General features: G+C 59.5%; 52 protein-coding genes (1 of these 52 running past the window's edge). 24 read left to right on the plus strand and 28 right to left on the minus strand.

Features of this window, described 5'->3' with window-relative positions; translation table 11 throughout:
* Positions 1-52: 52 nt before the first annotated feature.
* A complete protein-coding gene (locus KGB03_RS15885) occupies positions 53-886 on the plus strand; it encodes an EamA family transporter (protein WP_223527578.1) in 834 nt (277 codons plus the stop codon).
* A gap of 40 nt (positions 887-926) precedes the next feature.
* Complete coding sequence (locus KGB03_RS15890; protein WP_111448494.1) at positions 927-1,310, plus strand: MAPEG family protein; 384 nt, start codon at positions 927-929, stop codon at positions 1,308-1,310.
* Positions 1,311-1,456: 146 nt separating this feature from the next.
* Here KGB03_RS15890 and KGB03_RS15895 read toward each other — a convergent pair whose 3' ends face one another.
* Complete coding sequence (locus KGB03_RS15895; protein ID WP_111448495.1) at positions 1,457-2,641, minus strand: murein transglycosylase A; 1,185 nt, start codon at positions 2,639-2,641, stop codon at positions 1,457-1,459.
* A gap of 127 nt (positions 2,642-2,768) precedes the next feature.
* Between KGB03_RS15895 and KGB03_RS15900 the strand changes: the two genes are divergently transcribed.
* Positions 2,769-3,218, plus strand: coding sequence for a c-type cytochrome (locus tag KGB03_RS15900; RefSeq protein WP_218536725.1), 450 nt, complete (start codon positions 2,769-2,771; stop codon positions 3,216-3,218).
* A 3-nt stretch (positions 3,219-3,221) separates the two neighbouring features.
* Here KGB03_RS15900 and KGB03_RS15905 read toward each other — a convergent pair whose 3' ends face one another.
* The 4 genes from KGB03_RS15905 to KGB03_RS15920 all read right to left on the minus strand — a co-directional run bounded on the left by KGB03_RS15905 (position 3,222) and on the right by KGB03_RS15920 (position 7,878).
* On the minus strand, positions 3,222-3,617 hold the full coding sequence (locus KGB03_RS15905) for a DUF1090 domain-containing protein (RefSeq protein ID WP_111448497.1): 396 nt from the start codon (positions 3,615-3,617) through the stop codon (positions 3,222-3,224).
* Positions 3,618-3,717: 100 nt separating this feature from the next.
* Positions 3,718-5,391 carry an NAD-dependent DNA ligase LigB gene (ligB, locus tag KGB03_RS15910; protein ID WP_223527580.1) on the minus strand — a complete coding sequence of 558 codons (1,674 nt, stop codon included), beginning with the start codon at positions 5,389-5,391 and terminating at the stop codon, positions 3,718-3,720.
* A gap of 282 nt (positions 5,392-5,673) precedes the next feature.
* Positions 5,674-6,864 (minus strand): methionine adenosyltransferase, encoded by a 1,191-nt coding sequence (gene metK, locus KGB03_RS15915; RefSeq protein WP_223527582.1) that lies wholly within the window; start codon positions 6,862-6,864, stop codon positions 5,674-5,676.
* An 18-nt stretch (positions 6,865-6,882) separates the two neighbouring features.
* A complete protein-coding gene (locus tag KGB03_RS15920) occupies positions 6,883-7,878 on the minus strand; it encodes an ArsR/SmtB family transcription factor (protein ID WP_218536728.1) in 996 nt (331 codons plus the stop codon).
* Between the two features lie 273 nt (positions 7,879-8,151).
* On the opposite strand from KGB03_RS15920, the gene tkt reads away from it, so the two are divergent.
* The 9 genes from tkt (at position 8,152) to KGB03_RS15965 (ending at position 15,841) form a co-directional block, all read left to right on the plus strand.
* Positions 8,152-10,149, plus strand: a complete 1,998-nt coding sequence (tkt, locus tag KGB03_RS15925) for a transketolase (RefSeq protein WP_218536729.1) — start codon at positions 8,152-8,154, stop codon at positions 10,147-10,149.
* 165 nt (positions 10,150-10,314) lie between these two features.
* On the plus strand, positions 10,315-11,367 hold the full coding sequence (gene epd / locus KGB03_RS15930) for an erythrose-4-phosphate dehydrogenase (protein ID WP_111448501.1): 1,053 nt from the start codon (positions 10,315-10,317) through the stop codon (positions 11,365-11,367).
* A gap of 12 nt (positions 11,368-11,379) precedes the next feature.
* A complete protein-coding gene (locus KGB03_RS15935) occupies positions 11,380-12,543 on the plus strand; it encodes a phosphoglycerate kinase (protein WP_033060390.1) in 1,164 nt (387 codons plus the stop codon).
* Between the two features lie 34 nt (positions 12,544-12,577).
* Positions 12,578-12,799 (plus strand): hypothetical protein, encoded by a 222-nt coding sequence (locus KGB03_RS15940; RefSeq protein ID WP_223527584.1) that lies wholly within the window; start codon positions 12,578-12,580, stop codon positions 12,797-12,799.
* Positions 12,800-12,855: 56 nt separating this feature from the next.
* A complete protein-coding gene (locus KGB03_RS15945; protein ID WP_223527586.1) occupies positions 12,856-13,188 on the plus strand; it encodes an MliC family protein in 333 nt (110 codons plus the stop codon).
* A gap of 262 nt (positions 13,189-13,450) precedes the next feature.
* Positions 13,451-14,515, plus strand: coding sequence for a class II fructose-bisphosphate aldolase (fba, locus tag KGB03_RS15950; protein WP_008151974.1), 1,065 nt, complete (start codon positions 13,451-13,453; stop codon positions 14,513-14,515).
* Between the two features lie 209 nt (positions 14,516-14,724).
* Positions 14,725-15,000 carry an Ig-like domain-containing protein gene (locus KGB03_RS31390; protein ID WP_223527588.1) on the plus strand — a complete coding sequence of 92 codons (276 nt, stop codon included), beginning with the start codon at positions 14,725-14,727 and terminating at the stop codon, positions 14,998-15,000.
* Between the two features lie 338 nt (positions 15,001-15,338).
* Complete coding sequence (locus tag KGB03_RS15960) at positions 15,339-15,587, plus strand: hypothetical protein (protein WP_223527590.1); 249 nt, start codon at positions 15,339-15,341, stop codon at positions 15,585-15,587.
* Between the two features lie 47 nt (positions 15,588-15,634).
* A complete protein-coding gene (locus tag KGB03_RS15965) occupies positions 15,635-15,841 on the plus strand; it encodes a hypothetical protein (RefSeq protein ID WP_223527592.1) in 207 nt (68 codons plus the stop codon).
* Between the two features lie 134 nt (positions 15,842-15,975).
* Here KGB03_RS15965 and KGB03_RS15970 read toward each other — a convergent pair whose 3' ends face one another.
* On the minus strand, positions 15,976-16,263 hold the full coding sequence (locus tag KGB03_RS15970) for a fructose-bisphosphate aldolase (RefSeq protein ID WP_223527594.1): 288 nt from the start codon (positions 16,261-16,263) through the stop codon (positions 15,976-15,978).
* 567 nt (positions 16,264-16,830) lie between these two features.
* Positions 16,831-17,499, minus strand: a complete 669-nt coding sequence (locus tag KGB03_RS15975) for a polysaccharide lyase family 7 protein (protein ID WP_192409208.1) — start codon at positions 17,497-17,499, stop codon at positions 16,831-16,833.
* 323 nt (positions 17,500-17,822) lie between these two features.
* Between KGB03_RS15975 and KGB03_RS15980 the strand changes: the two genes are divergently transcribed.
* The 3 genes from KGB03_RS15980 to KGB03_RS15990 are packed head-to-tail and all read left to right on the plus strand — an operon-like array spanning position 17,823 to position 20,811.
* The gene (locus KGB03_RS15980) at positions 17,823-19,946 is read left to right on the plus strand and encodes a putative bifunctional diguanylate cyclase/phosphodiesterase (protein ID WP_223527596.1); all 2,124 of its coding nucleotides are present in this window, start codon (positions 17,823-17,825) and stop codon (positions 19,944-19,946) included.
* A 45-nt stretch (positions 19,947-19,991) separates the two neighbouring features.
* Positions 19,992-20,483: a M48 family metallopeptidase gene (locus KGB03_RS15985; RefSeq protein ID WP_008151965.1), complete on the plus strand. Its 492-nt coding sequence runs from the start codon at positions 19,992-19,994 to the stop codon at positions 20,481-20,483.
* 31 nt (positions 20,484-20,514) lie between these two features.
* Entirely contained in the window at positions 20,515-20,811 is a 297-nt protein-coding gene (locus KGB03_RS15990; RefSeq protein WP_008151963.1) for a helix-turn-helix domain-containing protein, read from the plus strand.
* A gap of 108 nt (positions 20,812-20,919) precedes the next feature.
* Here KGB03_RS15990 and KGB03_RS15995 read toward each other — a convergent pair whose 3' ends face one another.
* The gene (locus KGB03_RS15995) at positions 20,920-21,372 is read right to left on the minus strand and encodes a GNAT family N-acetyltransferase (protein ID WP_218536736.1); all 453 of its coding nucleotides are present in this window, start codon (positions 21,370-21,372) and stop codon (positions 20,920-20,922) included.
* 258 nt (positions 21,373-21,630) lie between these two features.
* Here KGB03_RS15995 and KGB03_RS16000 point away from each other — a divergent pair, with 258 nt between their 5' ends.
* A complete protein-coding gene (locus tag KGB03_RS16000) occupies positions 21,631-22,368 on the plus strand; it encodes a substrate-binding periplasmic protein (protein ID WP_223527598.1) in 738 nt (245 codons plus the stop codon).
* Positions 22,369-22,511: 143 nt separating this feature from the next.
* Here KGB03_RS16000 and yccS read toward each other — a convergent pair whose 3' ends face one another.
* From yccS to betI, 9 genes are all read right to left on the minus strand, one after another.
* The gene (yccS, locus tag KGB03_RS16005) at positions 22,512-24,695 is read right to left on the minus strand and encodes a YccS family putative transporter (protein WP_223527600.1); all 2,184 of its coding nucleotides are present in this window, start codon (positions 24,693-24,695) and stop codon (positions 22,512-22,514) included.
* Between the two features lie 232 nt (positions 24,696-24,927).
* Positions 24,928-26,106 carry an NAD(P)/FAD-dependent oxidoreductase gene (locus KGB03_RS16010; protein ID WP_192409216.1) on the minus strand — a complete coding sequence of 393 codons (1,179 nt, stop codon included), beginning with the start codon at positions 26,104-26,106 and terminating at the stop codon, positions 24,928-24,930.
* 158 nt (positions 26,107-26,264) lie between these two features.
* Positions 26,265-27,602, minus strand: coding sequence for an ATP-dependent RNA helicase DbpA (gene dbpA, locus KGB03_RS16015; protein WP_232252256.1), 1,338 nt, complete (start codon positions 27,600-27,602; stop codon positions 26,265-26,267).
* A 105-nt stretch (positions 27,603-27,707) separates the two neighbouring features.
* Positions 27,708-29,135: a multidrug transporter subunit MdtD gene (mdtD, locus tag KGB03_RS16020; RefSeq protein WP_192409217.1), complete on the minus strand. Its 1,428-nt coding sequence runs from the start codon at positions 29,133-29,135 to the stop codon at positions 27,708-27,710.
* 203 nt (positions 29,136-29,338) lie between these two features.
* Positions 29,339-30,688 carry a TldD/PmbA family protein gene (locus tag KGB03_RS16025; RefSeq protein WP_223527602.1) on the minus strand — a complete coding sequence of 450 codons (1,350 nt, stop codon included), beginning with the start codon at positions 30,686-30,688 and terminating at the stop codon, positions 29,339-29,341.
* The gene (locus tag KGB03_RS16030) at positions 30,688-32,130 is read right to left on the minus strand and encodes a TldD/PmbA family protein (protein WP_192409219.1); all 1,443 of its coding nucleotides are present in this window, start codon (positions 32,128-32,130) and stop codon (positions 30,688-30,690) included. The genes KGB03_RS16025 and KGB03_RS16030 overlap by 1 nt, the downstream gene beginning before the upstream one ends.
* 255 nt (positions 32,131-32,385) lie before the next feature.
* On the minus strand, positions 32,386-34,089 hold the full coding sequence (gene betA / locus KGB03_RS16035; RefSeq protein WP_218536739.1) for a choline dehydrogenase: 1,704 nt from the start codon (positions 34,087-34,089) through the stop codon (positions 32,386-32,388).
* A 218-nt stretch (positions 34,090-34,307) separates the two neighbouring features.
* Positions 34,308-35,780 (minus strand): betaine-aldehyde dehydrogenase, encoded by a 1,473-nt coding sequence (betB, locus tag KGB03_RS16040; RefSeq protein ID WP_223527603.1) that lies wholly within the window; start codon positions 35,778-35,780, stop codon positions 34,308-34,310.
* A gap of 108 nt (positions 35,781-35,888) precedes the next feature.
* Complete coding sequence (betI, locus tag KGB03_RS16045; protein ID WP_018928769.1) at positions 35,889-36,482, minus strand: transcriptional regulator BetI; 594 nt, start codon at positions 36,480-36,482, stop codon at positions 35,889-35,891.
* A 379-nt stretch (positions 36,483-36,861) separates the two neighbouring features.
* Here betI and KGB03_RS16050 point away from each other — a divergent pair, with 379 nt between their 5' ends.
* Positions 36,862-38,811 carry a BCCT family transporter gene (locus KGB03_RS16050; RefSeq protein WP_223527611.1) on the plus strand — a complete coding sequence of 650 codons (1,950 nt, stop codon included), beginning with the start codon at positions 36,862-36,864 and terminating at the stop codon, positions 38,809-38,811.
* 211 nt (positions 38,812-39,022) lie between these two features.
* On the opposite strand, the gene choV is transcribed toward KGB03_RS16050, so the two are convergent.
* From choV to KGB03_RS16065, 3 genes are all read right to left on the minus strand, one after another.
* Complete coding sequence (gene choV / locus KGB03_RS16055; protein WP_008151934.1) at positions 39,023-40,201, minus strand: choline ABC transporter ATP-binding protein; 1,179 nt, start codon at positions 40,199-40,201, stop codon at positions 39,023-39,025.
* Entirely contained in the window at positions 40,198-41,043 is an 846-nt protein-coding gene (gene choW / locus KGB03_RS16060) for a choline ABC transporter permease subunit (RefSeq protein ID WP_033060358.1), read from the minus strand. The genes choV and choW overlap by 4 nt, the downstream gene beginning before the upstream one ends.
* 66 nt (positions 41,044-41,109) lie before the next feature.
* On the minus strand, positions 41,110-42,057 hold the full coding sequence (locus KGB03_RS16065; RefSeq protein ID WP_111448518.1) for a choline ABC transporter substrate-binding protein: 948 nt from the start codon (positions 42,055-42,057) through the stop codon (positions 41,110-41,112).
* Positions 42,058-42,492: 435 nt separating this feature from the next.
* Between KGB03_RS16065 and KGB03_RS16070 the strand changes: the two genes are divergently transcribed.
* Positions 42,493-43,869, plus strand: coding sequence for an L-serine ammonia-lyase (locus KGB03_RS16070; protein ID WP_218536741.1), 1,377 nt, complete (start codon positions 42,493-42,495; stop codon positions 43,867-43,869).
* 557 nt (positions 43,870-44,426) lie between these two features.
* On the plus strand, positions 44,427-45,530 hold the full coding sequence (locus KGB03_RS16075) for a GlxA family transcriptional regulator (RefSeq protein WP_008151925.1): 1,104 nt from the start codon (positions 44,427-44,429) through the stop codon (positions 45,528-45,530).
* A 120-nt stretch (positions 45,531-45,650) separates the two neighbouring features.
* On the opposite strand, the gene KGB03_RS16080 is transcribed toward KGB03_RS16075, so the two are convergent.
* From KGB03_RS16080 to choX, 6 genes are all read right to left on the minus strand, one after another.
* Positions 45,651-45,914, minus strand: a complete 264-nt coding sequence (locus KGB03_RS16080; RefSeq protein WP_111448520.1) for a hypothetical protein — start codon at positions 45,912-45,914, stop codon at positions 45,651-45,653.
* Positions 45,915-46,284: 370 nt separating this feature from the next.
* Entirely contained in the window at positions 46,285-47,448 is a 1,164-nt protein-coding gene (locus tag KGB03_RS16085; protein WP_223527604.1) for a gamma-butyrobetaine dioxygenase, read from the minus strand.
* 14 nt (positions 47,449-47,462) lie between these two features.
* On the minus strand, positions 47,463-47,939 hold the full coding sequence (locus KGB03_RS16090) for a thioesterase family protein (protein WP_218538399.1): 477 nt from the start codon (positions 47,937-47,939) through the stop codon (positions 47,463-47,465).
* A gap of 165 nt (positions 47,940-48,104) precedes the next feature.
* Entirely contained in the window at positions 48,105-49,070 is a 966-nt protein-coding gene (locus KGB03_RS16095; protein ID WP_076029481.1) for an L-carnitine dehydrogenase, read from the minus strand.
* 139 nt (positions 49,071-49,209) lie between these two features.
* Complete coding sequence (locus KGB03_RS16100) at positions 49,210-50,097, minus strand: 3-keto-5-aminohexanoate cleavage protein (RefSeq protein WP_218538401.1); 888 nt, start codon at positions 50,095-50,097, stop codon at positions 49,210-49,212.
* Positions 50,098-50,185: 88 nt separating this feature from the next.
* Positions 50,186-51,130, minus strand: a complete 945-nt coding sequence (gene choX, locus KGB03_RS16105; RefSeq protein WP_218538402.1) for a choline ABC transporter substrate-binding protein — start codon at positions 51,128-51,130, stop codon at positions 50,186-50,188.
* 211 nt (positions 51,131-51,341) lie between these two features.
* Between choX and KGB03_RS16110 the strand changes: the two genes are divergently transcribed.
* On the plus strand, positions 51,342-52,301 hold the full coding sequence (locus KGB03_RS16110) for a GlxA family transcriptional regulator (protein ID WP_111448526.1): 960 nt from the start codon (positions 51,342-51,344) through the stop codon (positions 52,299-52,301).
* Positions 52,302-52,440: 139 nt separating this feature from the next.
* Here the strand turns inward: KGB03_RS16110 and KGB03_RS16115 are convergent, their stop codons facing one another.
* Both KGB03_RS16115 and KGB03_RS16120 read right to left on the minus strand, forming a co-directional pair.
* Positions 52,441-52,857 carry a DUF3010 family protein gene (locus KGB03_RS16115; RefSeq protein ID WP_111448527.1) on the minus strand — a complete coding sequence of 139 codons (417 nt, stop codon included), beginning with the start codon at positions 52,855-52,857 and terminating at the stop codon, positions 52,441-52,443.
* Positions 52,858-52,918: 61 nt separating this feature from the next.
* A complete protein-coding gene (locus KGB03_RS16120; RefSeq protein ID WP_192409228.1) occupies positions 52,919-53,320 on the minus strand; it encodes a lysozyme inhibitor LprI family protein in 402 nt (133 codons plus the stop codon).
* 236 nt (positions 53,321-53,556) lie between these two features.
* On the opposite strand from KGB03_RS16120, the gene KGB03_RS16125 reads away from it, so the two are divergent.
* The 4 genes from KGB03_RS16125 to dgcB form a co-directional block, all read left to right on the plus strand.
* Positions 53,557-54,534, plus strand: a complete 978-nt coding sequence (locus KGB03_RS16125; RefSeq protein WP_223527605.1) for a dipeptidase — start codon at positions 53,557-53,559, stop codon at positions 54,532-54,534.
* Positions 54,535-54,611: 77 nt separating this feature from the next.
* Positions 54,612-55,142, plus strand: a complete 531-nt coding sequence (locus KGB03_RS16130) for a DUF5943 domain-containing protein (RefSeq protein ID WP_008033249.1) — start codon at positions 54,612-54,614, stop codon at positions 55,140-55,142.
* A gap of 15 nt (positions 55,143-55,157) precedes the next feature.
* Positions 55,158-57,218: a dimethylglycine demethylation protein DgcA gene (gene dgcA, locus KGB03_RS16135; protein WP_008008115.1), complete on the plus strand. Its 2,061-nt coding sequence runs from the start codon at positions 55,158-55,160 to the stop codon at positions 57,216-57,218.
* A gap of 162 nt (positions 57,219-57,380) precedes the next feature.
* Positions 57,381-57,671, plus strand: the 5' portion of a protein-coding gene (gene dgcB / locus KGB03_RS16140) for a dimethylglycine demethylation protein DgcB (protein ID WP_223527606.1). It continues 1,659 nt past the right edge of the window; only the first 291 of its 1,950 coding nucleotides appear in the window; its start codon is at positions 57,381-57,383; its stop codon lies off the right edge, out of view.

The raw sequence follows: 57,671 nt of genomic DNA on the forward strand, positions 1-57,671 counted from the left end.
CCGGCAAGCCGTGCTCCTACAGGGGAGGGGGCGGTCAAAAAAGGAGTGTGCCGTGCTTGCAACAGCACTGGTGTTGGTAGCGGCGCTGTTGCATGCAGCGTGGAATACCCTGATCAAATTCAGTGCGGAACGGCTGCTGGTGGTGGCCTGCATGGACAGCGTGGCAATGCTGTTTGTCGCGCTGATGCTGCCGTTCGTGGCGTTGCCGCCCCTGGACATCTGGCCGTGGATTCTGGCGTCGGCGGCGTTTGAATTGCTCTATCGCTATTTGCTGATCCAGGCCTATCGGGTCGGCGATCTGGGGTTGGTCTACCCACTGATGCGTGGCTTGTCGCCGCTGGTGGTGCTGGCACTGACGCTGATTTTTGCCGGAGAAGTGCTGACGAACCAGCAGATCTTCGGGATTCTGCTGATCCCGTTCGGCATGCTTTGCCTGCTCTGGCAGGGCGGCGGCGGTGCGCGATTGCCGTGGTCGATGCTGCCGGTGGTGGCGTTGATCGGCCTGTGCATCGGCTGCTACACCTTTATCGATGGCCAGGCGTTACGGCGTTGGTCGCATCCGCTGGATTACCTGGTGTGGGTCACGTTGCTCAGCGCCTGGCCGTTCCCGTTGCTGGCGCTGGTGCGTAAACGACCGGCCTTCATATTGTTCTGGCGTGAACAGTGGCGACTGGGGTTGGCGGTCGGGTTTTGCGTGTTGTTCAGCTACGCTCTGGTGCTGTGGGCCATGCAGCTGGGCTCGATTGCCGAAGCGGCGGCATTGCGCGAGATCAGCGTGATTCTGGTGGTGCTGTTCGGCATGCGTTACCTGAAAGAACCTTTCGGCAGGCCCCGGCTCTTAGCCTGTGGGCTGGTGCTGATCGGCATGCTGGTGATGAAGTTTTGACTGGAACTCGACTCTTGAAACCTGAAGAAGGGATTGCGTTATGACGGTTGCTCTGTGGTGCATTTTGATCGCGATTATCCTGCCCTATATCTGCACGGGCATCGCCAGGGCCTGTGGCGGGTTCCGGCTGAAAGACAACCATGACCCCCGTGACTTTCTCGAGTCGCTGAATGGTTTGGGCCGACGCGCGTATGCGGCGCACCTGAACAGTTTTGAAGTGACTCCCGCGTTCGCGGCGGCGGTGATCGTTGCGCACCTGGCCGGCAATGCCGAACTGGTGACGATCAATGTGCTGGCGGTGTTGTTCATCACCAGTCGGCTGCTGTACATCATTTGCTACTTGGCGGACTGGGCGATTTTGCGGTCGCTGATGTGGTTGGTGGGGCTGGGGTTGATCGTCAGTTTCTTTGTGGTGTCTGTCTGAAAATACATTGGTGTTCGTGAGGGCCTCATCGCGAGCAGGCTCGCTCCCACATTGAATCTCGGTCGTACACGTATGCTGTGTTCACTGGAGATCCAAATGTGGGAGCGAGGCGGCTCGCGATTGCTATTTAACCGCCGATACAGATATCAGGGGCTGGTCTTCACCGCATCAGCCACCTGCGGCACTTGCGGCAACGCTGCGCCTTTAGGCCAGAGCATCCAGATCTGTCCCTGCTGTTTCATGTCGCCGGCCAATTGCCCGGCCGCCTCGCCCGTGCCCCAGAACAGGTCTGCACGGACTTCGCCGGCAATTGCGCCGCCGGTGTCCTGAGCGGCAACCGGGCGTACCAGTGCGGTGCCGTCCGGTTTAGTGGTCGATAACCACAACAGACTGCCCAGCGGAATCACTTTGCGATCCACCGCCGCGCTGTAGCCGGCGGTCAGCGGTACGTTCAACGAGCCGCGAGGTCCTTCGTTGCTGTCCGGATTGCGGGTGAAGAATACGTAGCTGGGGTTGCTGCCCAGCAGTTCCGGAATGCGCGTCGGATTGGCCTTGGCCCATTGGCTGATGGCGCCCATGGTCACTTCTTCTTTTTTCAGCTCGCCCTGGTCCACCAGCCAGCGGCCAATCGGCCGATACGGGTGACCGTTCTGGTCGGCATACGCAATGCGCAACTGGCGGCCATCATCGAGCTGGATACGACCCGAACCCTGGATTTGCAGGAATTGCAGGTTCATCGGATCGGTCAGCCAGGCAACAACCGGAGCCTTGACCCCTTTGGTTTCAATCGTGGCCGCATCGTCGTAAGGCTTGAGCACGCGACCTTCGAGTCGTCCGCGCAGGCGTTTGCCTTTGAGTTCCGGATAAATGCTGTCCAGAGAGACGATGATCATGTCCTCGGGCACACCGTACACCGGGATGCTTGCCACTTCGGTCTGGGTCAGGCTGCCGGGGTAGACCGGCTCGTAATAGCCGGTGATCAAGCCGTTGGGATTGTCATTGGCGGCGCGCAGGCCGTAGACGTCGAGGTTCTGCTTGAGGAAGCCACGAATGTCGCTGGCGGTTTGCGGCACGTTGGCGGCAGCCGCACACGTCGAGCCCCATACCGGGTCGGCTTTGAGTCGGGTGCAGGCGCTGCGCCACGAACCGAAGCCGGCGACCAGGTCGTTGTCGGACACTGTTGGAAGTGCTTCCCACGTGGCGCTGGAGTAGGTCGCCAGGGCGTGGGTTTTCGGTGTGTTGTTGTCGCCACCGGTGCAGCCCGCAAGCACGGCCACCATCGGAAGGGTCCAGGCGAGGTTGTGACGCCATGCCTTGAAACGGCTGTTCATGGAGTAATTCCTTTGTCGGTTGCCTGAGTGCTCCATGCGCTCAAGCAACCCGTATTGATAATAGGGCTATTGGTCTTTGCCGTTGACGCGAGGATACTGGCCGCCGTTCCCGTGACCTGAAGCCACCATGACTCTTAAAAGACTTTCTGTTGTATTGCTGGCCTGCCTGACGTTGTCCGCCTGCGGTGGTGTTGACCCCAACTCGCCGCTGGGCCAGCGCAAGGCGATCTTCAAGCAAATGCTCAAGACCGGCGAAGACCTGGGCGGCATGTTGCGTGGTCGCATCCCGTTTGACGGTCCGACATTCGCTGACGGTGCCGTGAAGCTCGATGCGTTGTCCCGTGAACCCTGGAAACATTTTCCGCAGGTGCGCGAAGAAGATCACACCAGCGCCAAGAGCGATGTCTGGCAGAAACAGGAACACTTCCAGGACATGGCACGGACCCTTGAAGCCGCCACTGGTGAATTGGTGATTGCCAGCAAGGTTCAGCCTTACAAGGTCAGTAACCTTGGGCCGGCAGTGCAGAAGGTCGAAGATGCCTGCAGTGCTTGCCATAAAGAGTTTCGGGATCACTGATCCTTACTTATCCAGCTCATCGAGTGCGTCCTGCAATTCCTTGCGGGACTCGGCGAGTTTGTCTTTGCGCTTGTTGATCTTCTCGGCATCGCCTTTCTTCATGGCCTTGTCGAGGTCAGCCTGACGCTGACTGACTTCGTGCTTGGCGTCGAGCACCTTGTTCTCCCGTTCTTTTTTCAGGGAAGCATCGGTGCAATGAGCAGTGACTTCGCTCAGGGCCGTTTCAAGGCCTGCTTGCTGATCGGCGTTACCGTGAGACTTGGCCAGTTCAATCTGATTGATGATGCCCTGCTTCTTTGCGGCGCAGCCGGTCAGGCCTGGAGCTTCTTCGGCGGCCATCAGTGGAGCGGCCAGCACGCTGCAAAGGGTCAACAGGGCGAGCGGTGAAAGAAGTTTCATAAAAGCTCCATGTGAAAAAGCGATCGGGTCGAGGTGGCGATGGGGTGTTTGAGCCCGCGCGGCACCATTGGGTTCCCGGATTGGCCGGCATCGCCGGCCGCTAAAAACCGTCAATTCCCGCAACACGTAATGTTTCACTCAAGGCCAGGACCTGCGGATCGCGAAAAAATGCGCTCAATTGCGCTGCGCGTCCCGGGCCGATGCCGGCTTCTGCCTGCCATTGTTCGATATTTCGTTGTGCCAGTTCCTGCCATGAATCGGCAAGCCGCGCCTGGCCGGTCGGCGGTAAACCCAGGGCTTTGAGCCAACGAGCGAAAGGGCGCTGTCGGGCACTGTTGAAACTGTTCAAAAGACGAGCGCTGCTGCGTTCGCCGAAGCCGTCAATGTTAGCAAGCTCTTGAGCATCGAGGGTCAACCAATCCAGCAGGCCATTCAGACGGCCTGTTTCTAAAAGTTTCTCCCATGTGCCAGGACCGACATGCGGCAACGCCAGGCCCTGCTTGCCGCTGAGCCAGGACAGTCGGGCGAGGAATTGGCTTTCGCACCCCGGTGTCGGCTGCCAGCAGCTCAAATGATGAAAGTCCTCCGCCAGCGGTACGCTCAATTCAGTGCGTTGGGTGCTGCGCAGCATGACCCCGTCAAGCCGGGGAATGGTCAGGCCCGCCAGACTGATGGCGACCTGATCTCCGGGGCGGATATCCAGTGTTTCCCAGCGTTGCAGTGAACTCACACTGACTCGCTTGATCTGCCGGTCATCGAGCATGACCGGTGTCAGTTCCAGTACCGGGGTGATCCGTCCGGTCCGTCCAATCTTGAAGTGGACCTTGCGCACCTCGGCCAGGGCCTGGGCAAAAGGGTACTTCCAGGCGACGCTCCAATAAGGCGGTTTAGCCTGCCAGCGCTCGGCGGGTGGGCGCTGATCCTGGCGCAGGACGATGCCATCACTGGCGAAGGGCAGGGGCGAGCGATACCAGTGATCGCGCCAGCGTTCAGCGTCGGCAAATACTTCGATCGAGTGGCTGTAAGGGGCGGTGCTCGGAAAGCCCAACTCATCCAGGGCTGCGACGCGCGCGGGCAGACTGGCCGGGCCTTGGGGCCAGTCCCAGACAAACAGGCCGATCCCCGCGGCTTGCTCAGTGCTTAACTTTTTGCGGGCCATCAAGCCGGCCACTGTGGCGCGTGCATTGAGGCTGCCGGCCCGGGCCTGTACGTGGTCGGTCAGGCGCCAATAGAGTTCACCTTGCAGCAGCAGGTCCAGCGGCTCTGGCAATTGTTGTGGGATAGCGGCGATCTGGCGCGCCGAAGCTGTCCAGTCCTGGCCATTTACTCCGTCACCGCGGCTGATAGCTTGAGTCAGCAGGCCTTTGCGGTAGATCAGCGTCACCGCCACGCCGTCGATCTTGGGCTGAATCCAGACATCGCTCCGTCCTTTTAGCCAGGCTTCAACGGCGCGACCATCGTGAAGTTTTTCAAGGCCTGTGTGGGCGATGGGATGAGGCATCGTGCCGCCCGCGGTACGTAGCGGCTCCGCGGATGGGGCCAGGTCGAAACACGTGCGCCATTCGGTCAGTCTTGAACGGGACTGATCGTAGAGCTCATCGGCGACCAATGAGCGGCCGCGCCGGTGATAGCTGTCGTCCCAGAGGTCGATTTGTTTCTGCAGTGACGTGATTTCGTCCAGGGCGCGTGCGGGTGGCCAGTCGGGGCACTCGGTAGCGTTTGAACTCAGGCAAACAAAGGTCAGGAGAAAACAGAAAAACAGGCGCAGAAGCATCGTGAGCGTCCTTGCTCGGGGAGATGCTTCAAGGCTAGTCAGTATTTACGGGCGAGACAGGTGGGTGTTTTGCCTGGTGTTTCCGATGGTGGCTGGTCTGGCACCTTCGCGAGCAAGCCCGCTCCCACATCTAGATCTACAACGTTCACAAATAGTGTGTTCACTGGAGATCCAGTGTGGGAGCGGGCTTGCTCGCGAAGGCTGCGACACGGTCCCAAGGGCAAGGCAATAAAAAGCCCCGCACGGCAAACCGTGCAGGGCTTTTGGTACCGCCGGGAAATCTTACAGGCCGGCAGCAGCGCGCAAGGATTCGGCGCGGTCGGTCTTTTCCCAAGTGAAGGTGGTGAAAGTGTCATCGCCCACAGTCTTGGTAGTCGGCGTGCGACCGAAGTGGCCGTACGCAGCGGTTTCCTGGTACATCGGGTGCAGCAGGTCGAGCATGGTGGTGATTGCGTATGGACGCAGGTCGAACACTTCGCGAACCAGTTTGACGATTTTGTCGTCGCTGATTTTGCCGGTGCCGAAGGTGTTCAACGAGATCGATGTCGGCTGAGCAACACCGATCGCGTAGGAAACCTGAATCTCGCAACGCTCGGCCAGGCCGGCCGCCACGATGTTCTTGGCCACGTAACGACCGGCGTAGGCGGCCGAACGGTCAACCTTCGATGGATCTTTACCGGAGAACGCACCGCCGCCGTGACGGGCCATGCCGCCGTAGCTGTCAACGATGATCTTGCGACCGGTCAGGCCGCAATCGCCAACCGGGCCACCGATGATGAACTGGCCAGTCGGGTTGATGTGGAACTGGGTGTCCTTGGACAGCAGCTCGGCAGGCAGTACGTGCTTGACGATCAGCTCCATCACGCCTTCGCGCAGGTCTTTGTAGGACACGTCAGGGTTGTGCTGAGTCGACAGTACAACGGCGTCGATACCGACAACCTTGCCGCCTTCGTAACGGCAAGTCACTTGCGACTTGGCATCCGGGCGCAGCCAAGGCAGCAGGCCGGATTTACGGGCTTCGGCCTGACGCTGAACCAGCTGGTGCGAGAAGGTGATCGGTGCTGGCATCAGCACGTCGGTTTCGTTGCTGGCGTAGCCGAACATCAGGCCCTGATCGCCGGCGCCTTGATCTTCAGGCTTGGCACGGTCGACACCCTGGTTGATGTCAGGAGACTGCTTGCCAATGATGTTCATCACGCCGCAAGTGGCGCCGTCGAAGCCGACATCGGAGCTGTTGTAGCCGATGTCCAGAATCACGTTACGCACGATCTCTTCCAGGTCGACCCAGGCCGACGTGGTGACTTCACCTGCGATGATGGCAACGCCGGTTTTTACCAGGGTCTCGACCGCTACACGGGCGAACTTGTCTTCAGCAATGATGGCGTCCAGCACCGCATCGGAAATCTGGTCGGCGATTTTGTCCGGATGCCCTTCGGACACGGACTCGGAGGTGAAGAGGGAGTATTCGCTCATCTCGATTTTTTCCTGAATTTACCGATGGTGAGTGTCGCCAGCCGGTCGCTGAAAATGGCGGACCTGGATCTGGAAACCATTACGTAAGCCTACATAGAGGCTTTCCCCGGGAACGAGTCCCGCAGCGGTGGCCCAACGGGCCAAATCGTCCTGTTCAAACCCCAACCAGAGATCACCGCAGGCCTCCCTGGCCCAACTCTGGTTGTGGCTACATAACTCTGTCACGAGCAGGCTGCCGCCCGGTTGCAGCAAGCCGGCCATGTGCTTGAGTGCTTCGGCCGGCGCGGCGAAATGGTGCAGCACCATGTTCAGTACAACGCAGTCAGCCTTGAGGCGGACACCGTTCAATGCATCGGCCAGTTGCAGGCTGACGTTAGCCAGCGTTTCACGTTCGCAAACCTGGCGCGCCAGTTCGAGCATCGCCGGGCTGTTGTCCAGCGCCGTGACCTGGGTGAAGCGGCGCGCCAGTTCCGGCAGAAATGCGCCATCTCCGGGGCCGACTTCGATGGCTGTGGCGCCTTCGCTGAAACTCAGCTTGTCGAGCAATGCCACCACGCTTTCGCGGTACTGCGGCAGGCCGGCGATCAAGTCTTGCTGGGCGCGAAACTTCTCCGCGACCCGTGAGAAAAAGTCCTGGCTGGCCGCCGCTCGTTGCCCATGGACCTGACCGATTCGCGACTGCACCTCGGCAGGCAGGGTCAGGTTGTCCACTTCTTCCAGCAAGGCTGCATGCAACTTGCCGCCCAGCAGGTCGGTGTGGGGCAGGGCGCGACGGTAGAAAATCGCATTGCCTTCACGGCGCGTCGCCACCAGATCGGCCTGGGCCAATACCTTGAGGTGATGACTCATGCCGGACTGGCCGATGCCAAAGATCTGCGCCAGCTCCAGTACGCCAAACGAATCGTTGGCCAGCGCGCGCAATACATTCAGTCGCAGAGGATCGCCGCCGGCCTTGCACAGGGCCGCCAGCTCATCGCAATCGTCAGGTCGAATGGAAGGCGCACGTAAATTCATAAGGCCAGCAGTCTAGTGACGGTCAGAAAACACCGCAAGAGCAATATCAAAAAGTTTTGATATTGCTCGATAGATGGCACTTCTCGGGGAAAGGGTCACTCTACAAATCGTCAGCGGAAAGGTTTCACCAGGCGAATGCGACTTTATCCACCGGAAAAACGCCTTCAGATGACTATCTGTCATTGCCCCGAGGCGGGTGGGTGAGGGAAAATGCTCGCCTTTTTTCCGTTTCGTTTTATTCACTCTCGATTCAATATCCGCAGGAGAACAGCGATGCCCAGCCGTCGTGAGCGTGCCAACGCCATTCGTGCCCTCAGCATGGATGCCGTGCAAAAAGCCAACAGCGGCCATCCCGGTGCCCCTATGGGTATGGCGGATATCGCCGAAGTACTTTGGCGTGACTACCTGAAGCACAACCCGAGCAATCCATCGTTCGCCGACCGTGACCGCTTCGTGCTGTCCAACGGTCACGGCTCGATGTTGATCTACTCGCTGCTGCACCTGACCGGCTACGATCTGTCGATCGAAGACCTGAAGAACTTCCGCCAGCTGCACAGCCGTACCCCGGGTCACCCGGAATTCGGCTACACCCCAGGCGTTGAAACCACCACCGGTCCACTGGGCCAAGGCCTGGCCAACGCCGTTGGTTTTGCCCTGGCAGAAAAAGTCCTGGCGGCGCAGTTCAACCGTCCGGGCCATAACATTGTCGACCACCACACCTATGTGTTCCTGGGTGATGGCTGCATGATGGAAGGCATTTCCCACGAAGTCGGCTCCCTGGCCGGTACTTTGGGCCTGAACAAGCTGATCGCCTTCTACGACGACAACGGCATCTCCATCGACGGCGAAGTCGAAGGCTGGTTCACCGATGACACGCCTAAGCGTTTCGAAGCCTATAACTGGCTGGTGATCCGCAACGTCGACGGTCACGATCCTGAAGAGATCAAGATCGCGATCGAAACGGCGCGCAAAAGCGATCAGCCAACCCTGATCTGCTGCAAGACCACCATCGGTTTCGGTTCGCCGAACAAGCAAGGCAAGGAAGACTGCCACGGCGCCCCACTGGGTGACGCGGAAATCGCTCTGACCCGTGCTGCGCTGAAATGGAATCACGGTCCGTTTGAAATCCCGGCCGACATCTACGCCGAGTGGGACGCCAAGGAAACCGGTCGCGCGGCTGAAGCCGAATGGGATCAGCGTTTCGCTGCCTACTCTGCTGCCTTCCCTGAGTTGGCCAACGAGCTGATTCGTCGTCTGAGCGGCGAACTGCCGGAAGATTTCGCTGAAAAAGCCTCTGCTTATATTGCTGAAGTCGCCGCCAAGGGCGAAACCATCGCCAGCCGTAAAGCCAGCCAGAACGCATTGAATGCCTACGGCCCGCTACTGCCTGAACTGCTGGGCGGCTCCGCTGACCTGGCCGGTTCCAACCTGACCCTGTGGAAAGGTTGCAAAGGTGTTACGGCTGAAGACGCCAGCGGCAACTACATGTACTACGGCGTTCGCGAGTTCGGCATGAGCGCGATCATGAACGGCGTGACCCTGCACGGCGGCCTGGTGCCTTACGGCGCGACCTTCCTGATGTTCATGGAATACGCCCGTAACGCCGTGCGCATGGCCTCGCTGATGAAGCAGCGTGTCGTGTTCGTCTACACCCACGACTCCATCGGTCTGGGCGAAGACGGCCCGACTCACCAGCCGATCGAGCAACTGACCAGCTTGCGCAGCACGCCGAACCTCGACACCTGGCGCCCAGCCGATGCCGTTGAATCGGCGGTGTGCTGGAAAATGGCTCTGGAACGCAAGGACGGCCCTTCGGCGCTAATCTTCTCGCGTCAGAACCTGCAGCACCAAACCCGCAATGCATTCCAGATCGCCGACATCGCCCGTGGCGGTTACGTGCTGAAGGATTGCGACGGCGAGCCTGAGCTGATCCTGATCTCTACCGGTTCGGAAGTCGGTCTGGCCGTTCAGGCCTACGACAAACTGACCGAACAAGGTCGCAAAGTGCGTGTTGTTTCGATGCCTTGCACCAGCGTGTTCGATGCTCAGGACGCCGGTTACAAGCAAGCAGTCCTGCCGTTGCAGGTCAGCGCCCGTATCGCCATCGAAGCCGCCCACGCGGACTACTGGTACAAATACGTGGGCCTGGAAGGCCGCGTGATCGGCATGACCACCTACGGCGAGTCGGCGCCTGCGCCAGCCTTGTTCGAAGAGTTTGGCTTCACCCTGGAAAACATCCTGGGTCAGGCTGAAGAGCTGCTGGAAGACTGATCCAGAAAGTGCGTCGTCTGGACTGCCGCTTTCGCGAGCAAGTCGAATCGTCGCACCGCCGCTCCCACAGTGGAATGCATTCTCCTGTGGGAGCGGGCTTGCTCGCGAAGGCGTCGGTCCGACCAACACTGCAATGACGGATTCACCACGGTAATCGAGAACCCCATGCCTCAACCGCGTCCTTACAAAGTTGCACTCAACGGCTACGGCCGGATTGGTCGTTGCGTCTTGCGTGCGTTGTTTGAGCGAGGCGATAAGGCCGGGTTTGAAATTGTTGCGATCAACGATCTGGCGGACATGGCCAGCATCGAATACCTGACACGTTTCGATTCCACTCACGGGCGGTTTCCCGGGGAAGTGAGGGTCGAGGGCGATTGTCTGCATATTAATGGCGACTGTGTGAAGGTCCTGCGCAGTGCCACCCCCGAAGGCATCGATTGGGCGTCGCTGGGCGTCGATCTGGTGCTGGAGTGCTCCGGCGCTTACCACACTCGTGAAGACGGCCAGCGTTTCCTCGACGCCGGTGCGCCGCGCGTGCTGTTTTCCCAGCCGATGGCCAGCGAAGCGGATGTCGACGCCACCATCGTCTACGGCGTGAACCAGGATTGCCTGACCGGTGATGAGCTGCTGGTATCCAACGCGTCCTGCACCACCAACTGCGGCGTGCCGCTGTTGCGCCTGCTGGATCAGGCCATTGGTCTGGAATACGTGTCGATCACCACCATTCACTCGGCGATGAACGATCAGCCAGTGATCGACGCCTACCATCACGAAGACTTGCGCCGCACCCGTTCGGCGTTTCAGTCGGTGATTCCGGTGTCCACTGGTCTGGCGCGAGGCATTGAACGCCTGCTGCCGGAACTTGCCGGGAGAATTCAGGCCAAAGCCGTGCGGGTGCCGACGGTTAACGTGTCTTGCCTCGACATTACGATGCAGACCGTAAGCGATACCGACGCCACCGAGGTCAACCGGATTCTGCGCGAGGCCGCCACCCATGGCCCGCTCAAAGGCCTTCTGGCCTACACCGAGTTGCCTCACGCCAGTTGTGATTTCAACCATGACCCACATTCGGCCATCGTCGATGCCAGTCAGACTCGAGTTTCCGGCCCGCGGCTGGTGAACATCCTGGCCTGGTTCGACAACGAATGGGGTTTTGCCAATCGAATGCTGGATGTTGCGGAACACTATCTGCATACATCTGCCTCTCCAAAACAGTAGGAAATGCGACCCATGACCGTGTTGAAGATGACCGACCTCGATCTGCAAGGTAAGCGCGTACTGATCCGCGAAGACCTCAACGTCCCAGTCAAGGACGGTGTAGTCACCAGCGATGCGCGAATCCTGGCCTCGCTGCCGACCATCAAGCTGGCCCTGGAAAAAGGCGCGGCCGTGATGGTCTGCTCGCACCTTGGCCGTCCGACCGAAGGCGAGTTCTCGGCCGAGAACAGCCTCAAGCCAGTCGCTGACTACCTGAGCAAGGCTCTGGGGCGTGAAGTGCCGCTGGTGGCCGATTACCTGGGCGGCGTTGACGTGAAGGCCGGCGACATCGTGCTGTTCGAAAACGTGCGCTTCAACAAAGGCGAGAAAAAGAACGCTGACGAACTGGCCCAGCAATACGCCGCCTTGTGCGACGTGTTCGTGATGGACGCCTTCGGCACCGCTCACCGCGCCGAGGGTTCGACCCATGGCGTGGCCAAGTTCGCCAAAGTCGCCGCCGCTGGCCCGTTGCTGGCTGCTGAACTGGACGCACTGGGCAAAGCCCTCGGCGCCCCGGCTCAGCCAATGGCGGCGATTGTTGCCGGCTCCAAGGTCTCGACCAAACTCGACGTACTCAACAGCCTGAGCCAGATCTGCAACCAGCTGATCGTCGGAGGCGGCATTGCCAACACCTTCCTGGCCGCTGCCGGTCACCCGGTCGGCAAATCCCTGTACGAGCCAGACCTGCTGGACACCGCTCGCGCCATCGCCGCCAAGGTCAGCGTGCCGCTGCCGGTCGACGTCGTGGTTGCCAAGGAATTCGCTGAAAGCGCGACTGCGACCGTCAAGCTGATCGCTGATGTGGCTGCAGACGACATGATTCTGGACATCGGCCCACAGACCGCGGCGAATTTCGCCGAGCTGTTGAAGTCGTCCAAGACCATTCTGTGGAACGGCCCGGTGGGCGTGTTCGAATTCGACCAGTTCGGTAACGGCACCAAAGTCCTGGCCCAGGCCATCGCAGAAAGCTCGGCATTCTCCATCGCTGGCGGCGGCGACACCCTGGCCGCCATCGATAAATATGGCGTTGCCGATCAGATCTCCTACATTTCTACCGGTGGCGGCGCGTTTCTCGAGTTCGTCGAAGGCAAGGTGCTGCCGGCCGTTGAAGTCCTGGAAAGCCGGGCGAAGGCCTGAGGCCGCCCATTTGACCAGGCAAAGGAGTGTTCAGATGGTCAAAACATTAGCGCTGTTGATTATCGCGGGGTCGCTGGCGGCTTGCGGGAGTAACCCGAAAGCCCCCAAGGTGCCCGAGACGTCTGAACAGGATAAAGGCTGCTACCAGGCTGACTGGCAGGCCGAAACCAACCCGGTGATCAACAAGCGTTCCGGGCCTGATGGCCTGGACAAATACGAGACGCAGACCCCGGCCAAGGAACATGGTTGCCCTTGAAGGGTCTGACACTTTACTCAGGGCTGGCGGCGTGCGCCGTCAGTCGAGGAACATGGATGAAAGGTTTTATCGCCGTTACGGCGCTGGCTCTGTTGGCAGGTTGCGCTAATTTGAACCTGTTCAAGCCTGCCGAATCGACGGACAGCTGGACCACCTGGACCTGCGACAGTCAGGCCAAAGTGCTCTGGCGCTACGCCGACGACAGCCGCAAGGAAGTCGACGTTCGCCTGGGCGGTGCCGATCAGGTCTACCGCTTGAAGCATGAGCCGGGCGCCGAAGGTTCGCTGTACAGCAACGACATGCTGGCGTTTCACATAAAAGGTGAGGAAGGCCTGGTGTACTGGGTCGCCACCAATGATTTGATCGGCCGCGGTTGTAAAGCCGAGTAAGACGATTGATTTGATTCACAGAGATCCAAATGTGGGAGCGGGTTTGCTCGCGAAGGCGGTGGATCAGCTTGCATAGATGTTGAATGTATAACCGCATTCGCGAGCAAGCTCGCTCCCACAGTGGTTCTCTGTAGGTTCTTGAGATTTTTCAACACCGAATTGGCAGGCCGGGGCAACCCCCGATCTGCAATAACTTGAATAGCCGCCGCCGCTACGGCAGGCTGGCACGATTAACGACCCTCAACCGGGAGATACACACACAATGGCACTTATCAGCATGCGCCAGATGCTGGACCACGCAGCCGAGTTCGGCTACGGCGTTCCAGCCTTCAACGTCAACAACCTTGAGCAGATGCGCGCCATCATGGAAGCCGCTGACAAGACTGACTCCCCGGTGATCGTCCAGGCTTCGGCCGGTGCTCGCAAATACGCCGGCGCACCGTTCCTGCGTCACCTGATCCTCGCCGCCATCGAAGAATTCCCGCACATCCCGGTGTGCATGCACCAGGACCACGGCACCAGCCCTGACGTCTGCCAGCGCTCCATCCAACTGGGCTTCAGCTCGGTGATGATGGACGGTTCCCTGGGCGAAGACGGCAAGACCCCGACCGACTACGACTACAACATCCGTGTTACCCAACAAACCGTGGCCATGGCTCACGCCTGCGGCGTATCGGTAGAAGGCGAGTTGGGCTGCCTGGGTTCGCTGGAAACCGGCATGGCCGGTGAAGAAGACGGCATCGGCGCCGAAGGCGTTCTGGATCACAGCCAAATGCTGACCGACCCGGAAGAAGCCGCTGACTTCGTCAAACGCACCCAGGTCGACGCCTTGGCCATCGCCATCGGCACCAGCCACGGCGCGTACAAGTTCACCAAGCCGCCTACCGGCGACGTGCTGGCCATCGACCGCATCAAAGAAATCCACAAACGCATCCCGAACACCCACTTGGTGATGCACGGTTCGTCTTCGGTTCCGCAAGACTGGCTGGCGATCATCAACCAGTACGGCGGCGACATCAAAGAAACCTACGGCGTACCGGTTGAAGAGATCGTCGAAGGCATCAAGCACGGCGTGCGCAAGGTCAACATCGACACCGACCTGCGCCTGGCATCCACCGGTGCGATGCGTCGCCTGATGGCCACCAACCCGAGCGAGTTTGATCCGCGTAAATTCTTCGGCGCGACTGTGACTGCCATGCGTGATGTGTGTATCGCACGTTATGAAGCGTTTGGTACTGCAGGTAATGCTTCGAAGATCAAGCCGATCTCGTTGGAAGGGATGTATCAGCGTTATTTGAAGGGTGAGTTGAACGCTAAGGTTAACTAAGCCTGTGAGTTGAACCTGCTTATGAAAACCGCCGAAAGGCGGTTTTTTTATAACTGTAGTCAGGGGGGGCTTTTCTGGGTAATGGGCTTTAAAGCTGCCTGTGCCGTTGGTCGGTATAGGTATTTCTGACAGGTAGTAACAGGCAAGTTGCATGCTTAGAGTAGGGCTAGTCGTCGAAGCCTCGGCGATCATTACTGAGGGTAATAAATATGACTGCCTATATTGATTCAGCCTGGGGCGGCAATGCATCAATAACGGTTCGTGGGCGAGGAACTCCTGGCTATAGGATCTATCTGCATCAGGCGGGCACAGGCGCGATGCTGGGGACAGGTGTTGTTGAGGCGAATGGCGACTATTCGTTTACGACGCAGGAGTCAACGTTGCTAATGTACGGAGGTCAGACTATTAATGTGCAAGTCCGGGAGACTGCGGACAATGTTAGTTATTCCGATTGGAGTCTTTATTCCAGTGTTTTTATAAGTTGAGTTAAGTCGTTAGCTGGCAGCAAGAAGAAGGGGCTGAAAAGGGGGCGGATCTAATAATCGTCCCCCGAGTGTGCTATTGGAGTTGTTTCACCAGCCTGCCACGCGCTCGATACGGAATTTGCACTCCGCAGTGTTTCCCCGTTGGAAAAGCCATCCCTGCATTTCTTTTTTTAAAGTTATATCTGTTATCGCAAAAGCGTATTAAAAACTGTCATTTGTTACAGGTGACTTAATGCTGGCTGCTACCTAATGTGAATGCGTAGCCGGAGAAGAAAGCGTTAGGTGGATTAAACAGATCTATCACCTTACTTCTATTTTGATCTGAGGAGAATGTAGCCATGGAAAACAGCAAATTTGGTGGCGGTTTTAGTATCAAGCTTTCTATTCCAGCTCGATTGGAGTTGCTGAATAGTAATGACCGAGTTGATGTGACGCTGACAGCTGGCAACGTAGTGTCAGGTCTTTTTAGTTCGTGCAGTGATGGCAAGCTGGAGTTGACGGTAGTTGGCACTGACGAGAAAACCATGATCAATGTCGACGATATCAAAGCGCTGGTTGTCCCGCAGTCAACGGCAAGAGTGGTTTGAAAGTCAGATGCTTAAATAGATCGGTCCCCTTTCTCAGGAGTTTTATTATGATTAGCTATAGTTACACTGCACATGCCGATGGTGGCACGCACAACACTCAATACGGAGGCGTTGATGCCAGCACGCCAACAGAAGCAGAAGAAAAGGTTAAAGCACTGTATAGCTACCCCGTGCACGTTACTCTGCAAATAAACAAAATGGAGGGGGCCCGATTTTTGTCGGAAACCGTAATGGACCGTGGAAGGCTTTGTTAAAGGCTATTAATTCGCTTTATGGTTCAGTGCAGAAAGAGCATGGACGTAATTATCAGAGCGGCGCCCGTAAGGTCGCCGCACTTTTTACGGTCTTGTGTATTTATCTAATTGTCCACATAAAGCCTGATACTCAGTTATTTAGGTTTATCAAACCCGCGTTGCTCAATCACCCGAAACACATCGCTCACATCCTGGACCATGATCCGGGCGATGTTGGTGACGGTGTTGATGTCGTTCTCGGCGTAGTCCGGCAGGCTGGTGCAGGCCATAAGGTTGAGGTATTTGAGGACGGCGCTGAGGCGTTCGCTGACGCAGTTGTGGAGTTCTTGGAGTGGGGCGTCGCTGTCGATGAGCAGGACGGGGTAGTCGGTGGCGAATTGGGACATGGGGGTGAAGCGGCGCGGCGGATTATTCATTGTCATAAGTAAATCTTCCTTGTATCGAAAAGAAGAGCTACTGCCGTTCGCTGCGAACCGAATGGGGTGGTAGCTGTGTGCGGGTTCGCAGACCGAGGATACAAGGAACCCGGCAGACCCGAAGGTCTCCCACACACAGCCACCATAAAACGGACGATGGGCGCTGATGCGACCGTCGTTGTTCATATGGTGCTTGGCTTCACTTATATCGTAAGGGCTGCGAAACCCTATCGCCGACTGCTGTCAGCGACGGGGCGAACTATAAGCGGCGACTTTGGTGGCTGCAACCGGGCTGTAGGAGCGCGCACGGGCATTGTGGCGAGGGAGCTTGCTCCCGTTCGGCAGCGCAGCTGTCGTAAAACCGAGCACTACGGTGTGTCTGAGGAAATTGCGTAGCAGGGTTTGGGGCTCTTCGCATCCCGGCGGGAGCAAGCTCCCTCGCCACGGTCGGAGGAGTCCTACGAATTTTGCGGACGCTGGGATTTGTAGCCGCTGCCGAGATGGAGTTGTTCTTCGGAGCGTCCCGAGCTGCATTCCTTTGCTGCGCGTGGGAAACGATCAGGGTGAGGGAGATTACCTATCGTGATCAATATCCAGCTTGCTGAACGTCACTTGCCCGCCTTCGCTGGTGTACCCGGTGTTGTCCTGCACATAAACCCCGGCCTTGAAGTACAGCGGCTTGACGCTCCAGGTCTTGCTGATGTCGGTGTCCCACTGGTAGCCCGCCGCACTGATGCCCAGCGCGCCGCCCGGGCTCAGGTGGATGAGGTAGGAAAACTCCCGATCCAGTTTCACTCCGGTAGCGATGGTGATTATCCGGGCAGTATCGTCATCAGGGTGCATACGAACCTTGGCGACGAGGTTGCCCGACTGGGTGCTGGTCGAGTACTGATACTCGAGCTTCACCATCGGTTTCTGGCTTTCATAGGCGTGGATCTGGCCAATGACGATCTTCCCCGAACTCGGTACCTGATTCACCGCCAGGGTGGCGCGCAGGGTATTGTCGGCGTCCGGGTAGAGCCAGTTTTTCAGCGTGCCATTGCTGTAGGTTTCGCGAAGTTCGGTGCGGGGATACTTTGCATTATCAGTTGTAGAACCGGTGACCGGGGACCAGAAAAACAGCGTGCCGGTGTCGGAGTGGAAGTATTGGTCCTTGAAGCCATCCACCAGTTTTGACGTTTCAACGGTGTACGGCGGACTGCCGACGGGAACGCTGAGGTTCCAGGTTGCGAGATCGATCATAGACAAAAGCTTCCACGGTTTTTTTACTGCACGTACGTTCCAGAAGCTCTGGCACGCGCCTTGGGGGCCATCCTTATAATCGCAGAAGTTCAATTTGTTAATGCGTAAATGACAAACGGGTGGCGTCAAAATCCTGTTAAAAGGCCATCTTTCCCGGTTTCAGGGGGCTGTGGCGCCGACCGTTAGTCGGCAAATGGACGCTTTGGTTAAATGATGGCGTACTGATAGCTTCTGCTTTTGCGGAACCCGGTCTAGAGTGAAGGCTTAGTATTTGTCCGGTTTTCACGAGAAACCGGCCTGACGTCCCGCATAAGAGAAGCAGCATGGAATGCGCGCAACCCACGCCAGCTGAAGGCAACTCAATTCTTTTAATCGTCGATGATTACCCTGAAAACCTGATCAGCATGCGCGCGTTGTTGCAGCGCCAGGACTGGCAGGTCATGACCGCCGCCTCGGGCTTCGAGGCGCTCAGTCTGTTACTCGAACACGATGTCGACCTGGTGCTGCTGGATGTGCAGATGCCGGGCATGGACGGTTTTGAAGTGGCGCGCCTGATGCGCGGCAGCCAACGAACCCGCCTCACGCCGATCATTTTCCTTACCGCCAACGAACAGTCCCAGGACGCCGTGATCAAGGGCTATGCCAGCGGTGCGGTGGATTACCTGTTCAAACCGTTCGACCCGCAAATTCTCAAGCCCAAAGTCCAGGCCCTGCTCGAGCATCAGCGCAATCGCCGTGCGTTGCAGCGCCTGAGCCACGATCTGGAGGTCGCACGCGCATTTAATGCCTCGGTGCTCGACAATGCCGCCGAAGGCATCCTGGTGGTCGGTGAGGACGGTCTGATCCGCTTTGCCAATCCGGCGATGTCGCGACTGCTCAATGCCACGGTGCAAGACCTGCAAGGCAAAGAGTTTCTGGATTTCCTGCAAAAGCCGCACATTCCGATCTGGGCCGACTCCGAGTTGTTCGCCGGTTACAAACGCGGTGAAACCCTGCGCCTGCACGATGCACTGCTGCGTACGGCGCCCGGTCAGCAGGTGCCCGTGGCGCTGTCCTGCGCACCGTTGCCCAGCGAACAACAGGCGATGGTGGTGACGGTGCTGGACATGTCGGTGGTGCGCCATCTGCATCAGCAACTGGAGTTCCAGGCCGTCACTGACCCTTTGACCGGGCTGCTCAATCGCCGCGGTTTTTACCAGACGGCGGAAAACCTGCTGCTGCGTGGCGACCGCTCCGACAGTGCCTGGGTGCTGCTGTATCTGGACCTCGACGGCTTCAAACGGGTTAATGATTCCCTCGGTCACGATGCCGGCGACCGGGTGCTGCGGTGGGTGTCCGAGCAGTTGAAGGCCTGTTTGCGGCCCTTCGACATTCTGGCGCGCATGGGCGGTGATGAGTTCACGGCGTTGCTGGATCTGGAATTCCCCGAGCAAGCGGCAAAGATTGCCGAGAAGCTGATTGAGCGGGTGTCGATCTGTCAGCAGATCGATGGTCTGGATATCGCGTTGGGCGCCAGCATCGGCATTGCGACGTACCCCGATTGCGGTTCCAATCTCGACGGCTTGCTGCGTGCGTCGGACATCGCCATGTACGAAGCCAAGCGCGCCGGCCGTCAGCAATATCGTTTCTACGATCACGAAATGAACGGCCGGGCACGCTCGCGGCGGATGCTCGAAGAAAGTGTGCACGCGGCGATCGAGAACCGTGATTTCAATTTGGTGTATCAACCTCAGGTGGCCATTGCCAGCGGGCAGATTCGCGGGTTCGAAGCGCTGATCCGCTGGCAGCACCCGAGCGTCGGCGATGTACCACCGGGGCTGTTTTTGCCATTGCTGGAAGAGGCGCGGTTGATCAGCCGCCTGGGCAGCTGGATCTATCAACAAGGGGCGAGCCAGCGAAAAGCCTGGGAAACCTTGTTTGCCGACGATCTGGTGCTGGGCGTCAGTTTGAGCAATACACAATTCGGCATGCCCAATCTGGTCACCGAGTTGCGCCAGTTACTGGAGCGCCATGGTTTACAGGCGCACCATCTGGAAGTCGAGGTCACTGAAGAGGCCCTGATGCAAAACCCCGAGGAAACCCGTAAACAGCTGCGCCTGCTGCGTAACCTGGGTGTGCGAGTGGCCCTGGATGACTTTGGTTGCGGGCCGTGTTCGCTGTCTCACCTGCGGGATCTGGAGTTGGACACGCTCAAGTTCGACCGGCATTTGATTGCCCGGCTTCTGGAGTCCTCACGCGATGCGGCGCTGGTGCGCAATGTGATCGAGCTGTGCAAGGAGTACGGGATGCTGGTGATTGCCGAGGGGGTGGAAACCGCTGCGCAGTATCGGTGGCTGCAAGCCAATGGTTGCGAGTACGTGCAAGGGTTTCTGGTCGCACGGCCGATGATGGCCGAGGATGTCGGCGACTTTGTGCGGCCGTTCGACTGGAACACGCTGACCGGCTGAATTCGCTACACTGGCGACCTTTTCGTGAATCGTGTTGCCGCCCCAATGACCGCGTTGAAATACCTCCAGGCCTATCCTGCAGCACTGCAGGACCAAGTGCGCCAGCTGATCGCCGACGGTCGGCTGGGCGACTACCTGAGCCAGCGTTACCCGGAAAAACACCGGGTACAGAGCGACAAGGCGTTGTACACCTATACGCTGGACCTCAAGCAGGAATACCTGCGTAACGCCCCGGCCATCGATAAGGTGTTGTTCGACAACCGCCTGGACCTGACCCACCGCGCCCTCGGATTGCACACCGCGATATCCCGGGTACAGGGCGGCAAGCTCAAGGCCAAGAAAGAAATTCGTGTCGCTTCATTGTTCAAGGATGCACCTGCCGAGTTTCTGAAAATGATCGTGGTGCATGAACTGGCACACTTCAAAGAGTCGGATCACAACAAGGCGTTCTACAAGCTTTGCGAACATATGTTGCCGGGGTATCACCAGGTGGAGTTCGATGTGCGGGTGTACCTGACGTGGCGGGATATGCAGTAGAAATCAAAATATCGCAGCCGGGAGTGTTTAGATGGATGTAAGCAAGACCAAGAGCAGCTTCTATCGTCGGTTGTACGTGGCGTACCTGATTGATAGCGGGTTGGCCAGTAGCGTCCCGGCGCTGACCGAAGTGACCGGCATGCCCCGGCGCACGGCTCAGGACACTATCGCGGCATTGGCGGATCTGGACATTGTGTGCGAGTTCCAGCAGGAAGAAGGCGCGCGCAATCATGCCGGGCGTTATCGGATTCGCGAGTGGGGGGCGATAGATCGGGGGTGGATCGAGCGCAATCTTCGGCAGATCAAAGCGGTGCTGGAGTATCCCTGAGATTTTGCGGTGAATGAACTGACGCCTTCGCGAGCAAGCCCGCTCCCACATTAGATCTCATTGCCGCCGCAGATCAATGTGGGAGCGGGCTTGCTCGCGAAGGGGCCCTTACTGACGGCGCATCCCGATATGCGGAATGTCATCCTCGAGAAATTCCTCGCCCGCCACTACAAAACCGTACCGCCCGTAATACCCCTGCAAATGCGCCTGTGCCGAGAGATAGATCGGTACTTCAGGCCAGCGCTTTTCAGCCTGTTTCAACGCCTGTGCCATCAACTCATGCCCAAGCCCGATGCCGCGCGCTTGAGGGGCAATGATCACTCGCCCGATGACCACGTCACCACCCTGTAACTCCGGGTCGAGCAACCGCAGGTACGCCACCAGCCGATCCCCGTCCCACGCCATTAAATGGCAGGTGTCACCTTCCAGATCCTGGCCGTCGACGTCCTGATAGACGCATTTCTGCTCAACGACAAACACCTCTGCACGCAGCTGCAGAATGGCGTACAGCTGTTCTTTGCCCAGATCGCTGTGGTGTTTGCAGACCCAATCGATTGTCATCTTCACACTCCTTGAACATCGTCGCTCCGATACTAAGCGCCCAGGCGAAAGATGTCTTTATGGCAGAGAAATCTGTGACAAGGGCCAAAATGCCATCATTCATTTCGCGCGGCCTTGTCTTGTTTGTGTAATCTGGGATGAAGCGCTGTGCAGTGGCTTCGATGAGCTAATGTAAGTACTTGGGTTTGGCAGTATGGGGGCCTTGGAGTTTTGGCTGAAAAACACGTCGGGCGTCCCGCCCGCTAAGGATTTTCTAGCATGCCGCGATTGCATCGAGCCTTTGCTTTGATTGGATTGCTGTTGCTGACTCAAAGCGCGGCAGCGGAAAAGCTGCGCTTGGTAGCCGATGCCTGGCCGCCCTTTACTGACTCCACGCTGGTCAACGGTGGGTTGGCCACGGACATCGTCAGCACAGCGCTGGCCCGGGCCGGTTATGCCAGTGACTTTGAACAAGTGCCATGGGCGCGGGCCTTGCTGGGGGTTGGCGAGGGTCGATACGACGTGCTGGTCAACGCCTGGTACACCGACGATCGTACGAAGCTTGGCCAGTTTTCTGGCGAATACCTGCTCAACCGGGTGCGCTTTCTCAAGCGCAAAGACACACCAATCGAATACGACAACCTGCAACAACTGCATACCTACCCGATAGCGGTGGTTCGCGGTTACGCCTACTCGCCAGCGTTCGATGACGACGTATCGCTGCAGAAAATCCCGGTGCACAACTTCTCCATGGCTGTGCGCATGGTCGCCGCCGACCGGGTCAAGTTGACGCTGGAAGACGAATACGTCGCGCGTTACTTCCTGGCCCGGGAGTCAACCAAGGTGCGCAATGCCGTGGAGTTTTTGCCCAAGGCATTGAGCGAGAACAGCTTGCACATCCTGGTCAGCCTGAAGAACCCCAGGCATGAACAGATCGTCGCCGGTTTCGACCGCGAGATTGCGGCGATGAAAGTGGATGGGAGTTATCAGCGGTTAATGAAGCAGCATGGGATGTGAGTTTTGTGGTGTGGCTGATGGCCTCTTCGCGAGCAAGCCCGCTCCCACATTAGATCTCTGCCGTACACAAAATCTGCATCCACTGCAGATCAAATGTGGGAGCGAGCCTGCTCGCGATGAGGCCGGCTCAGCCACCGCAGATCTCAATCCTCGCTCGTTTCCTTGATGAGGTGCGCCGCCAACGTGCGCAATGGCCCAAGCTGACGGCAGATCAACGCCAACTGCGTCTGCACCAACCGCTGCCCTTCATCGATTTCATCCGGCATCTGCTCAAGGTCATTGGCCAGTGCTTCTTCCTCATCGCTCTGAATCGCAATCGGCAGTTTGCTCGCCAACCCTTGGGCAATTTCATCGATGCTGGCGGCCAGTCTCACCCCGGCACCGTCGATCAAATGCTCGCGCACGTCGGGCGGTAGCTGGGTTTCCCGGTGTGCGCCCAGTCCGGACAAATAACTGAGCAAGGTGTGTGACAGCACCAGGAAGCGGAACCCGACATCCGCTTCCTTACGGAAATGCCCCGGTTCCATCAGCATGTTGGCGAGCGTCGTCGACAGTGCCGCGTCGGCGTTGTGCGCATTGCGTCGGGCCAGGCGATACGCCAGGTCGTCGCTTTTGCCGGCGGCGTATTGCTGCATGATCTGGCGCAGGTAAATGCTGTTGCACGTGAGGGTGTTGGCCAGCACTTTGTTCAGGCGTCGGCCCTGCCAGTCCGGCAGGAACAGGAACACGGCGAGTCCGGCGATCAGGCTGCCCAGCAAGGTATCGAACAGCCGTGGCAGGAACAGCCCGTAACCATCCCCGACCTGGTTGAAGCAGAACAGCACCATCAAGGTGATCGCGGCTGTCGCCAGGGTGTAGCGGGTGGTGCGGTTGATAAAGAACACCACCCCGGCGGCGATCGCGAAGCAGGATTGGATCAAGGGGTTCGGAAACAGATCGAACAGCGCCCAGGCCAAGGTCAGGCCGATGGCGGTGCCGATGATCCGCTGGCCGAGTTTGCGGCGGGTGGCGCCGTAGTTCGGTTGGCAGACAAACAGCGTGGTGAGGATGATCCAGTAACCCTGAGACGGGTGGATCAAATGCACCATCCCGTAGCCGATGCTCAAAGCCAGGGGCAAACGCAGTGCGTGACGGAACAGTAGCGAGGTCGGCGTCAACTGGGTGCGCAAGCGTATCCAAACATCTTTGAGGTTGCGTGGCGAACGGTCGAGCAGGCTGCTGTCGGTGGCGTCGGCCAGGGCATCGGGGTTGCTGGCGTCGCTGAGCAAACGATCGAGCGTGCCGAGGTTGGCCGCCAGTGCCCGCAATGACCGCAACAGTCCGCGCCACGCCGGGTTGCTCTGAATGCGCAGGTGTTCGAGGGAGGCGTGCAGGTCGCTCAGGGCTTCAGCGAAGCTGGCGTCATAGATGAACGGCTGGCGCATCTGGATCGACTCGGCCAGCGCCCGGCAGGCCTTGCCTTGCTGGCGCAGCAGGCGCTGGCAGCGGAACATCACGTCGCTGTGAAAGAAGGCATCGGCGAGGGCGTTGTAAGGGTAGTGCGAGGAACTGGCGCGCTCGTGAATGTCCTGAGCGAGGAAGTACAGCTTCAGGTAACGGCTGAGTTTCGAGCCCGGCCGACCGTTGCCGACCCGGTGCAGGATGATTTCCTTGGCGGCGTTCAGTGCGGCCACGACACGACCGTTTTGCTGCGCCAGTTCCAGTCGACGCGCTTCCACGTCCATCTGGCGGATCGGCTCGAACAGCGACGATTTCAGCTTCAGGTAAAAACCCAGTTCGCGGAACAATCGCGCCAGGCTTTGTTGCACCGGCTGATTGGAAAACATCGCCTGCCACAGCACTGAGAGCAAGCCGTACCACGCTGCACCGGCCACCAGCAGCATCGGCTCGTGCCAGAAATCGATGACTTCGCCGCCGCGCTGGTCCACGCCGATCATGGTGTAGACCGACAGAATCAACGTCGCCGAGGCAATCGCGCCATAGCGTTCACCCAAGGCGCCGAGCATGGTCAGGCCGAAACTGGCCAGGGCCAGGGCGATGACAAAAACGACGGGGTAGGGGAAGAGCAGTTCGACGGAGAGGGCGGCGACGCTGAAGCACACCAGCGTCACGGCCAGTGCGTTAAGGCGGCCTTGCCAACTGTCGTCGGTCTCGGCCAGGGCGCTGGCGATGATCCCGAGGAACAGCGGGATCAGCAGCCCCATTTCATCCTTGTACCAACACAGCGCCATGCTGCCGGTCAGGGCGATGAACACCCGTACGCTGTAGCTGAATTTATCCAGCGCCCAGAGGCGACGCAGAGACTGACTAAAGGGGGTCGATGACATGAAATGCGAGGGCCTTCCGAGGCGATGACGCTAAATTGAGCCAGTAATGACGTCGACGCAATGGCGCCGATCACATCTGACAGCAAAATCTGTTCCTTTAAAGATCACCACATCACCCATGTGGGAGCGGGCTTGCTCGCGAAGGCGGTGTATCAGTCAACAGAGATGTTGAATGTTATGGCCCCTTCGCGAGCAAGCCCGCTCCCACATTTTATTTGTGTACACCCTTGGGTCAGGCGTATTGCGCAGCAGCGTAGCCGGAGGCCCAGGCCCACTGGAAGTTGAAACCGCCCAGATGCCCGGTGACGTCGAGCACTTCGCCGATGAAATACAGGCCGGGGCTTTTCAGCGATTCCATGGTCTTGGACGACACCTCGTTGGTATCGACGCCGCCCAATGTCACTTCAGCGGTGCGATAGCCTTCAGTGCCGGCCGGCACCACTTTCCAGCTCGCCAGTTTTTCGGCGATGTCGGCGATTTCCGCGTGGGTGTACTGCTTCATTGGTTTGGAGACGAACCAGTTATCCGCCAGCAGGTTGGCCATCTTCTTGGTGAAGATTTCCCCCAGCAGGGTTTTCAGCTCGCTGTTCGGACGTTCGGCTTGCTGCTGTTGCAGCCAGCTCGGCACGTCGTGGTCCGGCATCAGATTGATCTCAACCGTGTCGCCGGATTCCCAAAACGATGAAATCTGCAAAATCGCCGGACCACTGAGGCCGCGGTGAGTGAACAGGATGTTCTCGCGGAAACTCTGGTCGTTGCAGCTCACCAGGCAATCCACCGACGTACCGGACAGCTCGGTGCACAGCTCTTTGAGCTGATCGGTGATGGTGAACGGCACCAGTCCGGCGCGGGTCGGCAGCAAGTCGTGGCCGAACTGCTTGGCCACCTGATAGCCGAAACCGGTGGCGCCCAGTGTCGGGATCGACAAGCCGCCCGTGGCGATCACCAGGGATTCGCAGGTGATCTGATCGAGGGTGGTTTGCAGCAGGTAGCCGCTTTCCATTTTCTCGATGTGCTGGATCGAGGTGTCCAGGTGCAGGCTGACGCCGACCTGATTGCACTCCTCGAGCAGCATCTCAAGGATGTCGCTGGATTTGTTATCGCAGAACAGCTGGCCGAGTTTCTTCTCGTGGTACGGCACGCCGTGTTTGGCGACCATGCCGATGAAATCCCACTGGGTGTAGCGCGCCAGGGCGGATTTGCAGAAGTGTTCGTTCTGCGAGAGGAAATTGCTCGGTTCGGTGTACATGTTGGTGAAATTACAGCGGCCACCGCCCGACATCAGGATTTTCTTGCCGGCCTTGTTCGCATGGTCGAGCAACATCACCTTGCGCCCGCGCCCGGCGGCGGTCAGCGCACACATCAAACCTGCGGCGCCAGCGCCAATGATCACGACTTCGGTAGAGCGCAAAACGGTGTCCTCATACAAAATTCAAATTCACTGATAAACCAATGTGGGAGCGGGCTTGCTCGCGAAAGCGGTGTGTCAGGCAGCTTAATGCCAACTGACACTCCCTCTTCGCGAGCAAGCCCGCTCCCACATTTGATCTCTGCCAGCCAGAAGATCTCTTACAGGATACGCACGCGCAGCGAACGGCCTTTGATCTTGCCGTCATTCAGGCGCTGCAAGGCTTGCTTGGCGATCCCGCGTTCCACCGCCACATAGGCCTGGAAGTCGAAAATCGCGATCTTGCCAACCTGAGCGCCCGGAATACCTGCATCGCCAGTCAGCGCGCCCAGAATGTCACCCGGACGCACCTTGTCTTTACGGCCAGCGCCAATGACCAGCGTGCTCATCACCGGCAGCAGCGGTGCGCCGCCCTGGGATTTGAGGTTGTCCAGCTGATCCCAGCTCAACGGCGACTTCTGCAGTAGCTCGATGGCCTGGGCGCGGTGCGCTTCGGACGGTGCGACCAGGCTGATCGCAATCCCTTTCTCACCGGCGCGACCGGTACGGCCAACACGGTGGATGTGGATTTCCGAATCACGGGCCAGTTCGACGTTGATCACCATGTCCAGCGCATCGATGTCCAGACCGCGAGCGGCGACGTCGGTAGCAACCAGCACCGAGGTACTGCGGTTGGCGAACATGGCGAGCACCTGGTCGCGGTCACGCTGTTCCAGATCGCCATGCAGGCCGACGGCGGAGATGCCTTTGGAGGTCAGGTGATCGACGGTTTCCTGAACCTGCTGCTTGGTGAAGCAGAAGGCGACACACGATGCCGGACGATGATGCGCGAGGACTTTGACCACGGCGTCCATGCGCTCTTCCGGGGAAATCTCGTAGAAGCGCTGCTCGATCTGCGTGTCGTCGTGGAACGCCTCGGCCTTCACGATCTGAGGCGTGCGCATGAATTTCGCCGCCAACTGCTTGATACCCGTCGGGTACGTGGCGGAGAACAGCAGGGTCTGGCGACGCGCTGGGGTCTGGGCAATGATTTCTTCGATGGAGTCGTAGAAACCCATGTCGAGCATGCGGTCGGCTTCGTCGAGGATCAGCGTGTTCAGGCCATGGAGCACCAGCGAACCTTTGCGCAAATGCTGCTGAAGGCGGCCCGGGGTGCCGACGATGATGTGCGCGCCATGCTCCAGAGAACCGATCTGCGGGCCGAATGACACACCGCCACACAGGGTCAGGACCTTGATGTTGTCTTCGGCACGGGCCAGGCGACGGATTTCCTTGGCAACCTGGTCGGCCAGTTCGCGAGTCGGGCAGATGACCAGCGCCTGGCAACCGAAGAAGCGCGGATTGATCGGGTTCAGCAGGCCGATACCGAAGGCGGCGGTCTTGCCGCTGCCGGTCTTGGCCTGGGCGATCAGGTCCATCCCCTTGAGGATCACCGGCAAGCTTTGCGCCTGGATCGGCGTCATCTCGGCATAACCCAAAGAGTCGAGGTTAGCCAGCATGGCGGCGGACAGCGGCAAAGTATTAAAAGCGGTGGCGATGGTGGTCACGGGACTGGCCTGCAAAACAAAATGTCGCGCAGTGTACCAGCCCGGTGGCCATTCGCCCTAAGGCTCTATGTGCTCTTCCGGACGCTTGACGCGCCGTCCGTCTTCCTTTGAGAGCTGAGAAAAGATCGTTGCGGCCAGCATCGCCATGATCCCGACCGTCACAAAGGTCAGCTGGAATGCGCCCAAAACCGTGTCCACGCCATCGTTGCCGATCTCCGCGGTGAACCCGCCGAGCAAGGCGCCGGCACAGGCAACGCCAAGGCTCAGGGACAATTGCGCGACCACCGACAGCAGGCTGTTGCCGCTACTGGCGCTGGCGTCGTCGAGGTCGATCAGGGTGACGGTGTTCATTGCGGTGAACTGCAAGGAGTTGATCGCCCCCAGAATCGATAACATCACCAACAGCAACCAGTACGGCGTTTGCTCGCTGACCAGCCCCATGCTCGCCAACATCAGCCCCAGCGCTAACGTATTGCCGGTGAGCACGATGCGATAGCCCAAACGTTCGATCAGCGGTCGCGCCACCGACTTGGCGACCATCGCTGCCGCCGCCAGTGGCAGCATGCTCATCCCGGCCTGGGACGGCGAGTAACCCAGCGCCACTTGCAGCAGCAACGGCACGAGAAACGGCAGGGCGCCGCTGCCCAGACGGGCGAACAGGTTGCCGAGGATGCCCACGGCAAACGTCCGGGTCTTGAACAGTGACGGCGCGAACAGCGGATTATCGATGTGCCCGGCCCGCAACCAGTACGCCGCCAGACAGGCCATGCCGGCGAACAGCAGCAACATCACCCGCAAGTGCGGCAGGTGCAGTTCGCCGAGGCCTTCCATGGCGATGGTGATCAGCACCATCGCCGCGCCGAACAGTAAAAAGCCCAGGCTGTCGAAGCGGGTGCGTTCGGTGCCACGCAGGTCGGGGATGAATTTCCACACGGCGTAACAACCGACGGCGCCGACCGGCAGGTTGATCAGGAAGATCCAGTGCCAGGTCAGGTATTCCACCATCCAGCCGCCCATGGTCGGGCCGATCAACGGGCCGAGCAGGCCGGGGATGGTGATGAAGCCCATGATTCGCACCAGCTCCGAACGCGGATAGGCGCGCAACACCACAAGTCGCCCGACCGGCAACATCAGCGCACCGCCCAGACCTTGAATCACCCGCGCGCCAATCAGCAGGCTCAGGGTGTTCGACAGTGCGCAGAGCAACGAGCCGAGGCTGAACAACAGAATCGCGCTGAAGAAGATTTTCCTGGTACCGAAACGGTCGGCGATCCAGCCTGAGGCAGGGATCAGCAAGGCGACGGTGAGCATGTAGGCGATGATCACGCCCTGCATGCGCAAGGGGTCTTCGGCCAGGTCTCGGGCCATGGCGGGCAGGGCGGTGTTGAGGATGGTCCCGTCGAGGGATTGCATGAAGAACGCGATGGCGACAACCCACGGCACCCAGCGGGCGGTGACAGCGTCGAGAGGCGGGCGGTTGGGCATGGGACCTCTTGTGGGAGAAGTGTTAATGCAATGTCATGGTGGGTCGCAATTCATGTGGGAGCGGGCTTGCTCGCGAAAGCGTTCGATCAGTCAGCATTGATGTTGAATGTAATGACCTCTTCGCGAGCAAGCCCGCTCCCACATGGACGGCGATCATCCTGGGGGGCGCGAGCCGGCTCCGGGCGGCGTTCCGACGAAACTTTCTACAGCGTCAACGTAAGGCGGCTGATCAGCGCCCCCGGCAACAACGCTGACGCTGTGGCCCGCTGGCTGTAAGTGCTCGCCGACAGCAGCAACTCGCGCTCCTCGGTCAATGCTTCCAGCTGCGATCCCAACAAACTGTAGGCACTGTCATCAAACCGCATGGTGCTCACCGGCGCCTGAATCTCGCCGTTCTCGACCCAGAAGGTCGCAAACCGCGTCATGCCGGTCAGGCGTGCCGCCGGCTGATCGGAGTAGTTCAGGTACCACAGGTTGCTGATGTACAAGCCCGTGCCTAATTGCTTGAGAATCTCTGCATCAGGCAACGTACCGGCGGCCATGTTCACTGCGCTTGGCATTTCACCGCCGCTGGCGCCGTTGGCGGTCAGGCCGTACTCGGCTGCACTGCGTGAACTGACCATCTGCGCGCCAGCCTTGCCGTTGACGATCAACCCCAGATCGCTGCGCGGATAACCTTCGCCGGAGAATGCCGGGCTCAACGAACCACTGACCTTTTCATCCACCGACACCAACGGGCTGAACGCACTGTCGCCCGCGTAAAGCTTCTGCAGCGGGCTGTTTTTGCTGGCAATCGACTGCGCCGAGAAACCGCCCCAGCCCAGCATGTCCATGATTTCTCCCAGGGCTGCCGGTGCCAGATAGGCGCGATACTGACCCGGCGCCAGGGTGTGTTGCGGTCTGCCCAGAAACGCCAACTGCTCGCGTGCCTGCGCAAAGCGCTTGGCAAACCCTTCGCTGTTCCAGTCGTGCCCGGCGTAACTGGCTTTCACCGCCTGGCCGTTTTCATGGACCAGACTGAAATCAAAGTTGAAGCTGTTGGCCTGGTGCCAGCCGAACGCGCCCGAAGAACTGGCGAAACCGCGACTGATCGGGCCGGCGGCGTAGAAACCCACCAGGTCCAGCCCTTCGGCGGCCTGGGTGATTTCGGCGACCACTTGCTCGGTGTCCGGCAGCGGATGCTCCTGCACATTCTTGCTCTGCCAGCCGTTGTGGTTGAGCAGCAGGTACGGATCCTGCGGCAGCAACGGCAAGGTTTCGCGCAGCTGTTGCAGACCTTCGGCCAGGCGCTGCATATCGACGGCGGCATCACCCGACAGCGTGATGTTCAGGTCGGCGTGGCGCCCCTCGTTGATCAGTTTGAAACCGACGCTCGCCTGTTGCACTTGCCCGGCCTGACGGACCTTGGCGTGGTTGAAGCGCACGAAGGCCGAGGATTCGGCGGCGTAGCTGAGGGTGAATTGTTCCGGCTCGCGAATCGCATCGCGCAGCCAATTGACCAAGGCCTTGAACGCATCGGCCTGATTTTTTGGGGCGCTTTTAAAGTCAGTCATCAGGCATCTCCCCCAAACACATCAACGTTGCTGAACACACAGGCCGGCGAGGCATGGCCGACGCGGATCACCTGGTTCGGTTCGCCTTTGCCGCAGTTCGGCGTGCCCAGCACCTTGACGGAGTTGGCATCGCCAACGGCGCTGAGGCTTTTCCAGAACTGCGCGGAAATCGCCCGGTAGTTCGGGTTCTTGACCACGCCTTTGAGTTCGCCGTTTTCGATCAACTGGCCCCATTCACAGCCGAACTGGAACTTGTTGCGGGCATCGTCGATGGACCAGGACCGGTTGGTGCTCATCAAGATGCCGTGCTCGATGTTGCCGATCATCTGCTCCAGCGGTTGATCGCCGGCCTCGATGTTCAGGTTGGCCATGCGATCGATCGGCGGACGGTTCCAGCTGCAGGCGCGGCTGTTGGCCACGCCCTCCATGCCCGCGCGAAACTGCGACAGCGCGCCGCCCAATGGGCGCAGCAGCAGGCCTTCTTTAATCAGGAATTGTTTGCTCGCGGCAGTACCGTCGTCGTCATGGCCATAGCTGGCGAGCTGCTCGGGGATGTCCGGATCGAAGGTCACGTTGAGCAGTTTGGAGCCGTATTGCAGGCTGCCAAAGTCTTCGGCCTTGACGAAACTGGTGCCGGCGTAATTGCGCTCGTCACCGAGGATGCGGTCCAGTTCCAGCGGGTGACCGATGGACTCGTGGATCTGCAGCATCATCTGGTCCGGCATCAACAGCAGGTCACGCGGGCCTTTCGGGGTGTTCGGCGCCAGCAGCAATTGCAGCGCCTGATCGGCGATTTTCGGACCAGCGCCGACCAGGCCACAGCGGCTGATCACATCAAAACCGCCCTGTTGACCGAAGTTCTCGCGGCCCAGGGTTCGGGTCTGGCTGTCGTTGCCGTCGTAGGCGGTGACTTCCAGGCTCGGGTAGACGAACCGCTGAGCCTGGCGCAGTTCGGCGCCGGCGTTGCTGAGGTAGATCTGTTCGACGTTAGTGATGCCGATGCTCACTTCCCAGTTCACCAGGCGCTCGTCCTTGGGCACGGCGGCGGATTCAGCGCCGAGCAGTTGGTAGCAATCGCTCAAGGACGGGAAGGGCTGGTCGAGGTTCGGCGAAAAGTAGTCGGCGCGGTCGCTGGAGACCCCTTGCGCGCTCAGGTCGAGCAGGGCGTGGGGCTTGAGTCGGCGGGCTTGTTGCTCGGCCTTCTCCAGTGCGGCTTGCAGGCCTTGTTGCGACAGGTCGTTGGTCGCGGCGTAGGCTTCGACGCCGTTGACCCGAACGGTCAGCATCGCGCCTTCGTCACGGCTCAGGCTCGGAGGTTCGGCGACATTCTTGCGCACTGACAGGTACTGGCCGGACTCGCGCACATAACGCAGCGAAAAGAATTCAGCGCCCGTGCGCAAGGCAGCGAAGCGCTGCTTGAGCTGGGGATGGAAATCGAACATTCGGGAACCTCCTTGGTATGGAGTGGCGGTGTATCGATGTCGCGAGGGGGGTGAAACGTTTGCGTGGCGCTAGATTAGGCCTGCGTGGGGGGTAGGATCAAGCTTGGAGAGGTGTAGGAAAGGTTTACCAGGAGAGGTGTAGTGTTTGGTCGGGCCCCTTCGCGAGCAAGCCCGCTCCCACATTGGATCTGTGTCGTTCACAAATCCAATGTGGGAGCGGGCTTGCTCGCGAAGGCAGCACCGCGGTGTTACGACTTACTGAGCGGTCAGGCTCACATCCCGCAACGGCTTGCCACGCACCGGCGCATCGCCAGCCACGAAATAGGCAGCCTTGCTACGCGGCAACGGCTTGCGACCACGGATCTTGTCGGCGATTTTCTCGGCGATCATGATCGTCGGCGCGTTCAGGTTGCCGGTGGTGATGATCGGCATGATCGAGGCATCGACCACACGCAGGCTCTGCATGCCGTGCACACGACCTTCAGCGTCAACCACGGCCATGTCGTCGGTGCCCATCTTGCACGAGCAGGACGGGTGGAACGCGGTTTCGGCGTGTTCGCGGATGAACTTGTCGAGCTGCTCATCGGTTTGCACGTCGATGCCCGGGCTGATTTCGCGGCCACGGAAAGCGTCCAGTGCAGGCTGTTGCATGATTTCACGGGTCAGGCGGATGCCGTCGCGGAATTCCTGCCAGTCCTGCTCGGTGGCCATGTAGTTGAACAGGATGCTCGGGTACTCGCGCGGATCCTTCGACTTGGCCTGGATGCGACCACGGCTCGGCGAACGCATGGAACCCATGTGCGCCTGGAAACCGTGCTCTTTCACACCGTTGCTGCCGTTGTAGTTAATCGCGACCGGCAGGAAGTGGTACTGGATGTTCGGCCAATCGAATTCCGGACGGGTACGAATGAAACCGCCGGCTTCGAACTGGTTGCTGGCGCCGATGCCGGTGCCTTTGAACAGCCACTCGGCACCGATGGCCGGCTGGTTGTGCAGCAGCAGCGACGGGTACAGCGAGACCGGTTGGGTGCACGCGTATTGCAGGTACAGCTCGAGGTGATCCTGCAGGTTTTCACCCACGCCCGGCAGGTCGTGGACCACCGGGATGTCGAGTTTTTTCAGCAGTTCGGCCGGGCCGACGCCGGAGCGTTGCAGAATCTGCGGCGAAGCGATGGCGCCGGAGCACAGCAGCACTTCTTTGCGGGCACGGGCTTCAACGCGCTCTTCAGCTGCGCCGATCAGGTAACGCACGCCGACCGCACGCTTGCCTTCAAACAGAATCTTGTCGGTCAGGGCGTGGGTGACGATGGTCAGGGTCGAGCGCTTCTTGGCGATGTCCAGGTAACCGCGAGCGGTGCTGGCGCGACGGCCGTTCGGCGTCACGGTGCGGTCCATCGGACCGAAGCCTTCTTGCTGGTAGCCGTTCAGGTCTTCGGTGCGCGGGTAACCGGCTTGCACACCGGCTTCAACCATCGCGTTGAACAGCGGGTTATTGCCGGCTTTTGGCGTGGTCACGCTGACCGGACCGTCGCCACCGTGGTAGTCGTTCGGGCCGATGTCACGGGTTTCAGCCTTGCGGAAATACGGCAGGCAGTTCAGGTAGTCCCAGTCTTCCAGACCTGGCAGTTTGGCCCAGTTGTCGTAGTCCATCGCGTTGCCGCGGATGTAGCACATGCCGTTGATCAGCGAAGAACCACCCAGGCCCTTGCCGCGACCGCATTCCATCCGGCGACCGTTCATGTGTGGTTCTGGATCGGTTTCGTAGGCCCAGTTGTAGCGACGACCTTGCAGCGGGAACGCCAAAGCGGCCGGCATTTGCGTACGGAAGTCTAAACGGTAGTCCGGGCCGCCTGCTTCGAGCAGCAGGACGGTGACGCCTTCGTCTTCAGTCAGACGGGTCGCCAGGGTGTTACCGGCCGAGCCGGCACCGATGATGATGTAATCGAATTCTTGGGACATTGAATGCACCCTCTTTGAAGTTGGTCAGGTCGCGGTCGCCGATGCACCACTTGATTTGTGGCGAGGGAGCTTGCTCCCGCTCGGCTGCGCAGCAGTCGCAAGGCAGCGACCGTGTTCTGTCTGAATGAGCGCGGTGTCTGAAGTTGGGGCCGCTTCGCAGCCCAGCGGGAGCAAGCTCCCTCGCCACAAAAGGCCCCAGCCTCAGGTTCCGCGTCAGATCAGAAAACCGAGGCGTAATCGCCCAGTTCGACCTGTACCGATTTGATGCGTGTGAAGTTGTTCAGCGAGCTGATGCCGTTCTCACGGCCCACACCCGACTGCTTGTAGCCGCCGACCGGCATCTTGGCGTCGGACTCGCCCCAGGCGTTGATCCAGCAGATACCGGCTTCCAGTTGATGAATCACGCGGTGAGCGCGGTTCAGGTCCTTGGTGACGACGCCAGCGGCCAGGCCGAACTCGGTGTCGTTGGCACGACGGATCACTTCTTCTTCGGTTTCGTAGGTCAGGATGCTCATCACCGGGCCGAAGATTTCTTCGCGAACGATGGTCATCTCGTCGGTGCAGTCGGTGAACACGGTCGGTGCCACGAACGCGCCTTTGGCGAATTCGCCTTCGGTCAGACGGCTGCCGCCGCACAGAACGCGAGCGCCTTCTTCCTTACCTTTGGCGATGTAACCCAGCACGCTTTCCATGTGGGCGAAGCTGACCAGCGGGCCGAAGTTGGTGTTCTCGTCTTGCGGGTTGCCGACGCGGATGCGCGCAACGCGTTCAACGATCTTGGCTTCGAAAGCGGCTTTCAGGTGGCTCGGTACGAACACGCGAGTGCCGTTGGTGCAGACCTGACCGGAGCTGTAGAAGTTGGCCATCATGGCGGTGTCGGCGGCGCGGTCGAGGTCGGCGTCGTCGAAAATGATCAGCGGGGATTTGCCGCCCAGTTCCATGGTCACGTCTTTCAGCGACGAGGCGGAAGCGCTGGCCATGACTTTCTTGCCGGTGTCGGTGCCGCCGGTGAAGGAGATTTTTTCGATGCGTGGGTGCTCGGTCAGCCAGGTACCGACTTCACGGCCGCTGCCGGTCAGCACGTTGAACACGCCAGCCGGAACGCCGGCTTCGGTGTAGATCTCGGCCAGTTTCAGCGTGGTCAGGGAAGTGACTTCGCTTGGCTTGAAGATCATCGCGTTGCCGGCCGCCAGGGCAGGTGCGGATTTCCACAGGGCGATCTGGATCGGGTAGTTCCACGCGCCGATACCGGCCACGATGCCCAGCGGCTCGCGACGGGTGTAGACGAAGGAAGTGGTGCGCAGTGGAATCTGCTCGCCCTCGATGGCCGGCACCAGGCCTGCGTAGTACTCCAGCACATCAGCGCCGGTGACGATGTCGACGTACTTGGTTTCGGAGAACGACTTACCGGTGTCCAGGGTTTCCAGGGCGGCCAGTTCATCGTTGCGCTCGCGCAGGATGTCGACGGCACGACGCAGGATGCGCGAACGCTCCATGGCGGTCATCGCAGCCCAGATTTTCTGACCCTTTTCGGCGCTGATGACAGCGCGCTCGACGTCTTCCTTGGTCGCACGTTGTACGGTTGCGAGGACTTCACCGTTAGCCGGGTTGATGGCTTCGAAGGTGGCGTCGCTGCTGGCGTCGGTGTAACCGCCGTCGATGTAGAGTTTTTGCAGTTCGAAACGGGCCATAAAGTCCTCGCAAGTGCATAAGTTAAGTGGCGTTAACCACCGGGCGTGCCGTAAAGCCTTGGCAACGCTGGTCAGTGGCGGTTCAGGTGCTGAGCGGTTCTGTGTGCTCTAACTCACCTGCTTGGCCAGTTGGATATCCATGTATTCGTAAGCGATTCGTTGCGCCTGCTCGGTGTCGAAAGCATCTCCCGACAGCGCGCCGCGCAACCACAAACCGTCAATGAGGGCTGCCAGGCCACGGGCGGCGCTGCGCGCTTGATCAAGCGGCAACGCACGGCGGAACTGGCAGCACAGGTTGGAATACAGACGGTGATCGTTGATCCGCTGCAACCTGTGCAAAGACGGCTGGTGCATGCTGGTGGCCCAGAAGGCCAACCAGGTTTTCATTGCCGGGCCATTGACCTGGCTGGCGTCGAAGTTGCCTTCGATAATCACCTGCAGATGCGCCCGTGGGCTGTCATCTGCCATCGCCTGACGGCGCGCGGTGACGTTCTCGCTGAGGACGCTCATCAGATACCGCATCGTGGCGGCGATCAGGCCATTCTTGTCCTGAAAATAGTGACTGATGATGCCATTCGAGACACCGGCCAAACGGGCGATCAGCGCAATGCTGGCGTCCCCCATTCCGACCTGATCTACCGCCTGCAATGTGGCTTCGATCAACTGCTGGCGGCGGATGGGTTGCATACCGACCTTGGGCATCGTGCATATCTCCTTAGGCCTTCCGGCGGACGTAAAACGTCTAGCGGATTGAGGGCCAGTCTATTTTGTTTTGATTGAACGTTCAATCAACAAAGAATAAGATCTGCGACAATTCGTCGCTACCTACAGGTTTTTCCTACATGTAGTTGGCGGAAAAACGACATCTGAAAATGCTCGAAACCCACACGCTCAGGCGTTCAGGGGTTTCGGGCTTTTTTCGGGCTGTCTTTATATCACCCGCTGGTCGGCTGCCAACTAACCGAATGGTCGGGTAACGCGTTGCCTTGTGTTTTTCTCTCGCACTGCCTGGAGCATCTGTGCCATGAGTTCTGCCTCTCTAATAAAGACCCCACCCGAGAAGGTGACGGTCAACGGTTGGGTGTTCTACACCTCTACCGCGTTGATCCTGTTGTTGACCGCCATTCTGATCGTCGCCCCGCAAGAGGCCGGCAGATTGCTCGGTATTGCCCAGGCGTGGTTGTCCCGCAGCTTCGGCTGGTACTACATGGTGGTGATCGCCGCTTACCTGGTGTTCGTGGTCGGCCTGGCGTTTTCGTCCTACGGCAAGCTCAAGCTGGGGAGCAAGGACGACACCCCGGACTTCAGCTACGGCGCCTGGGCGGGGATGTTGTTCTCGTCGGGGATCGGCATTTCGCTGTTGTACTTCGGTGCTTCCGAGCCGCTGGACCACTACTTCAATCCGCCGGAAGGCGTGGCCGCCAGCAACATGGCCGCCCGTCAGGCTGTGCAGCTGACATTCCTGCACTGGGGCCTGCACGGCTGGGCGATCTACGCCTTGGTCGGCCTGGCGGTTGCTTACTTTGCTTACCGTCATAACCAGCCGCTGGCGTTGCGTTCGGCGCTGTATCCGCTGGTCGGCGAGCGTTGGGTCAAAGGCGCGGCCGGTCATGCAGTGGACGGCTTCGGCATGTTCGTGACCCTGCTGGGTCTGGTGACGAACCTGGGGATTGGTTCGCTGCAAGTGTCGTCGGGGCTTGAAAACCTGTTCGGCATGGAACACAGCAACACCAACCTGCTGATCGTGATCATCGTGATGAGCACCGTGGCGACCATCGCGGCTGTCTCGGGTGTGGAAAACGGTATCCGCCGTCTGTCCAACCTGAACATCGTGCTGTTCAGTGGCCTGCTGATTTTCGTGCTGCTGTTCGGCCCGACCCTGCACCTGCTCAACGGCTTCGTGCAAAACATCGGCGACTACCTGAACGGCGTGGTGCTGAAGACCTTCGACCTCTATGTGTACGAAGGCGACAGCGAGAAGTCTGACCGCTGGTTGGGCCTGTGGACCCTGTTCTACTGGGCCTGGTGGATTTCCTGGGCCCCATTCGTCGGCATGTTCATCGCGCGTATTTCCCGTGGCCGCACGGTGCGTGAACTGGTCGCTGGCGTGCTGCTGATTCCACTGGGTTTCACCCTGGCATGGTTGTCGATCTTCGGTAACTCGGCCCTGGACCTGGTGATGAACCATGGGGCGGTGGAACTTGGCAAGACGGCGCTGGAACAGCCGTCGATGGCGATTTACCAACTGCTTGAGCACTACCCAGCGTCGAAAATCGTAATCGGCGTGTCGATCTTTGTTGGTTTCGTGCTGTTCCTGACCCCGGCGGACTCCGGCGCGGTGATGATGGCCAACCTTTCCTGCAAGGGCGGCAACGTCGACGAAGACGCCCCGCACTGGCTGCGGATCTTCTGGTCGGCGGTGATCACGCTGGTGACCATCGGCCTGCTGTTCGCCGGTAACTTCGAAGCCATGCAAACCATGGTGGTGCTGGCCGGTCTGCCGTTCTCGGTGGTGCTGGTGTTCTTCATGTTCGGCTTGCACAAGGCGATGCGCCAGGACGTGCAGATCGAACAGGAGCAAGCGGAGCTAGCAGCCCGTGGTCGTCGTGGTTTCAGCGAGCGTTTGACGCAGCTGGACTTGCAGCCGAATCAGTCGATTGTTCAGCGTTTCATGGACAAGCAAGTCAGCCCGGCGCTGGAAGATGCGGCAGTGCAATTGCGCGCTCAGGGTCTGGATGTGCAGACGTTGCTGGGCAAATCGAAACGCTGCATGGGCCTGCGGATCGAGATGGAAGAGGGCAACCCTTTTGTCTACGAAGTAAGCCTGGACGGCTATCTGGCAGCGGCGAGCGACACGGTGTCGGCTGAAAGTGCTGATGAACCGCGTGCACGTTATTACCGCGCCGAGGTGTACCTGCACAACGGCAGCCAGGACTACGATTTGATGGGCTTCACTCAGGATCAGATCACCCGTGACGTGCTCGATCAGTTTGAAAGCCATCGGCAGCTCCTTGGCCGGGTCTATAGCTGAGTTGTGAGTAGCGCGATGTTCCAGTGACATCGCGTTGTATTCTTCGCGAGCAAGCCCGCTCCCATAGGTAACCGAGTTCTATCAGGGACATGCGGTCGAATGTGGGAGCGGGCTTGCTCGCGAAGAGGTCATCAACCGCAAAGCTGCGTGACCTGATATCCCCTTAAACAAAAACGCCGCGATCTCTCGCGGCGTTTTTGTGTGTGTTGCCTTACCCCAGGTTCTTGCCGAGCAGTGCGTGATACAGCTCGCTGTCACCCAGAATCCCGACCACCTTGTTGTTGTCGTGCAATACCAGCTTGTTGCCTGTCTGATATCGAATCTGCAGCGCGTCGCGCATGCCGATGTTCGAGTCCACCAGCGTCGGCCGACGACCCAAACCTTCAACTGCTTGCCCAGGGATCCAGTTCTGCAGGTCCAGGCTCGCGCCATTCTGGCGTGCGCCTTTGATGGTGTTGCCTTCGGCCAGGTCCAGCCAGGAATCACCGCCCGGATCGAGGCATACCGAACCGTTGATGCGTTTGCAGTTGTCCAGGGTGCGCATCAGGCTGCGACCGCACAGCACGTTCAGCGGATTGGTGTGGGCGACGAAGGTCCGCACGTAATCGTCCGCAGGGTTCAACACGATCTCTTCAGGTTTGCTGTACTGAATGATCCGACCGTCTTTCATGATTGCAATACGGCTGCCGAGCTTCAGGGCTTCATCGAGGTCGTGGCTCACGAAAACGATGGTCTTGCTCAGCTTGCGTTGCAGTTCCAGCAGTTCGTCTTGCAGGCCTTGGCGGATCAGTGGGTCGAGTGCCGAGAACGGTTCGTCCATCAGCAGGATGTCGGCGTCCATCGCCAGGGCACGGGCCAGGCCCACGCGTTGTTGCATACCACCGGACAGCTCGTTGGGTTTCTTGTTGCGCCATTGGGTCAGGCCCACCAGCTCAAGCTTTTCATCCACCAGTTTGCGGCGTTCTTTCTCAGGGCGACCCTGCATTTCCAGACCGAAACTGATGTTCTCGCGCACCGTCAACCAAGGCATCAGGGCGAACTTCTGGAACACCATCGCAATGCGCTTGGTGCGCATCATTTTCAGTTCTGCCGGAGTGCAGGAGGCGATGTCGATCTGCTTGCCTTCGTGCTCGACGAACAGCTTGCCGCGGCTGACTGTGTTAAGGCCGTTGATGCAGCGCAGCAGACTGGACTTGCCGGAGCCGGAAAGGCCCATCAGTACGCAGATTTCACCTTTTTCGACGTCCAGGCTGGCCTTTTCGACCCCAACGATCTGCCCGGTCTTTTTCAGGATCTCGTTACGGGTCATGCCTTGATCCAGCAGCTTGAGTGCCTCGCGTGGATCCTTGGAGAAGATTACGTCGACGTCTTCGAAGCGAATAATGCTCATGCGTCACCCCCTACTTTAGCTTCGGGTTGTTTGCAGATACGGTCGAGCATGATCGCCAGCAGTACGATCGCCAGGCCGGCTTCGAAGCCCAGGGCGATATCAGCAGTGTTCAGTGCGTTGACCACGGGTTTGCCCAGGCCATCGGCGCCCACCAGTGCCGCGATCACCACCATCGACAGCGACAGCATGATGCACTGGGTGATACCGGCCGCGATGCTTGGCATGGCGTGGGGCAGTTCGATTCGCGAGAGCAGCTGACGTCGCGAGCAGCCAAAGGCCTTGCCAGCGTCCATCAATTCTTCCGGGACATCGCGAATACCCAGGTAAGTCAGGCGGATAGGTGCGGCAATCGCGAACACCACCGTAGAAATCAGACCCGGGACCACACCCAGACCGAAGAGGGTCAGGGTAGGAATGAGGTACACGAAGGTCGGTACGGTCTGCATCAGATCGAGCACCGGACGCATCAGTGTGTAAAACATCGGTTTATGCGCGGCGACAATGCCCAACGGCACGCCGATGACCACGCAGACCAGGGTGGCGAACAACACCTGGGCAAGGGTTTCCATGGTTTCCTGCCAGTACCCCAGATTGAGGATCAGCAGGAAGGAGGCGATGACAAAAACGGTCAGGCCCCACTTTCGTTGAATGAAATGTGCCAGTAGCGCGATGAGGCCGATCAATGCCAGCGGGTTGAACCAGGTCAGCGCAAAAGTCACGCCGTGGATCATCGTTTCCAGTGACACGGCGATTGCGTCGAAGGTGCTGGCGCCGTGTTGCGTCAACCATTCAACGAAGCCCGCGATGTACTGGCCTAAGGGTATTTTCTGATCAATCAGCATGGTAGTGAACGTCCGCATGCAAGGAAATAAACAGCCCGGGCGAGCGAACTCGCCCGGCGTAAGCGATTACTGCGCGAGCTTGGCTTTCACGGCCTCCAGGCCTGGTTTACCGTCAATGGTGGTCACGCCAGCGAGCCAGGTATCGAGGACCTGTGGATTCTTTTTCAGCCAGGCCTTGGCGGCCGCGTCAGGCTTCATTTTGTCGTCCAGGACGTTGCCCATCAGGGTGCTTTCCATGTCGACGGTGAACTCCAGGTTTTTCAGCAACTGACCGACGTTGCTGCATTCCTGGACATAACCCTTGCGGGTGTTGGTCGCCACGGTGGCGGCACCGAAGTCCGGGCCGAAGAAATCGTCACCACCGGTGAGATATTGGATCTTGAAGCGCTTGTTCATCGGGTGCGGCGCCCAGCCGAGGAACACCACGGCGGTGTCGCGTTTCTGGGCGCGGTCGACTTGCGACAACATGCCCGCTTCGCTGGACTCGACGATCTTGAATCCGGCGTCTTTCAAGCCGAAGGCGTTCTTGTCGATCATACTCTGAATCAGACGGTTGCCATCGTTACCCGGCTCGATGCCGTAGATCTTGCCGTCGAGCTCTTTCTTGAATTTCGGAATATCAGAGAAGTCGTGAAGGCCTTTGTCATACAGCGCTTGAGGTACGGCGAGGGTGTACTTGGCGCCGGTGAGGTTGGTGCGCACGACGTCCACGGTGCCGGCATCGCGATAAGCCTTGATGTCGTTTTCCATGGTCGGCATCCAGTTACCGAGGAATACGTCCATGTTCTTGCCGTCGGCCAGGGACTTGTAGGTCACCGGCACGGAAATCATCGTGGTTTTGGTCTTGTAGCCGAGGGCATCGAGAACGACGCTGGTGGTGGCTGTGGTGACGGTAATGTCAGTCCAGCCGACATCGGAGAAGTTTACGGTGTTGCACTGAGCCGGTTCTGCGGCTTGAGCCAGAAACGGCAGACTCAGCATGGCGGCCAACAACAACGACGGGGAACCTTTCATGGATGGACTCCTTGGTGTTTTTTTTGGCAGTGTTCCGACTGGACCACCGCACTTATAGGTTGCGGTTGGATGGCGTTTTGGAGACATCTCTACCACGGCGCCTTGCAATCGAGTCGATACGATCATGTACCAGTGAAAATCTGACGCCTACAGGGTGCGTCGTAACCAGTACAGGGATGGTCGCATCCAGTGTCGGTGACGTCGTTTACAGCTTTTTTCAGCCCCTTTTGCCCCTCTGATCTGCAAAAAAACGGCGAAAACGCAGCGTCAAAGCCTCGCGGCGTTGGTGGGCATGAGTGCGTCGGTGTGAGACGTCGAACGACATGACAAAAGCCTGATGATGCGGCCATCTCGGCGGATTGCAGCTTGAGCGTAGCAGCTCCGTCACTGGGCGCTTTTGCGTCTGGAGTTGGCACATCCAGGAGTTCGGCAGTAATGGCTATCAGTGTTTTCGACCTGTTCAAAATCGGCATCGGTCCTTCCAGTTCGCACACCGTGGGGCCGATGCGCGCCGCGGCGTTGTTCGTGCAAGGTTTGCGTGAGCGGGGAGTTTTGGAACAAGTACGGCGCGTCGAAGTTCAGCTTTATGGTTCGTTGTCGGCCACCGGCATCGGTCACGGCAGCGACAACGCAGTGATCATGGGCCTGATGGGCGAGTGGCCGGACGCGATCGATCCGTCGCAAATCGGCATCCGCATTGAAACCCTGCGCGAAACCCACACGCTATTGCTCGACGGTCGCTTGTCGGTCCCGTTCATCTGGGCCCGGGATATGCGCCTGATCGACGAGAACCTGCCGTTCCACCCCAACGCCATGACGCTGATTGTCGAAGGTGATGACGGTGAGCTGCATCGCGATACCTACTATTCCATTGGCGGCGGTTTTGTCGTCGATGAGGCACAGGCTTCCAGCGGCGTGGTCGATCTGGATCGCACCGTGTTGCCGTACGATTTCTCCAGTGCCGTCGAGTTGCTCAGCCTCTGCAAGCAGCACAACCTGCGCGTTGCCGAATTGATGTTGGCCAACGAGAAGGTCTGGCGCAGCGAAGAGGAAATTCGCGCCGGCCTGATGACACTCTGGCGCGCCATGCAGGATTGCGTGGAGCAAGGCCTCAAGCACGAAGGCATCTTGCCCGGCGGCCTGAATGTGCGCCGTCGCGCGGCCAAATTGCACCGCAGCCTGCAAGAATTGAACAAGCCCAATGTGATCGGCTCGACCTTGAGCGCCATGGAATGGGTCAACCTGTTCGCCCTGGCGGTCAATGAAGAAAACGCCGCTGGCGGACGCATGGTTACGGCGCCGACCAATGGCGCGGCGGGGATCATTCCGGCGGTGCTGCACTACTTTATGAAGTTCAGCGAAGTGGTGACTGAAGCCAACGTAGTCGACTATTTCCTCAGTGCGGCGGCGGTCGGGATTCTGTGCAAGAAGAACGCTTCGATTTCCGGTGCCGAAGTCGGTTGCCAGGGCGAAGTCGGTTCGGCCTGCGCGATGGCGGCGGCCGGGCTGGCGGAGATTCTGGGGGCGACACCGGAGCAGCTGTGTAACGCGGCGGAAATCGGTCTGGAACACAACCTCGGCCTGACCTGCGACCCGGTGGGCGGGCTGGTGCAAGTACCGTGCATCGAGCGCAATGCGATTGCTGCGGTGAAAGCCATCAACGCGGCGCAGATGGCGCTGCGTGGCGACGGCCAGCACTTTATCTCGCTGGATCGGGTGATCCGCACGATGCGTGATACCGGTGCCGATATGCATGACAAATATAAAGAGACCTCGCGCGGTGGGTTGGCGGTTAGCGCGGTTGAGTGCTGAGACCGAGTTGATCTTGTGGTGAGGGAGCTTGCTCCCGCTCGGCTGCGTAGCAGTCGTAAAGATTTTAGGGCCGCTTCGCGCCCCAGCGGGAGCAAGCTCCCTCGCCACAGAAAGGTCATTTGCCAGAGAAGACCAGTCAAAACTGCGCACAAAGTGAACACCGAAATCAAAACGCGCCACGTTTTGGCGCGTCGCTTACAGATAAGCCCCTTGCCCCAGATCCGGGATCCAGGTTGGCCATTACCGCCTGTCACCTGTGCTTGCGGTGACACTCTTCACCAGGTCGCTGTAGCCCTGTTCCCACAAGTGCTACCGATTTGCTCAAGCCCAACGGGGCAGAGCGCCTCCCGCCGATAATGGCACTTATAACCCCCACTCCCGGCGCGGCTTATTTAGACGCGGCGCGACGTCGTTTTCAGGAGTTATTGAACAGCCATTCAACTTTAGGCATGGCATTTGCTCTGTCATTACAAAGCCCGTCTCCCACGCGAGAACGATGGCAATAACAAGAGCCTCCGCCTGAGGCCATCATCCGCTTTGTGTGAGGAGATACCGCGATGACGACGTTCAACTCCGGGGCCCAACCCCAGAACCGTGCGCCTCAATCCATCGGCTTTCTGCTGCTGGACAATTTCACGCTTATTTCTCTGGCCTCTGCAGTAGAACCCCTGCGCATGGCTAACCAACTGTCCGGCCGCGAGCTGTATCGCTGGACCACAATGACTGTCGACGGTGGTCAGGTCTGGGCCAGTGACGGTCTGCAGATCACCCCCGACTGCTCCATGCACAAAGCACCGGCCCTGGACACCATCATTGTCTGCGGCGGTATCGGCATCCAGCGCACTGTTACCCGTGAACACGTGTCATGGCTGCAAAGCCAGGCGCGTCAGTCCAAGCGTCTGGGCGCGGTCTGCACCGGTAGCTGGGCCCTGGCCTGCGCCGGTTTGCTGGACGGTTTCGATTGCAGCGTGCACTGGGAATGCCTGGCCGCTATGCAGGAAGCGTTTCCGCGTGTGGCCATGAGTACTCGTCTGTTCACCCTCGACCGTAACCGTTTCACCAGTTCCGGCGGCACCGCGCCGCTGGACATGATGCTGCACCTGATCAGCCGCGATCATGGCCGTGAACTGTCGGCCGCGATCTCGGAAATGTTTGTCTACGAACGCATCCGCAACGAGCAGGATCACCAGCGTGTGCCGCTCAAGCACATGCTTGGCACCAACCAGCCGAAATTGCAGGAAATCGTCGCGCTGATGGAGGCCAACCTGGAAGAGCCGATCGACCTCGACGAGCTGGCGGTGTACGTCGCCGTGTCGCGTCGTCAGCTGGAGCGGCTGTTCCAGAAATACCTGCACTGCTCGCCGTCGCGTTATTACCTGAAACTGCGCTTGATCCGCGCCCGGCAGCTGCTCAAGCAAACGCCGATGTCGATCATCGAAGTGGCGTCGGTGTGTGGCTTCGTGTCTACGCCGCACTTCTCCAAGTGCTACCGCGAATACTTCGGCATTCCGCCGCGTGACGAACGCGTAGGTTCCAACACCACCCAACAAGTGGCGATGATGCCACTGCCGCAAGCACTGGTGTTGTCACCGTTGTCCGGGCCGCTGTCGGCATTGAGCCAGGCGCGCAATGAGTCGACGTTTGCGAGCGTAAGGCTCTAAACCGCGGCGCCTTCATTCGCGAGCAGGCTCGCTCCCACATTAGATCGCGTTCCTCTGAGAGGAATCGGTCAACTGTGGGAGCGGGCTTGCTCCGGGCGGCGATCTGACGAAAGCGGTCTATCAGGCGCTACGGCTCTGCTGATACTCGGCCAACGCGGGCAGCAATTGCTTGTCGATGGCCTGGCGCACGGCCGGCAGGATGGTCGCACTGCTGGTGTACATCTGCTTGACCATTGTCCGCAGTTCCGTTGCCCGTTCGTTGTTCAAACCCCGTACCGCGCATTCGCAGGCCTGCTCAGCGGTTGCACCTGGGGGGACTGCAAATCCTAATGCCTTGAGCTGGCCCAACAGGTCTTCCTGGTCAATCAAATCGGTGTACATCATGACGCAATCCTTCTTCAGGGAACGGTGTCGTGGTTCGATTCTCATAGGGGTACGGAGTGGCGGCAAGGACGATTTGTCGCAATGGCCGCAATACCTATGAACAGGTCGTTTTCGGCTAACTTGCTACAGATGGGAGTGGGCACACTGGGATCAGCTGGTTTCACGATGGTTTGGTCACCCTCGCGCAACGGCTCCTCAACAGTACCCACCTCTGCCCCGATCCTGTCACGGCTTGATCGGGGTTTTTTTTGCCTGTGAATCAGGGAGGTATGAGTTGTCTGGACTGGCGCCATCGCGAGCAAGCCCGCTCCCACATGGGATCGCATATCCCTGTGGGAGCGGGCTTGCTCGCGAAGAACGATGACGCGGTCTAGCGTTGCAGCACCAAAATCCGCGACAACAATTCATCACGGTCGACATAGCAACCCTGAAAATGCCGTGCGCCGGTGGCGGGGTCGAAGGCGTTGCGGGCGTGGAGGGTGCGGCGGTTGTCGAAACACCACATTTCGCCAGGGTTTAACCGCGTCATCACGCGGAATCGCGCTTCCCGGGTCATCGCAATAAAGCGGCGGTAGGCGTGATAGAGCGCCGGCATCTGCTCGACCGACGCATCGAACGGACCGCGCAGAAAATTCGCCATGCGGATTTCTGAAACCTGCCCAAAGGCATCCAGCGCGATGATCGGCGCCAGGCAACGGTAGTCGCTGTGGCGGTCTTTGTTGCGGAACTCCACAGGGATTTCGCAGAGGCTTTTGAACGCTTCGGGATCTTCTTCGCGCAAGGCTTCGGCAATGGCAAAACCGTCGACGAAAATACTCTCGCCACCCTCGGCATCATTCACCAGGCAATGCAGAAATTGCAGCCCCGGTTGTAACTCCCGGGTCGGCAGGTCGCTGTGCAACGGCAGGTTGAAAGCGGTGTAGGCATTGCTGTCGGCATCGGCCTTGGATTGCACGTTGAACAGCACGCCAAAATTGCTCTCGCGGATGAAGGAAATCCGCTGGGCAATCAACTTCAACGAGCCCGGCTCGGTGGGCACACCGCGGACCTGAGTCAGGCCGGTATCGCGCACGGCCAGCAGCCATTGCAGCAAGGCATCGTTGTCGTTCATCAACGCCCGGTAGTCGAACACCGGCAGCGTCAGGTTGCTGTTCCAGAGCTGGCTTTTTGGCTTGGATGCCCGGCGTTCGGCGCGGGACTCGTCATCGTAGGCGTGGGCCCGTAGCCAGCCAGGATCGAAGCGGCTGAGATGGCCGTCCTGCCAATCGACACGCAGGCAGCCTTCAGCATCAACGCTGACGTCCGAGGGTTTCAGGTTTTCGGCGACGTCGACGATTTCCAGCACTTGCTCGCGGGTGACGGTGTAGACGCACAGCGGGCACGGGCAGTTGTCCCGCAGCCACTGATGATGAAACGGGCTGACACGGTCATCGGCCCACTTCACTTGAATTCGGTCCGCCAGGGTTTGTACGGCGGTCAACGCGCTGATCAACGGGTAGGTACGGAAGTCGGCAAAAGCGGCGGCGGTGTTCAATGGCGATCTCCTTGTTATTTTTTAGGGGGTAACGCGATCACTCGGCCAATGTAGTCGGGGGCGGGAAGGTCGGTTTGCTCGACGACGATGGCTCGCAGCTTGCTCAAGGTGTCTTCGCTGAACGGTGCGGAGCGCGGCCCGGCAAGGTCGACGTGCAACAGCATTTGCTCGTTGCCTGCCAGCTCCTGGTCGTCGCCCACCCGATGCAGGCTGTGATAGAGGTGCAGGCGTTTGCTGTCGTGGCCGATGATTTGGGTGTGCACTTCGACGTCGGTGTCGAGCTTCACTTCGTGCAGGTAATTGAGGTGCAGTTCGAGGGTGAACAACGAGTTGCCGCTGGCTTCGCGGTTGTTGCTGTCCATGCCCAGACGATCCATCAGCGCGTCGGTGGCGTAGCTGAAAATCAGCAGGTAGAAGGCGTCGCGCAGGTGGCCGTTGTAGTCGACCCAGTCGGGGATGATTTTGGTTTGGTAGGTGGTGAGGGTGGGCATGGTGTAGGTTCCAACATGAGTGGTGACTGGGCTGCCGTCTTCGCGAGCAAGCCCGCTCCCACAGGGGATCTGCTGGGTGACATAGATTGTATTCACACATCAAATCAACTGTGGGAGCGGGCTTGCTCGCGAAGGGGCCAGACCTGCTGGCCCATTAGCCTGGGGTTATTCGCTGAAGGCCATCCCATGCTTCTCTTTGGTGGTCTTCACCGCTTCCAGCACCGCCAGCAAGCAATCATCACGATAGCGCTCCAGCGCCGAAATGCTGTGCGTGCCCAACTGATCGCTGGTGCCATCCACCACATCATCAATCAACTTGTCGGTCAGCTCCGGCGCCGGTAGATACGTCCACGGCAACTGCAACGCCGGCCCGAATTGCGCCATGAAGTGCCGCATGCCCGCATCGCCACCCGCCAGGGTGTACGTCAGGAATGTGCCCATGAACGACCAGCGCAGACCCGCGCCAAAGCGGATCGCATCATCGATTTCGCCGGTGGTCGCCACACCGTCGTTGACCAGGTGCAGCGCCTCACGCCACAGCGCTTCGAGCAAGCGGTCGGCGATAAAGCCGGGTACTTCCTTGCGCACATGCAGCGGACGCATGCCCAAGGATTCGTAGACTTTCATTGCCGCTTGAACCGCTTGCGGGGCGGTGTTTTTGCCGCCCACCACTTCCACCAGCGGCAGCAGGTAAACCGGGTTGAACGGGTGGCCGACGACGCAGCGTTCCGGGTGCGTCGAGCTCTCGTAGAACTCGCTCGGCAACAGGCCGGAAGTACTGGAACCGATCAAGGCATTGGGCTTGGCCGCCGCGCTGATTTTGGCGTGCAGTTCCAGTTTCAGGTCAAGACGCTCAGGGGCGCTTTCCTGAATGAAATCCGCATCGCGAACGCATTCTTCGATAGTGGCGACAAAGCGCAGCCGATCCTGCGATGCACCTGGCGCAAGGCCCTGTTTCTCCAAAGCGCCCCAGGCATTGGCGACGCGTTTGCGCAGCGCGGCTTCGGCGCCAGGCGCCGGGTCCCAGGCCACCACGTCGAGGCCGTGGGCGAGGGCGCGGGACACCCAACCGCTGCCGATGACACCGCTGCCCAGGGCGGCGAAGGTTTTGATTTCAGTGATAAAGCTCATGGCGACGTCCTAAATGGTTCGGAGACCTAATGTGGGAGCGGGCTTGCTCGCGAAAGCGGGGTGTCAGTCGACAGAGATGTCGGATGTGACGGCCTCTTCGCGAGCAAGCCCGCTCCCACAGGTGAGGTGTAGGTTCGGGTTAACCGCGCTTGGTCAGGCCCATTTTTGCCCGGCCTTCTGCCGGGGTCAGAACACGGGCGCCGAGGCGGCTGAGGATTTCGCTGGCGCGCTCGACCAGTTGGCCGTTGGTCGCCAGTACGCCCTTGTCCAGCCAGAGGTTGTCTTCCAGACCGACTCGCACGTTGCCGCCCAGCAGCACCGCTTGCGCCGCCATCGGCATCTGCATGCGACCGATGCCGAAACCGGCCCACACCGCATTGGCTGGCAAGTTGTCGACCATGGCTTTCATGGTGGTGGTATCAGCCGGCGCGCCCCATGGGATGCCCAGGCAGAGCTGGAACAGCGGGTCGTCGAGCAATCCCTCCTTGATCAACTGCTTGGCGAACCACAGGTGACCGGTGTCGAAAATTTCCAGCTCGGCCTTCACGCCCAGCTCTTGAATGCGTTTGGCGCCAGCGCGTAGCTGGGCCGGGGTGGACACGTAAATGGTGTCGCCATCGCCGAAGTTCAGGGTGCCGCAATCGAGGGTGCAGATTTCCGGCAGCAGTGCTTCAACGTGGGCCAGACGGGTCAGCGGGCCGACCAGGTCGGTGTTCGGGCCGAACTCCATCGGGTTCTCGCCCGCGCCGATTTCCAGGTCGCCGCCCATGCCGGCGGTGAGGTTGACGATGATGTCGACGTCCGCCTCGCGGATGCGCTCCATCACTTCGCGATACAGCGCTACATCACGGCTGAATTTGCCGGTTTCGGGGTTACGAACGTGGCAGTGAACGACAGTGGCGCCGGCCTTGGCGGCTTCCACGGCGGCTGCGGCGATTTGTTTCGGGGTGACCGGCACGTGTGGGCTCTTGCTGGTCGTGTCGCCAGCACCGGTGAGTGCGCAGGTGATGATGACGTCGTGGTTCATGAGGCGGTTCCTGTTCTTTGTGGGAATGGCGGGCGTGATTAGTCGATTCGCAGCCCTGTCGGGCTGCGAGTCGGTGGTTCAATCGGGTTTATTTGATGGTCAGTTTCAGGTTGTCAGCTGCCGGTTTGCCATCGAAGGTGGTCACGCCTTCGAGCCAGCGTTGCTTGTCTTGCGGGTGATCTTTCAGCCATTGCTTGGCCGATTCGAAGGCGTCCTTGTGATCCAGCAGCGGCTGCATCATCCGGCTCTCGTCTTCGGCGGTGTAGGTCAGGTTGCTCAGCAAGCGACCGATGTTCGGGCATTGCTCGGCGTATTTCGGCGCGGTGACGGTCCAGACCGTGGCCATGCCTTCGTTCGGGCCCAGGGCGTCGTCGCTGCCGGTGAGGTAGGTCATCTTCACGTTGACGTTCATCGGGTGCGGCGCCCAGCCGAAGAACACCACGGCCTCTTTGCGTCGCACGGCGCGATCCACCGCCGCGAGCATGCCGGCCTCACTGGACTCGACCAACTGGAACTTGCCGAGGCCAAACTGGTTCTTGGCGATCATCGCCTTGATTTGGGTGTTGGCACCCGAACCTGGCTCGATGCCGTAGATCTTGCCGCCCAGTTCCTTTTCAAACTTGGCGATGTCGGCGAAGGTTTTCAGACCCTTGTCGGCGAGATACGTCGGTACGGCGAGAGTGGCGCGGGCGTCTTTCAGGCTTGGCGCCTCAAGCACCTTGACCTGATTGGCCGCGACGAACGGGGTGATGGTCTGGGTCATCAGCGGGTTCCAGTAGCCCAGGAACAAGTCCAGGCGCTGGTCGCGGATCCCGGCGAAGATGATTTGCTGGGAAGCGCTGGTTTGTTTGGTGTTGTAGCCGAGGCCATCGAGCAGGACTTGGGTCATGGCACTGGTGGCGATCACGTCGGTCCAGTTCACAACGCCCATGCGTACGTTCTGGCATGAAGCAGGTTCGGCCGCCATGACGCTGGCGCTCAAGAAAGCGGTACCGCTGAGTGCAAGAACACAGCTGCTGATCAGTCGTTTCATCTCAGGTTTCCTCGGCAGTTCGTTATTGTGGGTCCGGGCGTCTTCGTGCGCCGGTGATGCCCAAGTTACGCAGCTAAGGCCCTGTGAAAACGCACTGCGGCGACCAGCTCTTGCACTGCGGCGACCTGCGCTCTTGAATGCCGCGCGCAAGTGGCGTATCAACGTCCACACGCTTCCCGCCCTCTCGTTTCCTGCCAGTCGAGTGCGCTCCATGTCCCAGGATTTCTACTTCTTGTTGATGCCGGGCTTCTCGGCAATTGGATTTATCTCGGCCATCGAGCCGCTGCGGGTCGCCAATCGCTTTCGTGGCGAGCTCTATCGCTGGCATGTGCTCAGCGCGGACGGCGGGGCGGTACTGGCCAGCAATGGCATGTCGGTCAACGCCGATGCGGCGCTGGAGCCGCTGAAGAAAGGCGCTACCTTGCTGGTGGTCGCCGGATTCGAACCGCTGAAGTTCACCACCCCGGCCCTGGAACACTGGCTGCGCCGCCTGGACAACGAAGGCGTGACCCTCGGCGCCATCGACACCGGCAGTTTCATCCTCGCCGAAGCCGGGCTGCTCGACGGCCATCGCCTGACCCTGCACTGGGAAGCCATCGACGCCTTCAAGGAGTCCTATCCGCAGCTGAGCGTCACCCAGGAGCTATTCGAGATCGACCGCCGGCGCATTACCTCCGCCGGCGGTACCGCTTCCATCGACCTGATGCTCGACCTTATCGCCCAGGCCCACGGCCCGGAACTGGCGATCCAGGTCAGCGAACAATTCGTACTCGGCCGTATCCGCCCGCGCAAAGACCACCAGCGCATGGAAGTCGCCACGCGTTATGGCATCAGCAACAAGAAACTGGTGCAGGTGATTGGGGAGATGGAGCAGCACAGCGAACCGCCGCTGAGCACGCTGGAATTGGCCGAATCGATCAAGGTGACGCGACGGCAACTGGAGCGATTGTTTCGGTTGCACCTGAACGACACACCGAGCAATTTCTACCTGCGCTTGCGGCTGGAGAAGGCCCGGCAGTTGCTGCGCCAGACCAATATGAGCGTGTTGGAAGTGAGTATTGCGTGCGGTTTTGAATCGCCGTCGTATTTCACTCGAAGCTATCGGGCGAAGTTTGAGCGGTGTCCGCGAGAGGATCGGCGGCGGTTGGGGGATGGCCGGGAGCTTGTTTGATGAGGGGCTTGGACCTGACACAAAACCACTGTGGGAGCGGGCTTGCTCGCGAATGCGGTCATTCATGCAACATTAAGGTCGACTGAGACACCCCATTCGCGAGCAAGCCCGCTCCCACAGTTTTGATCTGCTGTGAATGTTACTTCTTCATCAGCGCCGAACAGGCCGCTTTGTACGCCTCGTGCTGATACTTGTTCAGTGTGGCCGGCAGTTCGAAATCGAATTTCTTGTTCTGCGCATTGATAGTTTGTGGCGACAGCAGCGTGACCTCGCAATTCTCCAGCAACTGGAAAACACCCTCGATCTTGAACGTGGTCGGCCCACCGGCAAACTCACCCTTCTTGCTGCGTTTCTTGATCGCAATCCGATCAATGGCGTTCTCGCGCACAAACGACGCCACCTGAGCGGCAAAGACTTTGACGTTCGCGGCTTCGTCGTCATCGTCTAGGGCGATTTTCTTGGTGTTCAGCGGGATGTGGCTCAGGACCTGATCGTCGAGGGAAGCCACGGCAATGATTGCTTCGCTGCCTTTGATTTCGATGCCGCAGATTTTCATTTGAATCCCTTTACTGGCTGAAGATGTTCAGCTTACAGGTCTGGTTGGCTGGAGTTTGTGCTTACTCCTGCCCAATCGACTCCAAAAACTCCGACCGCTCGTCACTCATCCGCGCCACGCAATCATTCTGCGCAATCGTGAACGCCTTGCTACCGGCTGTCGCCGGGAACGCTTCGACCGCGCAATCCGCATCCCGGGTCTTCAACCACTGCTGTTGAGCAACCTTGAGCTTGGCGGTGATGTCGGTCAGTTGCGCCGGGCTCTTGCCGTAGAGCGTCTGCATGCGCTCGTTCAGGCTTTTGTAGTTTTCGCTCAGCAGGTCTTCGGCGGTGGTTCTGCTGTAGACCGAGCATTCCAGGGTTTGAACCTCGTTTTCGACTTTGTCGCAGGGGTTATCGTCGGCTTCTTCAGCCGCGTGTACGCCGGTCGCTATCAGTGCCAAAGCCAGGAAGATCGATTTCATTGCGCCGCCGCCCGTTTTTCCAGTAAAGCATCCAGTAATGGCGCGAATTCTGGCCCATGCGCAGGCCCTTGAACAGGTGCCCCATGACGTCCGGCGACGACCCTTTGTCGCGGATTGACGCTTTCGGCAAACCCCCTGTCGTTTTTGCACCCGGCTGCCCCCTCCCTCAGGCATATGCTGGCCCCAAAGCGCCGGCACACGATTCGGCGCATGAATCGCTAATAGGGGACAGCCTGATGAGCCCAGCCGAATTGCACGCCGACAGCATCGTTATCGACGGTCTGATTATTGCCAAGTGGAACCGTGAGCTGTTCGAAGACATGCGCAAGGGCGGTCTGACCGCGGCCAACTGCACCGTGTCGGTGTGGGAGGGCTTCCAGGCCACCGTCAACAATATCGCCGCCAGCCAGAAGCTGATCCGCGAAAACAGCGACCTGGTGATTCCAGTGCGCACCACCGCCGATATCCGCAAGGCTAAAGAGCAAGGCAAGACCGGCATCCTGTTCGGCTTCCAGAATGCTCACGCCTTTGAAGACCAGATCGGCTATGTAGAGGTGTTCAAGCAGCTGTGCGTCGGTATCGTGCAGATGTGCTACAACACCCAGAACCTGGTTGGCACCGGTTGCTACGAGCGTGATGGCGGCCTGTCGGGTTTCGGTCGTGAAATCGTCGCCGAGATGAACCGCGTCGGCGTCATGTGCGACCTGTCCCACGTCGGCTCGAAGACCTCCGAAGAAGTCATCCTCGAATCGAAGAAGCCGGTCTGCTACTCCCATTGCCTGCCGTCGGGCCTGAAAGTCCACCCGCGCAACAAGTCCGATGAAGAACTGAAGTTCATCGCCGATCACGGCGGTTTCGTCGGCGTGACCATGTTTGCGCCATTCCTGGCCAAGGGCATCGATTCGACCATCGACGATTACGCCGAAGCCATCGAATACACCATGAATATCGTCGGTGAAGACGCCATCGGTATCGGCACCGACTTCACCCAGGGCCATGGCCAGGACTTCTTCGAATACCTGACCCATGACAAGGGCTACGCCCGCCGCCTGACCAGCTTCGGCAAGATCATCAACCCGCTGGGCATCCGCACCGTCGGCGAATTCCCGAACCTGACCGAAACCCTGCTCAAGCGCGGCCATTCCGAGCGCGTGGTGCGCAAGATCATGGGCGAGAACTGGGTCAACGTCTTGAAGGACGTCTGGGGCGAGTAAGCCACAGCACCTCTGAATCCTTTCCCCCGGCCGTCCGCGCCGGGGGCAACACCAAAATTTTCTGGAGTTAAGTTTCCATGGCCAAGATCGCCCCGCAATTGCCAATCGAAGTCGACAGCGAAACCGGTGTCTGGACCTCCGACGCCCTGCCAATGCTGTACGTACCGCGTCACTTCTTCGTCAACAACCACATGGGCATCGAGGAAGTGCTGGGCGCCGACGCCTACGCCGAAATCCTCTACAAGGCCGGCTACAAGTCCGCCTGGCACTGGTGTGAAAAAGAAGCTGAATGCCACGGCCTGGAAGGCGTTGCGGTGTTCGAACACTACATGAAGCGCCTGTCGCAACGCGGCTGGGGCCTGTTCAAGATTCAGGACATCGACCTCGACAAAGGCACTGCCAGCGTCAAGCTCGAACACTCCGCATTTGTCTACGTGTACGGCAAGGTCGGGCGCAAGGTCGACTACATGTTCACCGGTTGGTTTGCCGGTGCCATGGATCAGATTCTGCAAGCCCGCGGCAGCAAGATCCGCACCGTTGCCGAACAGGTTTACGGTGGCTCCGAAGAAGGCCACGACGACGGCCTGTTCACCGTCAAGCCGTTGTAAGTCGAGGAACCCGCCATGGCTTTCGAAGCAATGTTCCAGCCGATCCAGATCGGCAAACTGACCATCCGCAACCGCGTGCTCAGCACCGCGCACGCCGAGGTTTATGCCACCGACGGCGGCATGACCACCGACCGGTACGTCAAGTATTACGAAGAGAAAGCCAAGGGCGGGATCGGCCTGGCGATTTGTGGTGGTTCCTCCAGTGTGGCCATCGACAGCCCGCAAGGCTGGTGGAAGTCGGTCAACCTGGCCGACGACCGGATCATTCCACACTTTCAGAACCTGGCCGATGCCATGCACAAGCATGGCGCCAAGATCATGATCCAGATTACCCACATGGGGCGTCGTTCCCGCTGGGACGGTGAGCATTGGCCAACCCTGCTGTCGCCGTCGGGCATCCGTGAGCCGGTGCACCGTGCGACCTGCAAAACCATCGAGCCGGAAGAAATCTGGCGGGTGATCGGCAACTACGCCAGCGCCGCCGCACGGGCGAAGGCCGGTGGCCTGGACGGCGTCGAGCTGTCCGCCGTGCACCAGCACATGATCGACCAGTTCTGGAGCCCACGCGTCAACAAACGTACCGACGAATGGGGCGGCAGCTTCGAAAACCGCATGCGTTTCGGCCTGGAAGTGATCAAGGCTGTGCGCAAGGAAGTCGGCCCGGACTTCTGCGTCGGCATTCGTCTGTGCGGTGACGAGTTCCACCCGGACGGCTTGTCCCACGAGGACATGAAGCAGATCGCCAAGTACTACGACGACACCGGCATGATCGACTTCATCGGCGTGGTGGGTTCGGGTTGCGACACCCACAACACCCTGGCCAACGTTATCCCGAACATGAGTTATCCACCGGAGCCGTTCCTGCACTTGGCGGCCGGTATCAAGGAAGTGGTGAAGGCCCCGGTTCTGCACGCGCAGAACATCAAGGACCCGAACCAGGCGACCCGTATTCTGGAAGGCGGCTACGTGGACATGGTCGGCATGACCCGCGCCCATATCGCCGACCCGCACCTGATTGCCAAGATCAAAATGGGTCAGGTCGACCAGATCAAACAATGCGTCGGCGCCAACTACTGCATCGACCGTCAGTACCAGGGCCTGGACGTGTTGTGCATCCAGAACGCCGCGACCTCCCGTGAATACATGGGCGTACCGCACATCATCGAGAAATCGACCGGTGTGAAGCGCAAAGTCGTGGTGGTCGGTGCCGGTCCTGCCGGGATGGAAGCGGCGCGTGTGTCGGCCGAACGTGGCCACGACGTGACCCTGTTCGAGAAGAAAGAATTCATCGGCGGCCAGATCACTACCGCGTCGAAAGCTCCGCAGCGCGACCAGATCGCCGGTATCACCCGCTGGTTCCAGCTGGAATTGGCGCGTTTGAAAGTCGACCTGCGCCTGGGTGTGGCCGCCGATGCGGCAACCATTCTCGACCTGCGTCCGGACGTGGTGGTGCTCGCCGTTGGCGGCCATCCATTCCTGGAGCAGAACGAGCACTGGGGCGCGGCTGAAGGCCTGGTGGTCAGCAGCTGGGACATTCTCGATGGCAAGGTCGCACCGGGCAAGAACGTGCTGGTCTACGACACCATCTGCGAGTTCACCGGGATGTCGACCGCCGACTTCCTCGCCGACAAAGGCAGCCAGGTCGAGATCGTCACCGACGACATCAAACCGGGCGTGGCCATCGGCGGCACCTCGTTCCCGACGTACTACCGCAGCATGTACCCCAAAGAAGTGATCATGACCGGGGACATGATGCTGGAGAAGGTCTACCGCGAAGGCGACAAGCTGGTGGCGGTGCTGGAAAACGAATACACCGGCGCCAAAGAGGAGCGGGTGGTGGACCAGGTCGTCGTCGAAAACGGCGTGCGTCCGGACGAAGAAATCTACTACGCCTTGAAGGAAGGCTCGCGCAACAAAGGCCAGATGGACATCGAAGCCCTGTTCGCGATCAAGCCACAACCTTCGCTGAGCCAGGCGGGCGACGGCTACTTGCTGTTCCGCATCGGCGACTGCGTGGCGCAGCGCAACACCCACGCGGCGATCTACGACGCGTTGAGGCTCTGTAAGGATTTCTAAGGCTTGCACATAACCCTGTGGGAGCGGGCTTGCTCGCGAAAGCGGCGGGTCAGACGACATCGATGTTGAATGTCAGTCCGTCTTCGCGAGCAAGCCCGCTCCCACAGGAACCGAGTAAGGCATCTCGACCTGCAAGACCCCGAGGTCTTTGGGAGCTCCACCATGTTGAACACCCTTCTTCCAATCCTGTTGTTCGCAGCCCTGGGCCTTGCCGTCCTCGGCGCGTTGCGGCGGGTGGCTATGTGGCGCCGAGGCCGGGCTTCGAAAGTCGACCTGATCGGCGGCCTGTTCGCCATGCCCAAGCGCTATATGGTCGATTTGCACCATGTCGTAGCGCGGGACAAATACATCGCCAACACTCACGTCGCCACGGCTGGCGGTGCGGTGGCGTCCATTGTGCTGGCGATCCTGGTTCACGGTTTCGGCCTGCACAATCGCATTCTCGGTATTGCC

This window comes from Pseudomonas sp. BF-B-26, from assembly GCF_019956495.1.
Lineage (GTDB): Bacteria > Pseudomonadota > Gammaproteobacteria > Pseudomonadales > Pseudomonadaceae > Aquipseudomonas.

Bases quoted from the DNA above. Each gene is read 5' to 3' on its own strand.
- KGB03_RS16090 (WP_218538399.1), bottom strand. From the start codon at position 47,939: ATGCCCACCCTCACCACCTACCAAACCAAAATCATCCCCGACTGGGTC.
- ligB (WP_223527580.1), bottom strand. From the start codon at position 5,391: ATGCTTCTGCGCCTGTTTTTCTGTTTTCTCCTGACCTTTGTTTGCCTG.
- tkt (WP_218536729.1), top strand. From the start codon at position 8,152: ATGCCCAGCCGTCGTGAGCGTGCCAACGCCATTCGTGCCCTCAGCATG.
- KGB03_RS16065 (WP_111448518.1), bottom strand. From the start codon at position 42,057: ATGAAAGGTTCCCCGTCGTTGTTGTTGGCCGCCATGCTGAGTCTGCCG.
- KGB03_RS16030 (WP_192409219.1), bottom strand. From the start codon at position 32,130: ATGTTCGATTTCCATCCCCAGCTCAAGCAGCGCTTCGCTGCCTTGCGC.
- metK (WP_223527582.1), bottom strand. From the start codon at position 6,864: ATGAGCGAATACTCCCTCTTCACCTCCGAGTCCGTGTCCGAAGGGCAT.
- yccS (WP_223527600.1), bottom strand. From the start codon at position 24,695: ATGTCATCGACCCCCTTTAGTCAGTCTCTGCGTCGCCTCTGGGCGCTG.
- epd (WP_111448501.1), top strand. From the start codon at position 10,315: ATGCCTCAACCGCGTCCTTACAAAGTTGCACTCAACGGCTACGGCCGG.
- choX (WP_218538402.1), bottom strand. From the start codon at position 51,130: ATGAAACGACTGATCAGCAGCTGTGTTCTTGCACTCAGCGGTACCGCT.
- KGB03_RS15895 (WP_111448495.1), bottom strand. From the start codon at position 2,641: ATGAACAGCCGTTTCAAGGCATGGCGTCACAACCTCGCCTGGACCCTT.
- KGB03_RS16100 (WP_218538401.1), bottom strand. From the start codon at position 50,097: ATGAACCACGACGTCATCATCACCTGCGCACTCACCGGTGCTGGCGAC.
- KGB03_RS15965 (WP_223527592.1), top strand. From the start codon at position 15,635: ATGATTAGCTATAGTTACACTGCACATGCCGATGGTGGCACGCACAAC.
- KGB03_RS15905 (WP_111448497.1), bottom strand. From the start codon at position 3,617: ATGAAACTTCTTTCACCGCTCGCCCTGTTGACCCTTTGCAGCGTGCTG.
- KGB03_RS16095 (WP_076029481.1), bottom strand. From the start codon at position 49,070: ATGAGCTTTATCACTGAAATCAAAACCTTCGCCGCCCTGGGCAGCGGT.
- KGB03_RS31390 (WP_223527588.1), top strand. From the start codon at position 14,725: ATGACTGCCTATATTGATTCAGCCTGGGGCGGCAATGCATCAATAACG.
- KGB03_RS15970 (WP_223527594.1), bottom strand. From the start codon at position 16,263: ATGACAATGAATAATCCGCCGCGCCGCTTCACCCCCATGTCCCAATTC.
- KGB03_RS16130 (WP_008033249.1), top strand. From the start codon at position 54,612: ATGGCCAAGATCGCCCCGCAATTGCCAATCGAAGTCGACAGCGAAACC.
- KGB03_RS15940 (WP_223527584.1), top strand. From the start codon at position 12,578: ATGGTCAAAACATTAGCGCTGTTGATTATCGCGGGGTCGCTGGCGGCT.
- fba (WP_008151974.1), top strand. From the start codon at position 13,451: ATGGCACTTATCAGCATGCGCCAGATGCTGGACCACGCAGCCGAGTTC.
- KGB03_RS16125 (WP_223527605.1), top strand. From the start codon at position 53,557: ATGAGCCCAGCCGAATTGCACGCCGACAGCATCGTTATCGACGGTCTG.
- KGB03_RS15980 (WP_223527596.1), top strand. From the start codon at position 17,823: ATGGAATGCGCGCAACCCACGCCAGCTGAAGGCAACTCAATTCTTTTA.
- KGB03_RS15890 (WP_111448494.1), top strand. From the start codon at position 927: ATGACGGTTGCTCTGTGGTGCATTTTGATCGCGATTATCCTGCCCTAT.
- KGB03_RS16115 (WP_111448527.1), bottom strand. From the start codon at position 52,857: ATGAAAATCTGCGGCATCGAAATCAAAGGCAGCGAAGCAATCATTGCC.
- betI (WP_018928769.1), bottom strand. From the start codon at position 36,482: ATGCCCAAGGTCGGTATGCAACCCATCCGCCGCCAGCAGTTGATCGAA.
- KGB03_RS15975 (WP_192409208.1), bottom strand. From the start codon at position 17,499: ATGATCGATCTCGCAACCTGGAACCTCAGCGTTCCCGTCGGCAGTCCG.
- KGB03_RS15995 (WP_218536736.1), bottom strand. From the start codon at position 21,372: ATGACAATCGATTGGGTCTGCAAACACCACAGCGATCTGGGCAAAGAA.
- KGB03_RS16000 (WP_223527598.1), top strand. From the start codon at position 21,631: ATGCCGCGATTGCATCGAGCCTTTGCTTTGATTGGATTGCTGTTGCTG.
- KGB03_RS15990 (WP_008151963.1), top strand. From the start codon at position 20,515: ATGGATGTAAGCAAGACCAAGAGCAGCTTCTATCGTCGGTTGTACGTG.
- dgcA (WP_008008115.1), top strand. From the start codon at position 55,158: ATGGCTTTCGAAGCAATGTTCCAGCCGATCCAGATCGGCAAACTGACC.
- dbpA (WP_232252256.1), bottom strand. From the start codon at position 27,602: ATGCTGGCTAACCTCGACTCTTTGGGTTATGCCGAGATGACGCCGATC.
- choV (WP_008151934.1), bottom strand. From the start codon at position 40,201: ATGAGCATTATTCGCTTCGAAGACGTCGACGTAATCTTCTCCAAGGAT.
- KGB03_RS16075 (WP_008151925.1), top strand. From the start codon at position 44,427: ATGACGACGTTCAACTCCGGGGCCCAACCCCAGAACCGTGCGCCTCAA.
- KGB03_RS15945 (WP_223527586.1), top strand. From the start codon at position 12,856: ATGAAAGGTTTTATCGCCGTTACGGCGCTGGCTCTGTTGGCAGGTTGC.
- mdtD (WP_192409217.1), bottom strand. From the start codon at position 29,135: ATGCCCAACCGCCCGCCTCTCGACGCTGTCACCGCCCGCTGGGTGCCG.
- KGB03_RS15935 (WP_033060390.1), top strand. From the start codon at position 11,380: ATGACCGTGTTGAAGATGACCGACCTCGATCTGCAAGGTAAGCGCGTA.
- choW (WP_033060358.1), bottom strand. From the start codon at position 41,043: ATGCTGATTGATCAGAAAATACCCTTAGGCCAGTACATCGCGGGCTTC.
- KGB03_RS15985 (WP_008151965.1), top strand. From the start codon at position 19,992: ATGACCGCGTTGAAATACCTCCAGGCCTATCCTGCAGCACTGCAGGAC.
- KGB03_RS15960 (WP_223527590.1), top strand. From the start codon at position 15,339: ATGGAAAACAGCAAATTTGGTGGCGGTTTTAGTATCAAGCTTTCTATT.
- KGB03_RS16080 (WP_111448520.1), bottom strand. From the start codon at position 45,914: ATGATGTACACCGATTTGATTGACCAGGAAGACCTGTTGGGCCAGCTC.
- KGB03_RS16120 (WP_192409228.1), bottom strand. From the start codon at position 53,320: ATGAAATCGATCTTCCTGGCTTTGGCACTGATAGCGACCGGCGTACAC.
- KGB03_RS15920 (WP_218536728.1), bottom strand. From the start codon at position 7,878: ATGAATTTACGTGCGCCTTCCATTCGACCTGACGATTGCGATGAGCTG.
- betA (WP_218536739.1), bottom strand. From the start codon at position 34,089: ATGTCCCAAGAATTCGATTACATCATCATCGGTGCCGGCTCGGCCGGT.
- KGB03_RS16025 (WP_223527602.1), bottom strand. From the start codon at position 30,688: ATGACTGACTTTAAAAGCGCCCCAAAAAATCAGGCCGATGCGTTCAAG.
- KGB03_RS16110 (WP_111448526.1), top strand. From the start codon at position 51,342: ATGTCCCAGGATTTCTACTTCTTGTTGATGCCGGGCTTCTCGGCAATT.
- KGB03_RS15900 (WP_218536725.1), top strand. From the start codon at position 2,769: ATGACTCTTAAAAGACTTTCTGTTGTATTGCTGGCCTGCCTGACGTTG.
- betB (WP_223527603.1), bottom strand. From the start codon at position 35,780: ATGGCCCGTTTCGAACTGCAAAAACTCTACATCGACGGCGGTTACACC.
- KGB03_RS16070 (WP_218536741.1), top strand. From the start codon at position 42,493: ATGGCTATCAGTGTTTTCGACCTGTTCAAAATCGGCATCGGTCCTTCC.